Source organism: Sphingomonas sp. Leaf343 (assembly GCF_001423765.1).
Classification (GTDB): domain Bacteria; phylum Pseudomonadota; class Alphaproteobacteria; order Sphingomonadales; family Sphingomonadaceae; genus Sphingomonas.
In genome coordinates, this window is record NZ_LMPG01000011.1 from 328,492 (window position 1) to 371,817 (window position 43,326).

Annotated in this window: 44 protein-coding genes and 1 tRNA gene (1 of these 45 only partly in view); 15 read left to right on the forward strand and 30 right to left on the reverse strand. The window is 66.1% G+C overall.

Annotated elements, in window-relative coordinates; translation table 11 throughout:
- A protein-coding gene (locus tag ASG07_RS09270; RefSeq protein WP_055844815.1) for a hypothetical protein crosses the window boundary here: on the reverse strand, positions 1-552 show its 5' portion. The gene continues 78 nt to the left of window position 1, outside the view; 552 of the gene's 630 nt are visible here — the first part of the coding sequence; the start codon lies at positions 550-552; its stop codon lies beyond the left edge, outside the window.
- Complete coding sequence (locus ASG07_RS09275; protein WP_236694620.1) at positions 549-836, reverse strand: DUF3572 domain-containing protein; 288 nt, start codon at positions 834-836, stop codon at positions 549-551. Before ASG07_RS09275 ends, ASG07_RS09270 begins: the two co-directional genes overlap by 4 nt.
- A 22-nt stretch (positions 837-858) precedes the next feature.
- Between ASG07_RS09275 and ASG07_RS09280 the strand changes: the two genes are divergently transcribed.
- Positions 859-1,221, forward strand: coding sequence for a response regulator (locus tag ASG07_RS09280; protein ID WP_055844823.1), 363 nt, complete (start codon positions 859-861; stop codon positions 1,219-1,221).
- Here ASG07_RS09280 and ASG07_RS09285 read toward each other — a convergent pair.
- The 3 genes from ASG07_RS09285 to ASG07_RS09295 are packed head-to-tail and all read right to left on the reverse strand — an operon-like array spanning position 1,193 to position 4,205.
- Entirely contained in the window at positions 1,193-1,600 is a 408-nt protein-coding gene (locus ASG07_RS09285; RefSeq protein WP_156361803.1) for an acyl-CoA thioesterase, read from the reverse strand. The two genes, ASG07_RS09280 and ASG07_RS09285, sit on opposite strands and share 29 nt — an antisense overlap.
- The gene (locus tag ASG07_RS09290; RefSeq protein WP_236694621.1) at positions 1,597-2,163 is read right to left on the reverse strand and encodes a DedA family protein; all 567 of its coding nucleotides are present in this window, start codon (positions 2,161-2,163) and stop codon (positions 1,597-1,599) included. Before ASG07_RS09290 ends, ASG07_RS09285 begins: the two co-directional genes overlap by 4 nt.
- Positions 2,139-4,205, reverse strand: a complete 2,067-nt coding sequence (locus tag ASG07_RS09295) for a S9 family peptidase (protein WP_055844828.1) — start codon at positions 4,203-4,205, stop codon at positions 2,139-2,141. Before ASG07_RS09295 ends, ASG07_RS09290 begins: the two co-directional genes overlap by 25 nt.
- A 54-nt stretch (positions 4,206-4,259) precedes the next feature.
- Here ASG07_RS09295 and ASG07_RS09300 point away from each other — a divergent pair, with 54 nt between their 5' ends.
- Positions 4,260-4,547 (forward strand): UvrB/UvrC motif-containing protein, encoded by a 288-nt coding sequence (locus ASG07_RS09300; protein WP_055844831.1) that lies wholly within the window; start codon positions 4,260-4,262, stop codon positions 4,545-4,547.
- 71 nt (positions 4,548-4,618) lie between these two features.
- On the opposite strand, the gene ASG07_RS09305 is transcribed toward ASG07_RS09300, so the two are convergent.
- Positions 4,619-5,128, reverse strand: coding sequence for a hypothetical protein (locus tag ASG07_RS09305; RefSeq protein WP_055844834.1), 510 nt, complete (start codon positions 5,126-5,128; stop codon positions 4,619-4,621).
- Positions 5,129-5,347: 219 nt separating this feature from the next.
- On the opposite strand from ASG07_RS09305, the gene ASG07_RS09310 reads away from it, so the two are divergent.
- Together ASG07_RS09310 and ASG07_RS09315 are read left to right on the forward strand one after the other, a co-directional pair.
- Positions 5,348-5,992, forward strand: coding sequence for a retropepsin-like aspartic protease family protein (locus ASG07_RS09310; protein WP_055844837.1), 645 nt, complete (start codon positions 5,348-5,350; stop codon positions 5,990-5,992).
- Between the two features lie 146 nt (positions 5,993-6,138).
- Positions 6,139-7,944: an aminopeptidase P family protein gene (locus tag ASG07_RS09315; protein ID WP_055844841.1), complete on the forward strand. Its 1,806-nt coding sequence runs from the start codon at positions 6,139-6,141 to the stop codon at positions 7,942-7,944.
- 73 nt (positions 7,945-8,017) lie between these two features.
- Here ASG07_RS09315 and ASG07_RS17480 read toward each other — a convergent pair whose 3' ends face one another.
- Complete coding sequence (locus ASG07_RS17480) at positions 8,018-8,161, reverse strand: hypothetical protein (RefSeq protein ID WP_168377328.1); 144 nt, start codon at positions 8,159-8,161, stop codon at positions 8,018-8,020.
- A gap of 81 nt (positions 8,162-8,242) precedes the next feature.
- On the opposite strand from ASG07_RS17480, the gene ASG07_RS09320 reads away from it, so the two are divergent.
- Positions 8,243-8,317: transfer RNA gene (locus ASG07_RS09320), tRNA-Thr, on the forward strand.
- A 211-nt stretch (positions 8,318-8,528) separates the two neighbouring features.
- Here ASG07_RS09320 and ASG07_RS09325 read toward each other — a convergent pair.
- From ASG07_RS09325 to ASG07_RS09365, 9 genes are all read right to left on the reverse strand, one after another.
- Positions 8,529-10,205, reverse strand: coding sequence for a recombinase family protein (locus ASG07_RS09325; RefSeq protein WP_236694622.1), 1,677 nt, complete (start codon positions 10,203-10,205; stop codon positions 8,529-8,531).
- Positions 10,198-10,647, reverse strand: a complete 450-nt coding sequence (locus ASG07_RS09330) for a DUF2924 domain-containing protein (RefSeq protein WP_055844844.1) — start codon at positions 10,645-10,647, stop codon at positions 10,198-10,200. Before ASG07_RS09330 ends, ASG07_RS09325 begins: the two co-directional genes overlap by 8 nt.
- Before the next feature lie 2 nt (positions 10,648-10,649).
- Positions 10,650-11,165 (reverse strand): DUF3489 domain-containing protein, encoded by a 516-nt coding sequence (locus ASG07_RS09335; RefSeq protein ID WP_055844847.1) that lies wholly within the window; start codon positions 11,163-11,165, stop codon positions 10,650-10,652.
- 775 nt (positions 11,166-11,940) lie between these two features.
- A complete protein-coding gene (locus ASG07_RS09345) occupies positions 11,941-12,357 on the reverse strand; it encodes a nuclear transport factor 2 family protein (RefSeq protein ID WP_055844853.1) in 417 nt (138 codons plus the stop codon).
- Positions 12,358-12,389: 32 nt separating this feature from the next.
- Positions 12,390-13,034 carry an NADPH-dependent F420 reductase gene (locus tag ASG07_RS09350; RefSeq protein WP_055844857.1) on the reverse strand — a complete coding sequence of 215 codons (645 nt, stop codon included), beginning with the start codon at positions 13,032-13,034 and terminating at the stop codon, positions 12,390-12,392.
- Positions 13,035-13,155: 121 nt separating this feature from the next.
- Complete coding sequence (locus ASG07_RS18025; RefSeq protein WP_269082632.1) at positions 13,156-13,281, reverse strand: hypothetical protein; 126 nt, start codon at positions 13,279-13,281, stop codon at positions 13,156-13,158.
- Positions 13,278-13,511: a hypothetical protein gene (locus ASG07_RS09355; RefSeq protein ID WP_055844859.1), complete on the reverse strand. Its 234-nt coding sequence runs from the start codon at positions 13,509-13,511 to the stop codon at positions 13,278-13,280. Before ASG07_RS09355 ends, ASG07_RS18025 begins: the two co-directional genes overlap by 4 nt.
- 22 nt (positions 13,512-13,533) lie before the next feature.
- A complete protein-coding gene (locus ASG07_RS09360; RefSeq protein ID WP_156361805.1) occupies positions 13,534-13,914 on the reverse strand; it encodes a hypothetical protein in 381 nt (126 codons plus the stop codon).
- A 122-nt stretch (positions 13,915-14,036) separates the two neighbouring features.
- Positions 14,037-14,990, reverse strand: a complete 954-nt coding sequence (locus tag ASG07_RS09365) for a LysR family transcriptional regulator (protein WP_201780994.1) — start codon at positions 14,988-14,990, stop codon at positions 14,037-14,039.
- A gap of 202 nt (positions 14,991-15,192) precedes the next feature.
- Between ASG07_RS09365 and ASG07_RS09370 the strand changes: the two genes are divergently transcribed.
- Genes ASG07_RS09370 through ASG07_RS09390 form a run of 5 tightly spaced genes read left to right on the forward strand, consistent with a single transcriptional unit; the run spans position 15,193 to position 19,124 of the window.
- Positions 15,193-16,110: a pirin family protein gene (locus ASG07_RS09370; protein ID WP_055844868.1), complete on the forward strand. Its 918-nt coding sequence runs from the start codon at positions 15,193-15,195 to the stop codon at positions 16,108-16,110.
- A gap of 33 nt (positions 16,111-16,143) precedes the next feature.
- Positions 16,144-16,752 (forward strand): FMN-dependent NADH-azoreductase, encoded by a 609-nt coding sequence (locus tag ASG07_RS09375; RefSeq protein WP_055844871.1) that lies wholly within the window; start codon positions 16,144-16,146, stop codon positions 16,750-16,752.
- 23 nt (positions 16,753-16,775) lie between these two features.
- Positions 16,776-17,618, forward strand: coding sequence for a pirin family protein (locus ASG07_RS09380; protein ID WP_055844874.1), 843 nt, complete (start codon positions 16,776-16,778; stop codon positions 17,616-17,618).
- Positions 17,619-17,639: 21 nt separating this feature from the next.
- Complete coding sequence (locus ASG07_RS09385) at positions 17,640-18,074, forward strand: nuclear transport factor 2 family protein (protein ID WP_168377329.1); 435 nt, start codon at positions 17,640-17,642, stop codon at positions 18,072-18,074.
- Positions 18,075-18,101: 27 nt separating this feature from the next.
- Positions 18,102-19,124 (forward strand): Atu2307/SP_0267 family LLM class monooxygenase, encoded by a 1,023-nt coding sequence (locus ASG07_RS09390; protein ID WP_055844879.1) that lies wholly within the window; start codon positions 18,102-18,104, stop codon positions 19,122-19,124.
- Between the two features lie 3 nt (positions 19,125-19,127).
- Here the strand turns inward: ASG07_RS09390 and ASG07_RS09395 are convergent, their stop codons facing one another.
- A complete protein-coding gene (locus tag ASG07_RS09395) occupies positions 19,128-20,054 on the reverse strand; it encodes a LysR family transcriptional regulator (protein ID WP_055844883.1) in 927 nt (308 codons plus the stop codon).
- Positions 20,055-20,131: 77 nt separating this feature from the next.
- Between ASG07_RS09395 and ASG07_RS09400 the strand changes: the two genes are divergently transcribed.
- From ASG07_RS09400 to ASG07_RS09410, 3 genes are read left to right on the forward strand one after another with little or no spacing between them, the layout of a single operon-like run.
- The gene (locus tag ASG07_RS09400; protein WP_055844886.1) at positions 20,132-20,758 is read left to right on the forward strand and encodes a DsbA family protein; all 627 of its coding nucleotides are present in this window, start codon (positions 20,132-20,134) and stop codon (positions 20,756-20,758) included.
- A gap of 31 nt (positions 20,759-20,789) precedes the next feature.
- Positions 20,790-21,605 (forward strand): MBL fold metallo-hydrolase, encoded by an 816-nt coding sequence (locus ASG07_RS09405; RefSeq protein WP_156361806.1) that lies wholly within the window; start codon positions 20,790-20,792, stop codon positions 21,603-21,605.
- 3 nt (positions 21,606-21,608) lie between these two features.
- A complete protein-coding gene (locus tag ASG07_RS09410) occupies positions 21,609-22,007 on the forward strand; it encodes a nuclear transport factor 2 family protein (RefSeq protein ID WP_055844889.1) in 399 nt (132 codons plus the stop codon).
- A gap of 36 nt (positions 22,008-22,043) precedes the next feature.
- On the opposite strand, the gene ASG07_RS09415 is transcribed toward ASG07_RS09410, so the two are convergent.
- The 12 genes from ASG07_RS09415 to ASG07_RS09470 all read right to left on the reverse strand — a co-directional run bounded on the left by ASG07_RS09415 (position 22,044) and on the right by ASG07_RS09470 (position 37,000).
- Positions 22,044-22,655, reverse strand: a complete 612-nt coding sequence (locus tag ASG07_RS09415) for an NAD(P)-dependent oxidoreductase (RefSeq protein WP_055844892.1) — start codon at positions 22,653-22,655, stop codon at positions 22,044-22,046.
- Between the two features lie 23 nt (positions 22,656-22,678).
- The gene (locus ASG07_RS09420; RefSeq protein ID WP_055845097.1) at positions 22,679-23,428 is read right to left on the reverse strand and encodes an SDR family oxidoreductase; all 750 of its coding nucleotides are present in this window, start codon (positions 23,426-23,428) and stop codon (positions 22,679-22,681) included.
- A gap of 10 nt (positions 23,429-23,438) precedes the next feature.
- On the reverse strand, positions 23,439-23,999 hold the full coding sequence (locus tag ASG07_RS09425; protein WP_055844894.1) for a YceI family protein: 561 nt from the start codon (positions 23,997-23,999) through the stop codon (positions 23,439-23,441).
- Positions 24,000-24,011: 12 nt separating this feature from the next.
- The gene (locus ASG07_RS09430) at positions 24,012-24,587 is read right to left on the reverse strand and encodes a cytochrome b (RefSeq protein WP_055844897.1); all 576 of its coding nucleotides are present in this window, start codon (positions 24,585-24,587) and stop codon (positions 24,012-24,014) included.
- A gap of 69 nt (positions 24,588-24,656) precedes the next feature.
- On the reverse strand, positions 24,657-25,271 hold the full coding sequence (locus ASG07_RS09435; RefSeq protein ID WP_156361807.1) for a YceI family protein: 615 nt from the start codon (positions 25,269-25,271) through the stop codon (positions 24,657-24,659).
- Between the two features lie 128 nt (positions 25,272-25,399).
- Positions 25,400-26,521 (reverse strand): oxidoreductase, encoded by a 1,122-nt coding sequence (locus tag ASG07_RS09440; RefSeq protein WP_055844900.1) that lies wholly within the window; start codon positions 26,519-26,521, stop codon positions 25,400-25,402.
- Positions 26,515-27,276 (reverse strand): SDR family NAD(P)-dependent oxidoreductase, encoded by a 762-nt coding sequence (locus ASG07_RS09445; RefSeq protein ID WP_082474689.1) that lies wholly within the window; start codon positions 27,274-27,276, stop codon positions 26,515-26,517. The genes ASG07_RS09440 and ASG07_RS09445 overlap by 7 nt, the downstream gene beginning before the upstream one ends.
- A gap of 22 nt (positions 27,277-27,298) precedes the next feature.
- The gene (locus tag ASG07_RS09450) at positions 27,299-28,042 is read right to left on the reverse strand and encodes an SDR family NAD(P)-dependent oxidoreductase (protein ID WP_055844907.1); all 744 of its coding nucleotides are present in this window, start codon (positions 28,040-28,042) and stop codon (positions 27,299-27,301) included.
- Between the two features lie 276 nt (positions 28,043-28,318).
- Entirely contained in the window at positions 28,319-31,600 is a 3,282-nt protein-coding gene (locus ASG07_RS09455; RefSeq protein WP_201780986.1) for a family 43 glycosylhydrolase, read from the reverse strand.
- A 558-nt stretch (positions 31,601-32,158) separates the two neighbouring features.
- Positions 32,159-34,138 carry a PAS domain-containing hybrid sensor histidine kinase/response regulator gene (locus tag ASG07_RS09460; protein WP_055844913.1) on the reverse strand — a complete coding sequence of 660 codons (1,980 nt, stop codon included), beginning with the start codon at positions 34,136-34,138 and terminating at the stop codon, positions 32,159-32,161.
- A gap of 1 nt (position 34,139) precedes the next feature.
- Positions 34,140-35,654 (reverse strand): ATPase domain-containing protein, encoded by a 1,515-nt coding sequence (locus tag ASG07_RS09465; protein ID WP_055844916.1) that lies wholly within the window; start codon positions 35,652-35,654, stop codon positions 34,140-34,142.
- Between the two features lie 347 nt (positions 35,655-36,001).
- A complete protein-coding gene (locus ASG07_RS09470) occupies positions 36,002-37,000 on the reverse strand; it encodes a hypothetical protein (RefSeq protein WP_055844919.1) in 999 nt (332 codons plus the stop codon).
- A 563-nt stretch (positions 37,001-37,563) separates the two neighbouring features.
- Between ASG07_RS09470 and ASG07_RS09475 the strand changes: the two genes are divergently transcribed.
- Together ASG07_RS09475 and ASG07_RS09480 are read left to right on the forward strand one after the other, a co-directional pair.
- Positions 37,564-40,344, forward strand: coding sequence for a TonB-dependent receptor (locus ASG07_RS09475; protein WP_082474690.1), 2,781 nt, complete (start codon positions 37,564-37,566; stop codon positions 40,342-40,344).
- Positions 40,345-40,405: 61 nt separating this feature from the next.
- Entirely contained in the window at positions 40,406-41,959 is a 1,554-nt protein-coding gene (locus ASG07_RS09480) for a sulfatase family protein (RefSeq protein ID WP_082474691.1), read from the forward strand.
- A 386-nt stretch (positions 41,960-42,345) separates the two neighbouring features.
- Here ASG07_RS09480 and ASG07_RS09485 read toward each other — a convergent pair whose 3' ends face one another.
- Positions 42,346-43,119 carry an alpha/beta fold hydrolase gene (locus ASG07_RS09485; RefSeq protein WP_055844926.1) on the reverse strand — a complete coding sequence of 258 codons (774 nt, stop codon included), beginning with the start codon at positions 43,117-43,119 and terminating at the stop codon, positions 42,346-42,348.
- Positions 43,120-43,326 lie beyond the last annotated feature (207 nt).

Genomic DNA, 43,326 nt, shown 5'->3' on the forward strand with positions numbered 1-43,326 from the left:
GTGCGCGGACGGGGCAGGGGGCGTCGCGGCGGCGAGTTCCGGCTCGGAGATCATGTGCAGCCGGTGGACGCCGGGCGCGTGCTTCGCGACGGAATCATGGTGGACCGCCAGATCGTCGACGAACACCGTCACCGGATGGCCATGCTCCTCGACCAGCCGCGCGACCGGTGCGCCCTTGCCGCCCTGATTGCATTCGACGCGGTGCGCGATGCCGAATGCCGCAAGCTGGTCGATCCGCGGCTGCCGGCATGCGTCCTGCAGATTGGTGAGCACGACGATATCCGCCACCTCCGCCAGCCGGCCGAGCGCCTCCGCGGCATGCGGCACCAGAGTCTGGCGCGCCATCTCGCCCGGAAAGAACCCGCCCAGCAGGTCCCACATTTCGGTCTGCGGGATCGGCTCCGCCGCCCCGCCCCGCCGGGTCATGCTCGTCGCGAAATCGCCTGCGCCGATCCGGAAATCGATCGCGTGCGTCTCGTCCAGCCATGTGCGGAAATGCTTGACCATGTGCAGCAGCACTTCGTCGCAATCGGTGATGAGCAGCGGCCTCATGCCTCCAGCCGCTCCCGCGCCGCGACCAGCCGCGCCGGCGCGACGCCCAGCTCGTCGGCGCAGGCGATCAGGTCCGGCTCGTGCGCCTCCAGGAACATCAGCGTCGCCGCCAGCACGGCAGGTTCTCCCGCCCGCGCCTTCAGCTCCGTCGGCTCCAGCCCGGTCGTGTCCAGCAACCGCGCCGCGCGCGATGGTTCAGCCAATGTCCAGACGAGCGCCTGTAGAGCCGTTGTTTGATGATCGTCGGGGTTTGTGTCGCGCAGCGCCATTGCGTATCGTAGCATCTTTACAGGAGTAGACCCCGGCGTGGCGAAAAAGGTGCTCGTTGTCGAGGACAACGAACTGAACCTGAAGCTGTTCTGCGACCTGCTGCGCGCCCATGACTGGGCCGCGGAGCCGGTTCGCGACGGGCGGGAAGCGGTGGAGCGCGCGCGCGCCTTCCGCCCCGACCTGATCGTGATGGATATCCAGATGCCGCATGTCACCGGATACGAACTGATCCTTGCGCTCAAGGCCGATGCGGAACTGCGCCGCATCCCGATCATGGCCGTCACCGCCTATGCCGGGCGCGACGACGAGGATCGCATCCGGGGCGCCGGCGCGGACGCCTATGTGTCGAAACCGATCAGCCTCGCGCGGTTCATGGATTCGGTGAACCGGCTGGCGTGAGGAACGGCGCGGCGATCTCCGGCCGCACCCTCAGCACCTTGCCCGTCGCGCGGTCGACCAGGGCCCAGGTCGTCACCGCCTCCACCTTGACCCGCCCGTCGTCGCCGGTGAAGCGCACGTGCCGGTCGAACCGCGCGCCCTTCGGCGTGCCGACCCACGTCTCCGCCGTCACGCCCTGGCCCAGCGCCACGTTGCCGCGATAGTCGATCTCGTGCCGGGTCACGACCCAGACATAGGCGGCGACATGCTCCGCCGGCGCGGTCGCCTGCCAGTGCGCCGTCGCGATGTCCTGTATCCACCGTACCCACACCGCATTGTTGACGTGGCCGAGTTCGTCGATGTCGCCCTGTCCGGCGACGAAGCGCAGGTCGAAGCTCATGCCCGAAACACCCGCCAGCCGATCGCGCCCGCGACGACGACCACCGCCGCGCCGATCAGCAGGTGGCCGATGCCGACGCGCCCGACCAGCGTCTCCAGCCCTTGTCCGAAGACATAGCCGATGCCGGTGAACAGGCTGCCCCAGATCGCCGCCGCCAGCGCATTCACCGCGACGAACGTCGTCGCGCCGACCCGGCTCACCCCGATCGCGATCGGGCTGACGGTGCGGATGCCGTAGACGAAGCGGTAGCCGAAGATGAAGCCGCGCGGATACCGCTCCAGCCAGTCGAGCGCCCTGGCGAAGGCGGGTTTCTGGCGAATACGGCGGACGAAGCGATGCTCGCGATAATGCCGCCCGAACAGGAAAAATCCCTGATCCGCCACGAACGACCCGAGGATCGCCGCCACGACCACGCCGGCCAGCGGAATCAGCCCCCGGTGCGCCAGCACGCCCCCCGTCACGACCGCCGTCTCCCCCTCCAGCCCCGCGCCGAGGAAGATCGCCGCCAATCCGTAGCGCGCGACCAGCGCCTCGATCGTCACCCCTCGACGCCCAGTTGCCACAGCACGAACGCATGCTCCTCCGCCGCCTCGCGCAGACTTTCGAAGCGGCCCGACTTGCCGCCATGCCCCGCGCCCATGTTCGTCTTCAGCAACAGCACGTTGTCATCGGTCTTCGTCGCGCGCAGCTTCGCCGCCCACTTCGCCGGCTCCCAATAGGTCACGCGCGGATCGTTCAGCCCGCCGGAGATAAACAGCGGCGGGTAAGCCTGCGCCCGAACATTGTCATACGGGCTGTACGACCGGATCAGCGCGAACGCGTCGGCATCCTCGATCGGATTGCCCCATTCCGGCCACTCGCCCGGCGTCAGCGGCAGGTCGGCGTCCAGCATCGTGTTCAGCACGTCGACGAACGGTACGTCGGCGATCACCGCGCCCCAGAGTTCGGGGTCGGAGTTCACCACCGCGCCCATCAACTCGCCGCCCGCCGACCGCCCGGCGATCGCGATCCTGCCCGCCTGCGTCCACCCGTCCGCGACCAGCGCCTTCGCCACGTCGACGAAGTCGTTGAACGTGTTTTCGCGCTTCTGCAGCTTGCCGTCGAGATACCATTGCTGGCCCAGATCGTCGCCGCCCCGGATATGCGCGATGGCATAGGCGAACCCCCGATCGAGCAGGCTCAGCCGCCCCGTCGAGAACCCCGGCGGGATCGCATAGCCGTAGGCGCCATAGGCATAGAGGAACAACGGCCCGCCGCGCACGAAATTAGCGGGGTAGACGATCGACACCGGCACCTGCGTCCCGTCGCGCGCCGCGATCTTCAGCCGCTCGGTGCGATACTTCGCTCCGTCGTAGCCGCTGGGGATTTCCTGCACCTTCAGCACGGTCAACTCGCCCGTCGCGGTGTCGCAGTCGTACACCGTGCCCGGCGTGACCATCGACTCGTATCCGACGCGCAGCACCGTCTGGTCGTATTCGGGATTGTCGCCCAGCCCGGCGGCGTAGCTCGCCTCCGGAAAGTCGATCGCGGTGAACCCGGTCGGCGTGGCGTACCGGTGCAGCCGGATGCGATCGAGCCCGTCCTCGCGGCCCTCGACGATGAAGAAGTCGCGATAGCATTCGACCCCGGTCATGTAGAAATGCGGGTCCGGCCCGATCAATTCGTGCCAGTCGCCCGGCGCGTCGAGGCTTGCGGTGCAGAGGCGGAACTGCGGATCGGTGTCGTTGGTGTGGATGAACAGCGTGCCGTCATGCTCGTCGACATCATATTCGCGGCCCACCTTGCGCGCGGCGACCAGGATCGGCTCCGCGGTGGGATCGCTGGCGGGCACCAGCCGCACCTCACTCGTCACATGGTCGCTCGTCGCGATCACGATCCACTCGCGCGACGACGTTTCCGCCACGCCGACGCGGAACCCTTCGTCGGCCTCGTGGAACAGCAGTATGTCGTCCTCGACGGGCGTACCTAGCCGGTGCAGCCGCGCATTGTCGGTGCGCCATTGTTCGTTGGCGAGACCGTAGAGGAACCCGCTGTCGTCCGCCGTCCAGACGATGTCGGACAGCATGCCGGCGATCACCTCGGGCAGATGCTCGCCGGTGGTCAGGTCCTTGACCCGCACCTCGAACCGCTCGCCGCCATTGTCGTCGATCGCGTACGCCAGTTTGGTCGCATCGTTCGACACCGCGAACGCGCCCAGCCGGAAATACTCCTTGCCCTCCGCCAGCGCCGGCTCGTCCAGCAGCAATTCGTCGGGGCCGCCCGCGACGGGCCTGCGCCACCATTTCCGATATTGGCCGCCCGTCTCGAACGCGGTCCAATACAGCCAGTCGCCATCCTTTTGCGGCACGGAGGATTCATCCTCCTTGATGCGCGCCTTCATCTCTTCGTACAGCGTGTCGACCAGCGGCCGGTGCGGGGCCATCACGCTTTCAAAATAGGCGTTCTCCGCTTCCAGATAGGTCAGCACGTCGGGGTCGCCGACCTCCGGATATTCGGGGTCCTTCAGCCAGGCATAGGGGTCCTCGATCGTCACGCCGTGGACGGTGAAGCTGTGCGGGCGGGTCTCCGCGACGGGCGGCTGAACGGGGGTGCTGCTATCGGTCATGCGCGCCACATAACGCGTCGGTGGCAAAACCGCGACGCAAAGCGTTGTATGGTCATGACCGACACGCTCGCCGACCTGCAACGCCGGATGGACGCCGCCGCCGAGGCGCTCGATTTCGAACAGGCGCGCGCCTTGCGCGACCGCATCGCCCTGATCCGCGCCGGTGCTTCCCCCGACGACGCGGCGGTCGCCGACACCGCCGGCCTTATCCGCCAGCAACCCGGCCGCATGGGTCTGGGCACCAGCCGTCAGGCCGTCGAACCGCCTCCCGGCTGGACCCCGCCGCCGAAGCCGGACCCGATGACCCGAGCGACAGGCCGCCGGACCGACCGCACGCGTTGACCCCCGCCGCCTGCGTCTCCTCGATCAGCGCGGTGGCCCGGCGTCATCGCGGGGGATACCGTACGCCCGGATCAGGATCCTGCGACAGGTGTACCGGCATCGACGGGCGTCCTTCCCTGCCCGGTCTCTTGTATCAGGTGGTCGAGATGTCGCATCTGCATGATCGTCGCGCCCGTAAATACAAGTCCGGCAATCGCCGCCAGCAACAGCTTCTGTGTGAACGAGCCGACCCCGATCGGTGGGATCACGTGAAGGACCGCGACGATCACGAGCAGGAACATCGCCGTCGCGAGTGTTCGATACAGGACATAGGTGTCGTACACGTTCGGGCCCTGTCCGCCCCTTTCGTAGACCTTGTACAACGCCTTCACCTTGTCCCTGCCGAACCCGAAAGCCGAAATCGCACCGACCCGGTTGAGGATCAATCCGACCACGTAATATATCACTGCCAACTCGCCGAAATTCTTGTTGCCGACTGAATATATGTCGAGCCACGACAGGGCAGTAACGAAGGCAGCGCCGGGGATAAGGCTGCTTGCTACCTGATAAGACGAGAGTTTTTCCAGTATGCCATCCAACATGATGTTCCCCTTGACCTGTTTGCGTGGCGTCGGGCATCATCATCGGGTCTGCGGAAGGTACAGTAAAGGGAAGGGCCGACATCTCGATGGATTGTATCCGTTGCTTTTGCCGTCATCAGGTCTTGGCTGCCGTTGAACGGATCGAATGAACGGATCGAAAAAGGAAGGTCGATCAGCCGCTTCAGCCCCCGTACAGCCATTCTGGGGTATTCCGGCGGCATGATCCCCACCCCCGGATCCCACCCGACCCTCTACGCCGTCGCCGCCGCGATCATCGTCGTGACGATCGTCGCGCGGCGCATTCCCGTGCTGCGCACGATCGTCTCGCTCGCCAGCTGGGGCGCGATCCTCGTGCTGCTCGTCACGGTCCTGAACCAGCGGCAGGATTTCGATCCGTGGCTCGGCGGCGTCGCCCGCTATTTCAAGCTCGAGGACCAGTCCGTCGTCGGCCGGGAAACGCGCATCCGCATGAGCCCCGACGGCCATTTCTGGATTCGCGCCCGCTTCGGCGGGATCGAGCGGCGGATGCTGGTCGACAGCGGCGCGACCGTCACCGCCCTGTCGTCGCAGACGGCGGCGGCGGCGGACCTGCGCGCGCAGGACGGGATCGTTCCCGTGCTGCTGACGACCGCCAACGGCACGATCCGCGCCCGGTCCGCCTCGATTCCGGAATTCCGCTTCGGCAACATCGTCGCGCGCGACCTGCCCGCGGTGGTCTCGCCGGCGTTCGGCGACGTCAACGTCGTCGGCATGAACTTTCTGTCGCGGCTGAAATCATGGCGCGTGGAGGGGCGAGAGCTGATCCTCGTGCCGCATCATCCGCAGAACGAAACCGACCGGGGCAAGCCGGCACCGCTGTCCTAATCGGTTCGGAAATGCCACAAGCGGCGCATGTCGACCCATGCCGCCACGCCCCTGCGCATCCTTTCCGATCGTTCTTCCGCACCCGAAGTGGAGGCCCTGTTCCAGCGCCTCCACTTCCTCCACTTCGCCTACCCGATGGTCGGCCGATGACGATCGATACGAATCGACTCGCGGCGTTGCGCGCGCAGCTTGCGACGCTGACCCTCGACGGCTTCGTCGTGCCGCTGACCGATGAGCACATGAGCGAATATGTCGGCGACTATGCCCAGCGGCTGGCGTGGCTGACCGGTTTTCAGGGCTCGGCCGGGACGGCGGTCGCGCTCGCGGATGCGGCGGCGATCTTCACCGACGGCCGCTACACCTTGCAGGTGCGCGAGCAGGTGTCCGCCGACGACTGGGATTACATCGACGTTCCGGCGACCTCCGTCGCCGGGTGGCTGGCGGTGCATGCCGCGGCCGGGGCGCGGATCGGCTACGACCCGTGGCTCCATACCCGCAGCTGGGTCGAGCAGACCAGTGCCGCCCTTGCCGATCGCGACGTCGTGCTCGTTCCGGTTGCGACCAACCCGGTCGATGCGATCTGGACGGATCGCCCCGCACCGTCGTCGGCGAAGCTCGTCGTTCAGCCCGATATGGTGGCCGGGGCATCCTCCGCCACCAAGCGCGCGCAGGTCGCCGACTGGCTGACGGAGAAGAACGCCGATGCCGTCGTCCTGTCCGCGCTCGACTCGATCGCCTGGCTGCTGAACATCCGCGGGGCCGATGTCGATCACACCCCCGTCGCGCTCAGCTATGCAATCGTCCACGTGGACGGCGCAACCGACCTGTTCGTCGCGCCCGGGAAAGTGGACGATGCCGTCCGCCAGCATCTCGGCAATTCCGTGCGTCTACGCGACCGCGCCGCCTTCGCCGATGCCCTTGGCGACTTTGCCGGCCGTCGCGTCGCCGTCGATCCCGCCGGTTCCGTCGCCGCGATCGCCGACGCGCTGGAGGCCGGCGGCGCGACGATGCTGCCGCTGCGCGATCCGGTGCTGCTCACCAAGGCGATCAAGAACGATGCGGAGATCGTCGGCCACCGCGCCGCCTCGTACCGCGACGGCGCGGCGCTGACGCGTTTTTTGCACTGGGTCGCGACCGAATGTCCGAAGGGCGGCCAGACCGAACTCAGCGCCGCCGCCCGGCTGCTTGCGTTCCGTCGGGACACCGGGCTGCTGCTCGATACCAGTTTCGACACCATCTCCGCGACCGGCGGCCACGGGGCCAGCCCGCACTACCGCGTGACGCCGGAATCGAACGCGCCGATCGAACCCGGGCAGCTCTATCTGGTCGATTCCGGCGGCCAATATGCCGACGGCACCACCGATGTCACCCGCGTCCTGCCGATCGGCGAGGCCACCGCGGAGATGCGCGACCGCTTTACGCGTGTGCTGAAAGGTCACATCGCCATCGCCACCGCCGTCTTTCCTGACGGCACGACAGGCGGCCAGATCGACGCGTTCGCGCGGCGTCCGCTCTGGGAGGCCGGCCTCGATTTCGGCCATGGCACCGGCCACGGCGTCGGCGCGTATCTGTCGGTGCATGAAGGGCCGCAGCGGATCGCCCCGCCCGACCACCCCAGCGGTCAGGCGCTGGAGCCGCTGCGTGCGGGCATGCTGCTGTCGAACGAGCCGGGCTATTACAAGGCCGGCGAATACGGCATCCGCATCGAGAACCTGCTGCTCGTCGTGCCGCACGCGGTGCCCGGCGGCGATCCGGATCGCACGATGCTGGCGTTCGAGACGCTGACCTTTGCCCCGATCGAACGCGACCTGATCAATCCGGCCCTGTTGACCGCCGCCGAGCTTTCGTGGCTCGATGCCTATCACGCCACGGTGATGCAGACCATCGGGCCGCTGCTGGCGGATGAAGAGCCTAGGGCATGGCTTTCGGAGAAATGTGCGCCGCTCGGGTGATCGAGGCGATGGCGGTCGTCGCGGCGGGTTCGTTGGCGTCGTTCGTTGCGTGGCAAGCCGCGGGTGCGGCGATCTACGCCGCCGGATCGGTCTTCGGCGGCGGCTGATCGGACGGCACATCGGCTGCCGCCCCGCGCGCCTGAGCCTTGCGCCGCTTCAGATTCGCGCGCAATTGTGCCGCCAGCCGTTCCGCGCGATCCTGATCCGTGTCGGCCATGGGGCGGCGCTAACCCACCCCCCAAGCCTTGACAATCCCGCCCGCCTCGTCTCTAGGCGCTGCTCCCGCCCGTCGGCGAGTGCTGCCGTAGCTCAGTGGTAGAGCGCATCCTTGGTAAGGCTGAGGTCGTGAGTTCAATCCTCACCGGCAGCACCATTCAGTCCGCCGCGAAGGGTCTTTAGAGACCGTCTCGCGAGCGGAGGGCGAGAACGGCGCAGTTCTGCGGGTTTTGCAGTCGACGCGTCGCCGGCGCAGGACAGAGACGCGGTCTCCGGGCGAGGAACTTAGCCCGAACAGCCGTACCGTCTCTAACTGCCTTTAGTCTGTCCTGAGTTCAGTGTTGCCCGCGAAATGAGCGGCAATGCGGTTAGATTCGGTGCATTGTTGCGAACCCAAGCACCATGCGCTGGTCTGCCCAGGCAAGCGGCATCTCTGCGCTGCGCAGCAGCGCACGGCTGGTGAGGTCAACCGGCTGCCGGCCGTGGACGATGGCCGTGACGATATCAGGCGCCAGGAAGCGGAGCCGAGCAAGCCGGACAAGGTGGCTGCGCTCGGTAGTGCCCGGTCTCCCCTCGCCGGCGAGCAGTTGGTCATAGGCGGCATGTCCGCTGGCGATCAGCTGGATGAGCCGGTCGTCTCGAGCGGGCGGGTTCGCGTCGGGTGCGGAATAGACCAGTCGAAGCTCATGCCCGCGCCGCTTCAGGCTTGTCTCGACCGCCAACTCGATCCGCTGCTCGATCGAGGTGCGTAAGCCATCGACCCGAAGGAGCGTTGCAAGCTCGCGCGCACTCAGGTCCACCTCGATGCGATCTGCGCCGACAAGGACCGCAGCGTCGAGCTGCTGAAGCGCCGCTCGCATGCCAGCAGGCTGGCGGAGACGATCGACCCAGTCGGCGCAAGCTGGGGCGAGTCGTGCATGGGCTGATACATCACCGTATTCGGCGGCAAGGCAAACGGGATCACGCAACAAGCCGAGCACGGCATTGCTGACCAGTGCATCCACGTCGCCCGCGGGTAACCGCCAACCCTCCACGGCCTGACCCGCTATCGGGACAGACACATAATAGAGGTACCGCCGCTCTCCCTTTTTCGCGTGCGCTGATGTCATGCGCCGCCCGTGACCATCCTCGATCATGCCCCCGAGCATGGCGATGTGCCCGGTTCGTGGCCGGGGCTCGCTGCGGTCGAGCAGTGCCTGCGACGCATCCCAGATTGGGCGATCGACAATAGCCTCGTGCTCGCCCGGGTAGATGGCGCCGTGATGGCTGACCTGCCCGGTGTAGAGTACGTTACGTAGCATGTGAGTCAGCGCACCGGCGCGGTATGCTTCCCCTCCAGTCTCACGGCCGTCGGGCATGATCCGCCGCTTGGAGACGATTCCCCGGAAGGCAAGGTCGGCAACCAGCGCCTGGATGGTGCCGACTGTCTGATGGCGGTTGAAGATCAGGCGCACGGTCTCCGCCTCGGCCTCGTTGGCGACCAGCTTGCGGTCACAAACGTCATAGCCGAGCGGCACCGGACCGCCCATCCACATGCCTTTTTTCTTGGAAGCGGCGATCTTGTCGCGGATGCGCTCACCGGTGACCTCACGCTCAAACTGCGCAAAGGAGAGCAGCACGTTGAGGGTCAGCCGTCCCATGCTGGTGGTGGTGTTGAACGCCTGGGTGACGCTGACGAACGAGGCACCGCGCGCATCCAGCACCTCGACGATCTTGGCGAAGTCGGCAAGGCTGCGGGTCAGCCGGTCGACCTTGTAGACGACGATCACATCGACCCGGCCGGCTTCGACATCCGCGAGAAGGCGCTTCAGTCCCGGTCGGTCCATGCTGCCACCCGAGAAACCGCCGTCGTCATAGGCGATAGGCACTAGTGTCCAGCCCTCGTGCTTCTGGCTGGTGACATAGGCGGCACAGGCCTCACGCTGCGCGTCCAGGCTGTTGAATGCCTGTTCGAGCCCCTCCTCCGTCGACTTGCGGGTATATACAGCGCAGCGAGGCTCGCCGCCGCTTCCCGCAGCGGCCAGTAGAGTCGGCCGCCTAGCCACGCGCGACCGCCCGGAGTGGCGGGTGAACCGGCTTCTTCAACCCGAAGAACCGCGGCCCCGACCATTGCGCCCCGGTGATCTCGCGCGCGATGTGCGACAGCGAACGGTAGCGGCGTTCCTCGAACATCAGCCCGTCCTCGACGACTTGCACGCTATGGAGCTTGCCGTTCCACTTGCGAAGCAGGCGTGTGCCTGGCTTCAACTTGATCTCGGGCTCGACCGGCCCGGCCAGCGGGTCGCGGCTCAGCACGTCAATCATCCGCTGCACGGCGGCCGGCAGCCCGCCGTGCGCCTGCTCCTGCACGCGATACGCAAGCACGCGGCGCAGCAGCGACGGCGGCAGATCAGGCGGTGCGTCTCCCATCATCGCCTGCCACTCGGACCGAAGCTCGGCTGGCGACAGCTTGACCAGCCGGTTTACTGCATCATCGATCCTCGCCATCGTTAGGCCGCCACGCTGTAACAGGTCACGTCATCGCGTTTGTCCTTGACCACAGCGTGCCCCTTCTTCCGGATGCCGGTGAGCGCAGCCCGCGTCGTGTGCGGCAGCCAGCCGGTTGCCTCCATCAGTTCGGCCATTGTGGCACCCTGCTCGCGCTGCAGCAGCGCGAGCACCAGCGCTGCCTTGGTAGGACGCTCGAAGCCAGCATGGCTCTCCACCAGCGTCTCCTCGCCCGCCCCGCCGACTGGCCCGATACCGTCAGGCTCAATCCCGATGGCAACCAGTCCAGCATCGGAGATCACCGCTCCGAACCGAAGGTCTCCATCGCTGCGCCAGGTTTGACCTGGCTTGGCGTCCGGCGCTTCCTCAGCATTACCGAACTTCATCAGCGCACTGATGGCCTTGTCGATGCGGTCGGCGTCCCCGCGGACTCCTTCGGGTACGGGTAGTAGACTGCGGTCCTGCCGCTGCGATGCGCGGGAGAGCAGGATGGTCTGGAGGTCGCTCAGCTTGGTCATGGGTTGGCTCCTAGCTCGTGGCGAGCGACGGCATGCCGCTCCCACTACCCACAGCCCCGTCAGTCATGCTGACCGGGGCAGCAACCATCCTGGCTGCGACTCATCGAGCAGCACCATGCTCCACGTGTGCGGCAAGTCGAGCGAACTCGTCGTGCCAAAGCTGCGTCTGGACTTTGCTACGCAGAAGACCCTGTTAGTAGTACCGTGGACCCTGACGGCCGACGCTCATTCGCACCTCTGCATTCAAGACGGGATGATTATGGAAGATGCGATTGTAGTTGCGCTGCAGGTATCTCAGGAGAAGCATCTCGACTATGTAGCCTCCGCAGGTGAGGCGAATCACCGCTCTCGTGCGTGCTCCAAAGGCGCTGCGTACTTACCGGAATAGTGACGAGCTTGCGAAATAACGGCTGCTGTGAGGCGACGAGATCAACCTTCTGATGAAGGTGTACTGGCTGGTCCTGGTGGAAACCGGCCCGTCCGGTTTCGGGCGGCGGCCGCAAAAAGCAGACATTCGTTCAGGTGGCGGGACCGGGGCCCCAAATGCCCGTTGATGGTGGGGAGCCGCCCGTTCGCTTTCAAGCGAGCATGGGCGTAACCAAACAATCGTTCACAATAGCCGGGCAGGTGCCGGGGTTCCCGCTGATAAAGCATACGGCTTGTTCTTCCGCAAGCAGCGGACGATGCTGATCGAAGGCCGATTGAGGCTTTAGCCTCGTACGGGTGGCGGTGGCGAACATAGCAGACGAACGTCGCTACCGCCGGAGCCCCTTGATCAGACGTCGAAACGCGCCCCACTCATGGCATTCATGAAAGCCTGCGGATTCCAATATTCGCGATAGTTGACGATCAGCCCGTAGCGGACTGTGACGAAGGTCGCGTACCGCATCTCATAGGGGTTTCCGTTCGACAGGACGGTGCCCGAGGCGCTCCACTCGGCGATCGCGACGGACGGATCGTCGGTGGCATAGACCTTCAGGGTCGGCAGCGACTTCACGTCAATAGCATCGGGATAGCCGCGCAGATAGTCGTATAGCGCGGCCTTCCCCTCGATCCGCGCCGGAGACCCCTCGGGCGCGAAGGGGAATTCGGCGACGACATCGTCGGCGCACAGATCGGTCCAGCCCTTCATGTCCTTGGATAGGAAAGTCTCGAGGCTCTTGCGGACGAGGTCGGCGGCGGTGGTGGTCATGTCGATATTCTTTCGAAACGGGAGGTGGGCGATCAGATGCGCACGAAATTGTGCGTGGCGAGCGGGCCGAACGGTAGCGAGGCAAGCGGCCCGCCGACGTCGAGCGTTCCCAGATCGATCGGCAGGAAACCAATCGTCTCGAGGATCGCACGGACCTGCGCCTTGGCATCGGCATCGTCACCCGAATAGAACAGCACGCGCTGGCCACCGGCGGCTTCGGGATGCGGCAGGACGTTGACGTCGAGGTGGTTGAACGCCTTCACGACGCGCGCGCCAGGGACGAGGTCCGCGACGATCGCGCTGGAATGGCGGTCGCCAATGTCGACCGCCTTGATCCCATAGGCGGCGAGCGGGTTCGACGGATCGCTGACGTCGGGGGAGTTCGGATCGAGGAACAGCACGGGGTTGGTGCCGTCGATCACGATCCGGCCGTTCCAGTCCGGCAGGCCCGACAGCACGTCCTCCAGCGCGACCCATGGCATTGCCAGCACGACGATGTCGGCGGCGGCAGCCTCCGCCACCGTGCCGGCGGTGATCGTGTCGCCCAGTTCAGCAACGAGGGTGCCCAGCGATTCCGGGCCGCGTTTGTTGGCGATAATCGCGGACTGGCCCTTCTGCGCTAGCGCCCGCGCCACGTTCGAACCCAGTGCGCCCGAACCGATGATACCGATGGTCATGATGTTAATTCCTTTGTCTTGCAGGGATGATGGGAAAACGGATCGGCGATGCGCCGGCGTCGATCGTCGCACGCGTCGCGACGGGCGACGCGCCGGGATGAAATGGGATGGGAAGCCGTCTTCAGGCAGGCGGGCGATCGGGACAGACCAACCCGGCCTGGTCGATCGCGTCGAGCGTGGCGGCGATCTGCGATGCCTGGGAAGGCCCGATGCCGCACAGCATCAGGAACAGCGGGAGCCAGGTCATCGCCGGTCGCCCTTCGGTGCGATGACGACCAAGAACGTCATGATCGCCAGCAAGGTGATGATCGCGGCCGGCAGCGGCTCGCCGAGCACGTTATCGAGACGCGCATAGATCGAGGCCGCAGCACCTGCGCCCGTGCCGGCATAGACCGCCCTGACGGCGAGATGGATCGCGTCGCTGCGGCGCTTTGCCCACGGACGATGGCCGGATGCGGCACGGGTGATGACGTTCATGACGATCCTCCTGTTGCGGGGTTCAGGCCGTCGCCCGCGGAAGCGCGGCGACCAGCTCGCAGATTTCGGCGAGCGCCTCGCGGACGAAGCCGGCACCGATCAGGCGATCGACCTCCGCATCGGGCAGCGCATCGCCATGCACACGGGCCAGCACGGCGAAACGGCGCAGCGCCTCCAGCCGCGGATCGGCAAGCCGGTTGGCCGTCTTCACGGCGAACACCCAGCGCAGCATCCGTGCGATCCGCCCGGGTTCGTTCAGGCTCGAACGCGTGTCGGCAGCGGCAAGGTGAAGGACCTGCCGTTCCAGCGGCGCGATCCGCGACACCGTAGCGCGAACCGGGCCGATGGCCGGCGTGGCCAGCGCGGCGCGGGGGAGGTCGAACGCCAGATCCAGAAACGCCATGCCGAACATCCTTTCTCATCGCCGGCGGCGCGTTGCCGTCGTGAGACCGTATGTGGCAGCGACCGATCGATCGCGTCAGCCGAAATGTATCGAAGGAAACGTTCGATAAAATCGATCGAAAGCTATTCCGGTCGATCGCCGGATGCACTGGCGGCAGCAACGGCAACGGGGGCCGGTGCCCCGTCCCGGGTCTGGCTGCGCAGCCGGTCGATCAGCCATGACGCGGCGGGACCGGGCAGCGTATCGCTGCGATGGATCGCGTGGAGCGCGTAATCCCCGCTCGCGGCATCGGGCATGTCGAGCACGACGAGCCGCCCCGCCGCCACGTCGTCGCGCACCATCGGTTCCGGCATGAAACCCCAGCCGATCCCCGCATTCAGCAGCATGTGCTTCGACGATACGTCGGCCAGCTTCCACATCCGGCTGCTCATCACCCCGAATGTCCGTCCCTCGGTCAGCGGGGATCGATCGGTCAGGATCAGCTGGATATGCTCGCGCCCGGCACCGGGGGCGTTGTGCGCGGCCATCGCCAGCGGATGCGTCGTCGCGGCCACGGGGATCATCCGTACCCCGCCGATCGCAATCCGCTCGATCCCGTCCATCGTGTCGAGCGGACCGCTGACGCCCACCGTCGCCCGGCGGTTGAGGATCAGCTGCGTCACCGCGCCCAGCGTTTCGACCGAGAGATGGAGCGACACCGTGGGAAAAGCGGCGAAGAATCCGGTCAGCGCATCGACGACCCGGTCCTTCGGCAGGAACGTGTCGAGGACGACGTGGAGTTCGGATTCCAGCCCCTGCAGCAGCCCTTTCGTCTTGGCACGCAGCGTATCGATGCCGCTGGCGACGAGCCGCGCCTCGCCCAGCACCATGCGGCCCGCGTCGGTCAGCTGCGGCTTGCGCGTCGATTCGCGGTCGAACAGCCGGACTCCGAGCTGCGCCTCCAGATTGGCGATCGTGTAGCTGATGACGGAGGTCGCGCGGTTCAGCTTGCGCGCCGCGCCGGCGAAGCTGCCGACCTCCACCACGGTTACCAGAACGCGCAACTGGTCGAGGGTCGGGGTGCCGGGGTCGGAGATCATGGTGACTTCTCATCCGTGTGACTGACGGAGGCCCGTCGCCGCATCATACCGATTCCATCGAACATTTCGATCTAAACTTGGCCGGTTTTCGCGAACCTTCCCGCCGCATATCTGGGGATCGAGACGGCGCTTCCGGGCAATCCCCCCTCCCCGGTCCGGAAGCGCCGTCGGCACGACCATCGTTCCAGGAGACGCCACGATGACGCTTTCATCCCATACCGGTCCGGTCGAACAGATGATCCTGCCCGCGACGCGCGATCTGGGCGACTTCTCGGTGCGCCGTGCGCTACCGTCCGCCAAACGCCGCATGGTCGGGCCGTTCGTGTTCCTCGACAGCTTCGGCCCCGTCGTGCTCGGTCCCGGCCAGGGCGCCGACACCCGCCCGCATCCGCACATCGGCCTCAGCACGCTCACCTATCTGATCGAGGGCGAGAGTGACCATCGCGACAGCGAAGGCTATGTCCAGACGATCCGCCCGGGCGAGGTCAATTTGATGACCGCCGGACGCGGCATCGTCCATTCGGAGCGCAGCGGCCCCGCCAGCCGCGGCCGCGAGGAGACGATGTTCGGCTTCCAGGCGTGGCTGGGCCTGCCGCAGGCGCTGGAGGAGACCGACCCCGGTTTCCAGCATGTCGACGCCGCGGATGTCCCCGTCCTGACGGACAGCGGCATCCAGATGAAGCTGCTGGCCGGCAGCTTCGGCGGACAGACCGCGCCGACGCGCCTGTTCTCGGACACGCTCTATGCCGACATCGTGCTGGCACCGGGCGCGCGGTTCGCGATCGAGAGCAGCCACATCGAACGCGCCGTCTATGTCGTCGAGGGCGGCATCGAGGTGACGGGACAGGTCGGCGTCTTCTGCAAGGACAAGCTGGTCGTGTTCCGTCCGGGCACCGAGATCGTCGTCCGCGCCGATGGCCCGACCCGGCTGATGCTGATGGGCGGCGAACCGCTCGACGGGCCGCGCCACATCTTCTGGAACTTCGTCTCCAGCCGCCGGGATCGCATCGACCAGGCCGCCGCCGACTGGCGCGAGCGCCGCTTTCCGGGCGTGCCGGGCGACGATGTCGAATTCATCCCGCTTCCAGAAACCCCGCCGCTGTCCGCGGCGGCCTGACTCTCCTCTTCAGACCACAGAAAGGATTCTGCCATGAAACTCCTGCACATCGATTCTAGCATCCTCGGCGGCTATTCGGTCAGCCGCCAGCTGTCGGCGCAAGTCGTCGCGCAGCTGCACGCCGGTCGCGACGATATCGAGGTCGTCTATCGCGACGTCGCCGCCGATCCGATCCCGCATCTGTCGGGCGGCTATCTCGCCGCGCTGCAGAGCGCCGAGGCGGATCGCACCCCCGAGCTCCAGGCGGAGATCGTCCAGAGCGCCGCGGTGCTCGACGAATTCATCGCCGCCGACGTCGTCGTGATCGGCGCCGGCCTATACAATTTCGGCATCCCCAGCCAGCTGAAGGCGTGGATCGACCGCATCATGGTGGCGGGCAAGACGTTCAAATACGTCGATGGCGCGCCGGTCGGGCTCGTTCCCGGCAAGCGTATCATCCTGACGGTCGCGCGCGGCGGCTTCTACACCGGTGAATCGCCGATCGTGTCGTTCGAGCACACCGAGACCTATCTGAAGACCGCCTTCGCCTTCATCGGCCTGAATGCCGAGGCGATCGTGGCGGAAGGCATCGCGGTCGGCCCGGAACAGCGCGCCGCCGCGATCGAGGCGGCCGAAGCGCAGATCGCCGCGCTCACCGCCTGAAACCCCTGATTGGAGACGCCGCCATGGCCAGCCTCGCCACCCGGCCCGCCACCACGCGGGCCATCACCCACCGGACCCGTGGCACCCGCCACGGGCCGATCACCCGGCTGATGAGCCCGGGCGATCTGGGTCAGTTGGTCAAGCCGTTCGTCTTCCTCGACCTGTTCGAGGCGGACAGCTTCACCGGCGGCGTCTCCGCCCATCCCCATTCGGGGATCGCGACGCACACCACCTTCCTGCGCGGCGGCATGACCTATGCCGATTCGACCGGCGAGGCGGGCGCGCTGCACGACGGCGCGGTCGAGTGGATGCGCGCCGGCCGCGGCGTCTGGCACACCGGCCAGCCGCTCGGCGGGCAGCCGATCCTCGGCTTCCAGCTATGGCTGGCGCTGCCGCCGGAACTGGAGCTGTCGGAACCCGAGAGCCGCTATCTCGGCCCCGAAACCTTCGAGAGCGAGGGACCGGTGCGCGTCCTGCTCGGGCGGTATGGCGGCGTGTCGGGACCGATCGAGCTGCCGATGCCGCTGACCTATCTGCACGTCCGGCTGGCCGATGGAGAGCGCTGGACCTACACGCCCGCTGCCGGACACGACGTGGCCTGGGCGGCGGTCAGCGGCGGGCGGCTGGGCGTGGGCGACACGATCGCCGAGCGCGAGATGGTCGTGTTCGGCGACGGCGACGACGCGATCGACGTCGTCGCGCACGGCGCCACCGAGTTCGTGCTCGGCTCGGCCGCGCGTCATCCCCATCCGCTCGTACTGGGTAGCCACTCGGTACACACCAGCGCCGCGGCGCTGGCGGAAGGGCAGCGGACCATCGCCGCGCTCGCCCGCACGCCGGCCGTCGCCGCGCTGCTGCACGCCTGACGCCCATACAGGAGAGACATGATGACCGATCAGGACAACCGCAACGTCGAGGTGGCGAAGGAGTATTTCATCCGCAGCGACGCACAGGACCCGCGGCTGATGGAGCTGTTCCATCCCGACCTGCAATTCTATTATCCGAAGTTCGGCATCGGCCACGGGCCGCAGTCGGTGTTCGAGATGGTGTCGGGCTTTACCGGCCAGCTGGAGGCGATCGAGCACGACAAGGAGAACCTACTCTACGTCGCGCGCGATCCCCATGTCATCGTCGAAGGCACGTCGCGCGGGCGGCTGAACGGCGTGGACTGGGACGGCAGCAAGACCGCCGGCGGACGCTTCTGCAACGTCTTCGAATTTCGCGACGGGCTGATCGTAAGGTGCCACGTCTATCTCGATCCCGACTATACCGGGCAGGACGAAGCACGCTTCCGCTGGGGTCACGACGGCCGCGAGTGGTAGATCGAACGCGATAGCGGAGACGACGGCATGGAAATCGGCATCGACAGCTTCGCCGCGACATCCGCGGCACTCGGCGAGGAGCCACCGGTCGGCGATGCCGATCGCATGGCGTTCCTGCTCGACGAAATCGTCGCAGCGGACCGCGCGGGCCTCGACGTGTTCGGGGTCGGCGAACACCATCGCAGCGACTATCTCGACAGCGCGCCCGCCGTCATCCTCGCCGCCGCCGCCGCGCGGACGAACAATATCCGGCTGACCAGCGCGGTGACCGTACTGAGCGCCGCCGATCCGGTGCGCGTGTTCCAGGAATTCGCGACGCTGGACCTGATCGCGCGCGGCCGGGTCGAGATGGTGGTCGGACGTGGATCGTCGATCGAGGCATATCCCTTGTTCGGGTTCGACCTGAACGATTACGACGCGCTGTTCGCCGAGAAGCTCGACCTGCTGCTGGCGATCCGCGAGCGCGCCGCCATCGACTGGTCGGGCAAGTTCCGCGCGCCGCTGCGCGGCCAGGGCATCTATCCGCGCCCGCAACAGCCGGTACTGCCGGTCTGGCTGGGCGTCGGCGGCACGCCGCAGTCGTTCGTCCGCGCGGGCACGCTCGGCCTGCCGCTGATGGTTGCGATCATCGGCGGGGAGATCGCGCGCTTCCGCCCGCTCGTCGACCTGTATCGCCGCGCCGGGGCGGCGGCGGGGCATGCGCCTGAGACGCTGAAGGTCGGGGTCCATGCGCTGGGCTTCGTCGCCGACTCTGATAGCCAGGCGCGCGACGCCTTCTTCCCCGGCTGGCAGTACATGTTCACCAAGGTCGGCGCGGAACGCGGCTGGCCGCCCGCGACCCGCGCACAATACGACCAGATGACGGGACCGCGCGGCGCGTTCCTGATCGGCAGTCCCGACACCGTCGTCGCGCAGTTGCAGCAGGCCGACCGCGATCTGGGCGGGATCGACCGGGTGACGTTCCAGATGAGTTCGGCCGCGCGCGACCAGCCCGCGATGCTGCGGTCGATCGAGCTGCTCGGGCAGGCGGTGCGGCCGCACATGCGATAGGAGTCAGCGTCGCCGCTCGCGATCGGTGAGGATATCGAGAAAGGCGGTGACGCGCGCCGGACGAAAGCGCGTGCCCGGCATCACCGCGTGAATGCCGCCGCGATCGAGCGCCCATCCAGGTAGCAGCCGGACCAGCCGTCCGCTCGCCAGATCGTCCGCCACTGCGAAATCGGGCAGGATCGCGAGCCCGGCGCCGTCGCGCGCCGCCTGCGCCACGCCGGTCGTCGCACTGATCGCCAGCGTCGTCGCGAAGCGCACCGTCTGCGTCGCGCCCGTCTCCGACCGGAACGTCCAGCCGAGCGGATCGCCGAGGTTGCTGTTGGCGACGAACGGCCGCGCCGCGACGTCGGCGGGCGTCGCATCCGGCGCGACCGCATGGTCCGGGCCGGCGACCAGCACCTGCCCGAACGTCCCGATCGACCGCGCGCGCAGCGCGCTGTCGGTCAGCCAGCCGACCCGGATCGCGAGTTCGATATCGCTGCCGACCGGATCGAGCGTCGCATCGCTCAGCATCAGATCGACGGCGCAGCCGGGAAAGCGTTGACGGAACGCGGCGATCGCCGGCACCACCATTGCGACGCCGTAATCGAGCGGCGCGGTCAGCCGCAGCAGCCCGGTCGGCGCGCCGTCCCCCGCCGCCAGACCGTCGAACGCCGCCTGCGCCTCCGACAGGATCCGGGCGCAGTGTTCGTAGAAGATGCGCCCCTCCTCGGTCGGCCGCACGCTGCGGGTCGTGCGGATCAGCAGCGTGGTTTCGAACGCCTGTTCCAGCCGGGCGACCTGACTGCTGACCACCGCCTTCGTGATCCCCAGCCGCGTGGCCGCCGCGGTGAACGATCCGGTTTCGATCACCTCCGCAAAATAGGCGAGCCGTTTCAGATTGTTGATGCCGTGATGGGCGGCGGCGCGCGGACTGTATGCTGTTGGCATACGGTGATGGATAGATCGTCGATCTAGCCCCGGCAATCGGTTGCGCGCATATCTCCGTCATCATGGAGAACAGTCACATGACGACCCGCTTCCTCTACCTCTTCGATCCGCTATGCGGCTGGTGCTACGGCGCGTCGGGTGCCATCGCGACGCTGGCGGCACAGCCCGGCGTGGCGGTCGAGCCGCTGCCCACCGGCCTGTTCGCCGGTGCGGGCGCTCGGACGCTCGACCGGGGCATGGCGACGCACATCTTGACCAGCGACCGCGCGATCGCCGCCGCCACCGGCGCGACGTTCGGCGACGCCTATTGCGCGCGCATCACGGACGGCGGCGACGTGCGGCTGGACAGCGGCCCCGCGACGCTGGCGCTGACCGCGGTCGCGCGTACCGCGCCCGACCGCGAACTGGCGCTGCTCGGCCTGATCCAGCGCGCGCGCTACCATGACGGGCAGGATATCGCCGATACCGGCGTGCTGGCCGATCTGTTGCACGCGGCGGGACTGGAGCGGGCGGCGGTCGCGCTGGTCGCGGACGCGCCCGCGCTGCACGCCGCCACCCGCCAGCGGCTGGACCGCGCCGGGTCGATCCTGCGCGCGCATGGCCTGCGCGGCGTGCCCGCGCTGTTACGGATCGACCGCGACACGCTGACCCCGATCGATACGAACCAGCTATACCGCGACCCGTTGTCGCTGCTGGCCGCCTGATCCGCTTTCACCCCATCACAGGAGACAGACCATGACCGACACGCTGCACTGGCAATCCTTCCCCGCCGGCGAGCACGGCTTCTTCCGCGCCCCCGTGCTGCTATGGGGCGCGACCGAGGCGGTGCTGGTCGATGGCGGCTTCACCCTGCCGGACGGGCGCGCGCTGGCGGAGGCGATCGCCGCGACGGGGCGGACGCTGACCACGATCTATGTCAGCCAGAGCGACCCCGATTATTATTTCAGCCTGGCACCGATCACGGCGGCGTTCCCCGACGCGCGCGTGCTGGCCGCCCCCGAGACGATCGCTGCGATCGAGGCGAACGTGGCGAAGAAGCTGGCGACCTGGGGACCGCAGCTCGGCGACAACGGGCCGAAGACGCTGGACGACGTGGTCATGCCGACACCCTTCACCGACACCGCGCTGACCGTCGATGGCGAGTGCGTCGAGATCGTCGCGGCGGATGGCCCCGCCAACCGGCGTTACCTTTGGGTGCCGTCGCTGTCGGCGATCGTTGGCGGCGTGCTGGTCTTCTCGGGCGTCCATGTCTGGACCGCGGACACCAACAGCGCGGCGGGGCGCGCCGCGTGGATCGCGCAGCTCGACGCGATGCTGGCGCGCGATCCCGCGGTCGTTGTGCCGGGGCACATGACCCCCGACGCGCCGACCGGAGCGGCGGCGCTGACCTACACCCGCGACTACCTGCGCGCGTTCGAGGAGGAACTCGCGAAGGAGCCCGACAGCGCGGCGCTGATCGCGGCGATGACCGCGCGTTACCCCGATGCCGGGATGGGCGTGGCGTTGCAGGTCGGCGCGAAGGTCGCGACCGGCGAGATGGCGTGGGGCTGAACCATGGCGACGAACAAGGACATTATCCGCGCCACCTATGAAGGCTCGTCCGCCGAGAACGGCGCAAACCTGAAGGCCGCGCTCGCGCCGCATGCGACATGGACCGAGGCGGCGGGGTTCCCCTATGCCGGCACCTATGTCGGCTACGACGCGATCGTCGAGAACGTCTTCCACCGGCTCGGCACTGAGTGGGAGGGGTACAAGGCCGAGGTCCACACCTATCTCGAGGACGGCGACCGCGTCGCGGCGTTCGGCGTCTATTCGGGGACGTACCGCGCTACCGGCAAGGCGATGACCGCGACCTTCGCGCACCTCTACCGGCTGGAGGGCGGCAGGATCGTGACGATGGAGCAATATGTCGACAGCGCGACCGTGATGGCGGCGCTGACCCCCAACGATTGAGTGTGGACCGGCGGCAGCGATGCCGCCGGTCGCTGTTCAATAGCCGACCGTAAAGCGCTGGCGACTGTGGGCAGGGCGTTCGATCTCATCGACCATTGCGATGGCATAGTCCGCGAACGAGATGCTCGAGCCCTGGTCATCCGACAGAAGCGCGTCCTTGCCCAGCCGGAACACGCCGGTCCGCTCGCCCGCGACGAACATCGCCGACGGCGACAGGAACGTCCAGTTCAGCGTCGGCTCGGCGCGCAGCAGGTCGAGAAATTCTGCCCCCTTGGTCGCCTCGGGCCGGTAGGCGTCGGGAAAGTCCGGGCTGTCGAGCAACCGGACGCCGGGTGCCACCTCCAAGCTGCCTGCGCCGCCGACCACCAGATAGCGCGGCACGCCCGATTGCCGGACGGCGGCGATCAGCGCGTGCGGATCGCTGGCCGAGAAATGGACCAAGCTGACGACCGCGTCATGCCCCGCGAGCAAGGTCGCCAGTTGCGTCGCGTCCGCCACGTCGCCGTGCACGGCGGTGACGCCGGGCAGCGTCGCGATCCGGTCCGGATGACGCGCGATGGCGGTGACGCTGTGGCCGCGATCCGACAGTTCTTGCAGGATGCACGCACCGGCGTTTCCCGATGCGCCGATGAGGGCGATCTTTGCCATGATGATATCCTTTCGCGAGGAGATCAGTGTGCCTGGCCGTTCAGTCGGTTAAGCGTCGCCGCGAACCGGTCGTCGCGTTCGGCGAAGCGCAGCGGGTGGACGCGCTGGACAAGGATCTCGGCCGGGATCGGCTCCTGCGCGAACAGCGCCAGCACCTCGTCGGCGAAGTCGTCGAGCGGCTGATAGCCCTCGCGCGTCGACTGGCCGGGGGTCAGCTCGGTCTGGACCGCGGGCGGCGCCAGTTCGATGACCTCGACCCTGCCCGCCAGCGCGGTGCGCAGCGAGACGGTGTAGGAATGCAGCGCCGCCTTGGTCGCCGAATAGGTCGGGGTCTGGACCAGCGGCACGAAGGCGAGGCCCGAGGTGACGTTGACGATCGCCCCGTCGCCGCGCGCGACGAGGTGATCGACCAGCGCGTCGATCATGCGGATCGGACCGAGCAGGTTGGTCGCGATCGTGCCTTCCGCATCGCCCAGGTCGCGCGCGGTGTCGAGCGGCTCGACACGCATGATCCCGGCATTGTTGATGAGCACGTTCAGCCCGGGGAAGCGTGCGGTGACGTCCTGCGCGAACGCCCTGATCGCCGCCGGATCGTCGGCATCGAGCATCATCGTGTGGACGTTCTCCCGACCTGCCGCGGCGTCATCGAGCGCCGCGTGCCGCCGTCCGGCGATGATGACGGTGTTGCCCAGATCATGGAAGCGGCGGGCCAGCGCCGCGCCGATGCCGGATCCGCCGCCGGTGATGAGGATGGTGTTGCCGGTACGCTGCATGACGATGTCCTCACCCCGCCTTGCGGGCATTGATGGCGATGTTGATCTTCACGTTCGCAGCGACCGTATCCGGGGTGGCGAACTGACCCTGCCCCACGCCGAACCAGCGCCGGTCGATCGTCAGCGTACCGCGCATCTGTGCGGCATTGCCGTTGATCGCAAGCTGGAACGGCAGGACGATCGGCCTTGCGACACCGCGGATCGTCAGCGTCCCTGCCGCCTGATAGCGGTTGCCGCCCAGGCTTTTGAACGACTTCGACACGAACGTCGCGCGGGGGAAGGCGCGGACGTTGAACCAGTCGGGTGTCGGCAGCGATTCATCGCGCGAGGCGTCACCGGTCGCGGCCGATGCGGTGTCGATCACCGCCGCGACGCTCGATCCGGCGAGATTGGCGGGATCGAACGCGATCCGCGCGTCGAAGCGTTTCAAGCTGCCGTTAATAGCCTGCCCATTCATGCCGGCGACGAACGCGACCTGCGATCGCGCCTTGTCGATGGTCCACGACGGCGCGGGTGCGGCGATGGCGGGGACCGCGACCAGGACGGCGGCGGCGATGGGAAAATGGCGCATGGTCGAGTCTCCTTAGTTGACGGTCGGCGTACTGCGCAGGCCCGGAACCATCCGGCCCAGGACGCCGTCACGCGTGACGAATTGATGCTTGAGCGCGGCGGCGACATGCAGCGCGATCAGCGCCGCGCCGCCCAGCGCGAGATACAGGTGGACGCCACCGCTGACCGCCTCGACCGCCGCCTTGGCGGCAGGGTCCAGCGCGTGGAGAAAGCCGATATGCGGCCACGGAATCGTCTTCCACAGCAGCGTCGGCAGATTGTACTTGCTGACCGACACCATCGCCCAGCCGGTCAGCGGCATGCCGATCATCATGACGTAGAAGAACCAGTGGGTGGCGCTGGCGACCCGGTGCTCCCACGGCTTCATCGGCGCGACGCTGGGCGGCGGCGGGTTGAGCATGCGCCAGGCGAGGCGCGCCACGCTCAGCACCAGCACGGTGATGCCGATCGACTTGTGCAGCTGGAACTTCGCAAACTGGTCCATGCCGGTCAGATAGCCCATCCACCAGCCGAGCAGCAGATTGGCCAGGATCAGCAGCGCGATGATCCAGTGAAGGACCATGGCGACGGTCGAGTAGCGGGTGCGCATGGAGGATCCCCTTCGACGCGAGATGACGCGCCGCCCGGCCGCGCCGGACGGAGCATCAAGAGCGAACGATCAGCCCTTGTATTCGAACGCCGCGCTGATCGCGATGGTCGTCTCGTCGCTGACCATCGGCGCGTACTTGCTGACGCCGAACTCGGTCCGCTTGATGACGCCGCTGCCCTTGAAGCCGAGCGTATACGCCTTGTTCATCGGATTGGTCGCCGCCGCATCGAACGTCGCATCGAGCGTCACCGGCCGGGTCACGCCGTGCAGCGTCAGGTTGCCCGCCACGGTCGCCGTCGTCGCGCCGGTGCGCGTGACCCTGGTCGACACGAAACGCATCTCGGGGAACTTCGCGGCATCGAGCCAGTCGGCGCCCACCAGTTCGTTGTCGAGCGTCGCATTGGTGGTCGACACGGTCGCGACCGGCACCGCCACGTCGAGCTTCGTCGCCGCCAGGTTCTTTGGATCGATCGTCAGGCTGCCCTTCGCGCCCGGGAAGGTGCCGAAGAATTCGTTGATGCCGAAATGGTTCACGCCGAACCGCACCAGCGTGTGATAGGTTTCGACGGTGTAGGTGCCCGCCTTGATGCTGGCGGGAGCAGCGGCGGGCGCAGTCTGCGCCACCGTCGCAGTGGTGGCGGCAAGCGCGGTGATCGACAGGGCGGCGGCGATCATCATCTTCATGGCAGTTTCCCTTTCTCTTGGGCGGACGCTCCGTGACCGGCAGCGATGCTGTGGCGTATGTGGCCGGGAATGATCGTCCCGGGCAGCGGAATAGTTTCGACCAGATCGTTCGACCGTTTCGAACGATCCTATTCAAGCGTCGCGAGCGCGCTTTGGGCGTAGGGCACGATCGGCTGTTCCCTGTGCACCCGCCGTGGCCAGTCCGGATTGGCGATCAGTGCACGGCCGACCGCGATGAAATCGAAATCGCCGCGCTCCATCCGCCTGCGCAACAGCGGCAGATTGTCGGCGGCCTCGCTGCCCGATCCGTCGAAGCTGTCGATCAGGTCGCGCTGCAGCGTCACCGAACCGACCGCGATGCCCGGCTTGCCCGACAGTTTCTGGGCCCAGGCCGCCAGATGCAGGTCGGTCCCGAACTCGCCCTCCCAGAAGCGCCGCTGCGACGCGTGGAACGCATCGACCCCGGCATCGACCAGCGGCTCCAGAAACGCCGCCATTTCCGTCGGATTCGCGAACAGCCGCGCGCCGAAATCATGCATCTTCCACTGCGAGAAGCGCAGCGTGACGGGAAAGCGAGGCCCCGCGCGGCGCTTGATCTCCTGCACGATCTCGACCGCGAAACGGGTGCGCCCGGCCACGTCGCCGCCATAGCGATCCGTGCGGCGATTGGTGTCCGCCCAGAAGAACTGGTCGATTAGATAGCCATGCCCGGAATGAAGCTCGACGCCATCGAACCCGAGTTGCTTCGCGGACAGGGCCGCGGTCGCATAGGCGTCGATGACCGCGTCGATCTCCGCCTGCGACGCCGGCGTGTCGGTCGCGGTCGGCGCGATGCCGACGCCGCCGGTCATCCCCGACGGCCCGAACAGGTGCCCGCGCGACGCACCCGACTTGTCGAGCAGCTGCCCGACATGCCACAGCTGCGGCATGATCGCGGCGCCGGCGGCGTGGACCTCGTCGACCACATGCTTCCACCCCGCAAGCGCGGTGTCGCCGTGGAAGGTCGGCGCATCGGAATCGTCCGACGCGCTCCAGTGCGGCACCCATGTGCCTTCGGTGACGATCAGCCCGACGCCCCCTTCCGCGCGTCGCCGGTAATAGGCCGCGACGTCGGGGCCGGGCACCCCGCCGGGCGAGCGCGACCGCGTCATCGGCGCCATCACGATACGATTGCGGACGTTGAGCGCACCGATATGCCCAGACCGGAACAGGATATCGTGGTGCAGCGCCGTTGGGTCCAGACTTACCATATCGCCATGCCTCCATCGACCTTGATATCGACGCCCGTCACGAACGAACTTTCGTCGGACGCGAGGAACAGCGCGACGTTGGCGACCTCGCCCGGCTTGCCGAGCCGTCCGACCAGCGTCTTGCCGAGCATATAGTCGGCCCACTCCTTGTCCTTCAGCTGCTCGACCGTCTGGCTGGTCTCGATCACGCCAGGCGAGATCGAGTTGGCGCGCATCCCGTGGTCGCGGCCCTCCATCGCCAGCTGCTTGGTCATGCCGACGATGCCCATCTTCGCGGTCGCGTGCGCCAGCCCGCCCAGCGTCCGGAACACCCGATGCCCGGTCAGCGAGGCTGTGTTGACGATCGTCCCGCCGCTGGCCTTCAGATGCGGCCACGCGCTCTTGGTCAGGAAGAACACCAGATCGACCTCGTCGCGCGTATTCTGCCGCCACTCGTCCTCGGTGATGTCCTCGATCCAGTTGAAATGCGCCATCGCCGCATTGTTGAATAGCACGTCGATCCGGCCAAATTCGCGAGTCGCGAAGTCCACGACCTGCTGGCATCCCGCCATCGTGCCGAGATCGGCGGGGTGGATCGACACCATCCGCCCGCCCGCCGCCGTCACCGCATCGACCGTAGCCTGCGCGCCCGCGGCATTCACGTCGGTCCCGACCACCAGCGCGCCTTCCGCGGCGAAGCGCAACGCCGCCTCGCGCCCGATGCTGCCGCCGGAGCCGGTGATGATGCACACCTTGTCCTGCAAACGTTCCGCCATGTCCGTCACTCCTGTCGGAAGGTCAGCCGACCCGATATTGCCCGCCGTCGACGACGACCGCCTGCGCGGTCATGAACGCTGCGTCGTCGCTGGTCAGGAACAGCACCGGGCCGACGATCTCGTCGGGTTCGGCGAAGCGCTGGATCGCCTGCGCCTGCCACACCGCGCGTCGCGCCTCCTCGCCCTGCGCCTCGGTGGCGACGGTGTGGGTCAGACCGGGCAGGATTGCGTTGCAGGTGATGCCGTCGGCCGCGACGTCGTTTGCGAGGCCACGCATGAAGCCGATGATGCCCATCTTCGACGCCATGTGCTGGCTCATGCCCTGCACGTTTAGGCCGATCGAGTTGGACGAAATGCCGACGAACCGGCCCCAACCGTTGCGCCGCATCGCCGGCAGGAACTGCTTGGCCGACAGGAACTGGGCGTCGAGGTTGACCGACATCGTGCGGCGCCAGGTTTCAAAATTGAGTTCGTCGATGAGGTGGTTGGGATAATAGGCCGCGTTGTTGACCACGATGCCGACATCGCCGAACGCTGCGCTTGCGGCTCGTTCGATCGCCGCCCAGCCCTCAGGACTCGACACGTCGGCGGCGACGCCAATCGCACTCGCACCGATCGCGGCGACAGTGTCATCGGGCATGGAAAGGTCTGCAGCCACGACTTTCGCGCCGCGTCGTGAAAACCCTAGGGCGATCGCAGCGCCGATACCCCGACCGGCGCCCGTGACAATAGCGACGCGACCTTGATGTGTGGAAAAATCTGTCATGGAGTCCTCGCTGTCTGTTCGAGACCGACCGATAGGGGCATCCGGCCTACGTCATCGCCGTGCGACGAGATCACATGCGAGTGCTGTTCGTGAAACCCAGCTAATATAGGAATGAGCGTTCGATAAACTCGAACCTTTCGCACAATGATTGTCCGCTTTAGACATTGGACCCAACGCGATTCAGCATTCCGTCGATGTCTAATGAACAGATGGCGGGATTGGGGAACGGGAACGGCGCAGCGAATGACCGAAAGTGGGTCAAATCGCCAAGCCTTGCTAAGACGTTGTTACCACCATCGTTACGCGGCGGTTGGCGGGGGCGACCTCCTCGTCGCGGGTCATGTCGAGCAGCGGACGACCGTCGGCGGCCCAATGGACGCGACGCACCCGCGCATCACGCCCGTCGCCGCCGACGCCATTGCCCCAGGTATGGTAGACATAGAGTGTGTTGCCGTCCTCGTCGGTGGTGAAGGCGCCATGCCCCGGCCCCTGTTCGTAGCGGCGATAGTCGGTGACCCCGGCCGGCATCGCCACGCTCTTCTGCAACGGAGCCGCCCATTTCCGCCACGAGTCGATCCGCGTCAGATCGGCATCGAGCGGTGCGGAGATGCCGTTGACGACATAGGTTGGGCTGACCCCCGAGCTGGAATAGACGAGCGTCAGCCGCCCCTTGCGGCTGAGCGCGAACGCGCCCTCGGCAAGATTCTCCTCGACCGAGGTCTGCGGCGCGATGATCGGCATCGGCGCGCCGGCCAGCCGTGTCGGATGCGAGGGGTCGACCGGCGCGATCCACGTCAGCGGATCGCCGAGCGAGCCCGACGCCGGCAGATAGCGCTGCGACCAGATGTAATAAGCCCGTTCCCCGACCGTGAAGAACGACATGTCGAGGCTTATGTTCGTCGGCATCTCCGCGCGGCCGAGCGGGGTGCCGTCGGCCTTGCGGATCGCGGCGGGCCGCGACCAGTCGGCCGGGTTGGCGGGATCGCCGCCCTCGCGCAACTGGATGAGGTGCGACGCGACCCGCGACCACACGCCGCCTTCGTTCGACTGGTCGTCCTTCGGGTTGAAGCAGGGCGCGAACAGGATCGACAGCTTGCCGCCGATCTCGTGGATTTCGGGCGCCCAGTAACAGCCGGCGATCACGCGGCCTTCGGTGGTGCGGTCACGGCGGGCGCGGCGGTTGAGCAGGTCGACCTCGCGCGCGCGCGCGCCACTGGCATCGGCGAGGTCTGCAATCCGGTCGGCGACGCGCAGCGGCAGGTGCACGGAGCCGACATTGTCGTTGTCGGTGTCGTCGGTGGCGGTGAGCAGATAGCGCACCCGCCCGTCCTTCTCCCAGCGATAAATGTCGGGATCGGCGCGGTTATAGGCGAAGATCGCCGGATAGCGCCGCTGGCGGACCGTGCCATGGACCAGATAGCGGCCCGGTCGCGTGAGCTTCGCCAGATCGGCGGCATCCCAGTCGACCGCGCGCGTCGCGGTGGAGCCGTCCGAATAGCCGAGCGTCACCCGCGCGCTACCAAGATCGGTGCTGCGACCCGCGGCGATCTTTTGCGGCGCGACCGTCGCGCTGGTGTTGACGACGCGGCCGAAGCGATGGGTGAGGGCGGCTGCGGTTTCGGCGCTGATCGCCAGCGTATCGGAGGTGGTCACCGCCCCGATCCGCGCGTCGCCGACATTGCCGGCCGAGACGATCCGCCGCCGCCGCCCCCCGTCGTCCGGCTGCCACGTCGCAGCCTGCCACTCGGTCCGAGCCAGATTGGCGACCGTCGTCCAGCGCTGCTGCGCGTTGCCGTCAGTCCATGATACGAGATAGCGACGCGCAGCGCTGTCCCAGATCGCGTGCGGCTGCGCAACGCCATCGGCGCTGCGCAGGTCGAGCGTGCCCAACTCCTCGAAGTCGCCCGCGCGCGCGATATCGCTGCGGAAGATCACAGTCGCCGTCTCGGCGGGATCGGGCTTGCCCGCCATATCGACCCGCGTCGCGATCACGCCGAGCGCACCGTCTGCGAAGTGGAACAGCGACGGATCGGCGACCCCGCGCAATGCGACCCGGTCGACGCCGGTATAATCGCCCTTCGCGAACAGCACGCCATAATCGTCGTTGAGCGGCGTCATGCGACCATCGGCGCCGGAGAGCGTGAGATGCACGCTGCGCGCCACGGTCGGCTGGTTCGCGTCATGCGCGCCGGTGGGCGTGCGCGCATAGGCTTCCAACTGCCGAGCGCCGCTGCTGAGCACGCGGACCGTGAAGCTTTTGGTGAGCGTCGTCCCGTCCGCACGCGTCAGTCTGCCCTCGAGCCGAACGACCCGCGCCGCCGCATCGCGGTTGGTGAGGACGTCGTCGCGCAACGCCTGCCCGTCGGCGCGCCATGTCGCGGCGAAGCCGACCGGCACCGGCAGCTGCGTCCCCGACGCCAGCACCGGAGGCACCACCCAGCGTGCCGTGACGTCGGCGCCCTCCGGCGTCGTGCTGCGCCAGTGCGCCTCGATCCGCTCGCGTTCGGCCGCGGTGATCGACAGGACGGTGCCGTGGCGCGGCGACGGCGGCAGGTGGAAGTCGCGCGGATAGGTCCAGGCGATCTTGCCGTCGAGCGCGTTGGTGGCGAGCGGGATATAGCCGGCCCCGCCGTAATCATCGACCCACAGGAAGTATTTGAACCCGCTTGTGTCGCCCGGATTGGCGACGAAGGCGGTAGGCCCCTCCACTTCGGGCGTGCCGGCGCGACGGCCGATGCAGCGATCGAGGATCTTCCATTGCCCCGAGGCGCCGTCAGTGCGCAGCGATGGCGAGACCTGCGCCAGGATGTCGCTCGATGCGCAGGCGCGCGCGTCGCTGATCTTGGTGAAGCGGTAATAAAGGCCGCGATCCTTCATCACGGTCGCGTCGATCATCCCCTTGGCCCTGACCGCGCCCGGCACGTCGGCGGCCTTGAACCATGGCGTCGGGGTGGTGAAGGTGCGGAAGTCGCGGGTTGTGGCGGTCAGGATCTGCGGTCCCTCGCCATCCTCCACCATATGTGCCGCGTCCTTGTAGAGCGTCGAGGTCCAATAGACGACATAGGCGCCGATTGTCGGGTCATAGGTCGCCTCGGGCGCCCACGTCATGCCGGCAGCAGGCAGGTTGACGCGAACGTGGCGCTGCTTGCCCCAATGGATCAGGTCGGTGGATTCCCAGATCTCGAGATACTGGCTGCCGTGGCGCGTCGCGTCGCCCCAGCCGGTGCGCGCTGCCGACAGATCGGTGGCGAGCAGGAAGAAACGGTCACCCTCCGCGGAGCGCATGATGAACGGGTCGCGCAGCCCGCGCGTGCCCTCATTCGATTGTAGCATCGGCCGGCCATCGTTGAGCGTCTTCCACTGCAGGGCATTGTTGCCGTCAGAAATCGCGAACCGCAGCTTCTCGCCGTCGATCGTGTTCTCGGTAAAATAGACGAAGAGATAGGCCGCGCCGGCAGGCGCAGGCGCAACGGGTTCGGCCGCCGACGTCGCGCCGCTCAGCGCGACCGCCGCGGCGAGCAGCAGCAGGGGGCGCGCGAACCCTGAGGTGAACTTCAACCATCGTCTCCCGATCGCCGGGCGGTCGATCCGCCGGGCCGTCATCGTCTCTAGGGCGTTGATTCCGTCAAGTCGAAGCTCCGGCCGACCGATCTTCGAAGCTCGCTCGCTCACCGAACCTCGTCGTCCCGGATCAAGCCCGGGACGATGAATAAAGGCTAGCCGGTCGTTTAGCTAGAACCGGAACCGTCCGCCCACTGAGCGGGCTCGCCTCCCAGCGCTTGCGTGGCTCTATGCACAGGCGGGTGCGGGACACTCCTATTCAGTGCGCTACCCGATTGCGCGAGAGGGAAGGGGCGGGCTGAACACCGAACGAGCGTGGTTGGTGAAGCCATCATAGCTAATCTGACGGCGACCAAGCCGTGATTAACGAGTGTCCGCTTTCGGGAACCGGCCGAGGACGTCTGGACGTCCGCTTCTGGGTCATCACGTCCTTGGGGCGCGATCCGCACAGGACGGCGCACTTCCCACGAGATTATCGTCCTATCGGTCGTTCAAACTTCGGTCAGCCGCCCCGTCTTTCCCGTCGAATTGCAGCTCTGATCCTGCGCGAAAGACTTATTTCACAACGCGCAGATGTGCTGCGGAGTCGGGAGTAGGGCGCAGCAGGTCATCCACTCGAGCGGCGAGATCGACCTGCCGAAATGGCTTCGCCAGGCGCGGAACATCGAGAGGTACGTCATCGCCCGCTGCCGCATAACCAGTCACTAGCAAGGTCGGCAGCCGCACGCCGGAGTTTCGCAGTTCGCTGATAAGTTGACCGCCGGTCATGGCCGGCATCAGGTAATCGCTCACCAGGATGTCGACTTCCAGTCCGGCCCGGACCGCTGCCAGCACCTGCGACGCCGAGCTCATTTCAACTACGGTGTAGCCCAGGTCGCGCAGCATGTCGGCGGTGGCCGCGCGCACGAGATCCTCGTCATCAACCAGCAGCACGGTCGCGGCGCGCCGGGCGGCGATTGGCTCGGCTCGCTGCTCGCCCGCGTCGCTCGCCGGCTCGTCGGTCGCCGGCAGCCACAGCTCGACCGTGGTGCCCGAACCCGGCTCGCTCGACAGCCTGAGCGTGCCGCCGGACTGCGCGGCGAGCCCGTAGACCATCGACAGGCCAAGGCCAGTGCCCTTGCCGACCCCCTTGGTTGAGAAGAACGGCTCCGTCGCCCGGGCGAGCGTCGTACGGTCCATCCCGGTGCCAGTGTCGACGGCGAGTAGCCTTACATAATCGCCGGCATCGAGCCCGATCGCGTTGCGCTGGTCGACGACGACATCCGCGACCGTCAGCGTCAGTCGACCGCCGCCCGGCATCGCGTCGCGTGCGTTGATCGCGAGGTTGAGCAGCGCCAGTTCGAGCTGGTTGGGGTCGACGCGTGCCGACGGTAAATGCCGCGGCACCTCGAGCACGACGGCGATCGACGGCCCCAGCGAGCGCCGGATCAGGTCGACGATGCCGTCGATCAGGGCGCCGACGTCGACTGCGCGGGGCTGCAGCGCCTGGCGGCGGGCAAACGACAGCAGCCGCTGGGTCAGCGTTGCCGCGCGTTCGGCGGCCTGGAGCGCGCCCCCGATCATCCGCTGGGTGCGCTCGTCGTCCTTGTGGCGGCGGCGCATAAGGTCAAGGCTGCCGACGATCGGCGTCAGCAGGTTGTTGAAGTCGTGCGCCACCCCGCCGGTCAGCTGACCGATCGCGTCCATCTTCTGCGCCTGGGCGAGCTGCGCATCGGCGTCCTTGCGATCGGTCACGTCGGAGACAACGCCCGTCATCCGCACGGGAACGCCGCTCTCGTCGTAGCGGACTCGGCCCTTGGCAACGATCCAGCGGCGGCTGCCGTCGGCGGCGACGATGCCGCACTCGATGTCGAGCAGTCCGGTCGTCGGTGCCGCAGCGAAAGCCTCCGACACAATGTCGCGCTGCGCGGGCTCGACGTGCCTGAGAAACGCGTCGACATTCCAGTCGGGCAGCGCCTGCGCATAGCCGAAGATTTGATCATGGCGCAGCGTCCTCCCAGCCACTCCGGTCAGCAGGTCGATGTCCCAGCTGCCCATTCCGGCCGCGTCCAGTGCGATCTCAAGGCTCTCGCGCGCCGCCTCCAGTTCACGGGTGCGATCAACGACCGCGCGCTCCAGCTTGCCGGCCGCGTCGCGCACCTCATATTGCCGGGACCGAGCCTTCAACGCCGAGCGAACCGCGCCCAACATCGCCTCAGCGTGCAGCGGACGTTCGAGGAGCACCACGTTGCCGAGCTCGCCGAGGCGACGGGTCGCGGCGGCGCTTCGCGGCGCGCGGACGCCGTTGGCCAGCACAACGAAGGGGATGTCGGCCCACGCCGGCTGAGCGGCGACCCATGTTGCGAGGTCACCCATGTCGCCCGCCAGCAGTGCCTCTTCGGTCAGCATTACGGCGCCGGCGCCGGTGTTCAAATGATCGAGGAGCGCCGCCTGATTTGCACAGATGATGGTGCGAATGTCGTGCCGACCTAGCAACTCCGCAGCGATCGCCGCGTCCCGCCCGCGCGGTGCCAGGATCAGAACCCGTTCGGGCATATCAGCCGTGCTGGTCCAAAGTGCCCATCTGACTAGCCATCAGCGTCTTTCCTTCGCCTGAGAAGGTCGGCACGCCGGTGAGTACCCCCTGGAACTCGCGCAGCGGTCCGCCGACTTGCAGCCCGTTGCCGCCAATTTGGAACTCACGAATTGTGCGCTCGTGCCGTGCCGTACGGGTCTTGATGACCGAGATCGCCTGGCGGACCTCGCCATACGCTTCAAAATAGCGCAGCTGAACGACGGTGTCGGACAAGTAGCTGAGATCAACGTCGGAGCGGATGTCGCCCATTACGCCGTGCAGCCCCAGGATCAGCAGGCTGACCACGCCCTTCTGCCCGAGATAAGTCAGCATCTCGTGCATCTGCAACACCAGGAACTGCTCGTTGGGCATCGACTGGAGGTAGGCATTGAGGCTGTCGATGATGACGAAGCTCGCGCCCTGCTCCTCGACCGCAGCGCGGATCGAGCCGGCGAACTCGCCGGGTGACATTTCGGCCGGGTCGATCGAACGCAGGTCCAGCCGGCCGTCATCGATATAGGGCTGGAGGTCCATGCCGAGCGCCGCGCTGCGCGCGAGCAGCGTCGGCAGCCGTTCGTCGAACAGGAAATATGCCGCTTTCTCGCCGCGGCGGAGTGCCGCGACCATGCATTGCACCGAGGCGGTCGTCTTGCCGACGCCGGCAGGGCCGGTGAGCAGCGTCGCGGTGCCGGGTACGAGCCCGCCGCCGAGCAGGTCATCGAGCTCGGTCGATCCCGTCGAGATTGGCGCGCCGGCCTCACTGGTGTCATGGTCGGACGCCACCAGCCGGGGGTACACGCGCAGACCGCCGCGCTCGATCTCAAAATCGTGATAGCCGCCGCGATACTGCAGTCCGCGCATCTTCACGACGTGAAGGCGACGACGCTGCGCGCCAAACCCGGACAGGGTCTGCTCCAGCGAGACGACACCGTGGGCGATGCTGTGCAGCTGAAGGTCGCTGCCCGCACCGCTCTTGTCGTCGAGGAACAGCACCGTACAGCGACGGGTCGAGAAGAAGTGCTTGAGCGCCAGGATCTGGCGGCGATAGCGGATCGGGCTCTGCGCGAGCAGCCGAAGTTCCGACAGGCTGTCGAGCACGATCCGGCTCGGCCGGCTCTCGTCCACCTTCGCCATCACGTCGCGCACCGTCTCACCAAGCTCGACCTCGCTGGGATGGAGCAACGTCTGTTCCTGATCCTCGCCCAGTCCGTCGGCAGGCACCATCTCGAACAACTCGACGGGATCGAGCGTCCAGCCATGCGTCGCGGCCACGGCGCGCAGCTCAACCTCGGTCTCCGCTAGCGTGATGTAGAGCCCGGTCTCTCCGATCGCGGCACCCGCCAACAGGAAGCCAAGGCCAAGAGTAGTCTTGCCGGTGCCCGGCGTGCCCTCGACCAGATACATGCGGTGTGGGGTCAGGCCGCCATTCAGGATGTCGTCGAGCCCGGCGATGCCGGTCAGGGCCCGGTCGGGCAGTGCTTGCGTCGCCGACACCATCGTCTCCCGCGTCCAATAAGTCGGTAGCCACCAGGCGTCCCACGATATGGTCGGCTAACGCGTTGATGAGAATATGCAAAGCGGAGATGTCTCCGCCTGAGGAGGTAGGCACACGCCCTCCCAGGCGCGGACTACTCTGCGTGGTGGCAGACCGCGGGGATCGCTGCAATGTCGCGCCGCTGCGGAACGCGTCGCGGATTACGGCTTCGATGACGGCCACTTGATTCACTGCAGGCTTCCGACGAGCAGCACGAACTAATGTCCGAAATTAGGTAGCAGAGGAAGGCCGGCGAGCGTCTGCATCTGGGTCATGCTTGACTCAAAATTCGGAGCGACGGACGCCCAGCTTATGAGCGCTGCGTCACCCCCTCCGGCGCCAGCCGGTTGATCACGCTATAGTTTACCGCGGTCCACCATTCCGAGCCCTCGCCAGCCAGGCCGTCTTCAGACGCCTGGATTGCAGCGTGTTCCTCGCTGACTAGGTAATCCTCGACATCGTTCATGCACGCAAAAGCGAAAATCGAGACGGCGTCGATCTTGGAGCCTTCCGGGTCCTTCTGCGTCGATCCGATGTTGTGAAGTTGCGCATAGCGGCGCACCAGTTCTTTGGTCGTGGGCTGGCCGAGTACAAGATCCGCGTGCTCCCCAAGCAATCGCCGCTGGAACACCTCGCGGGACAGTTCCGGCCGGCGCATGTGGATTTTGACGAGGCTGATTGCGTCGCGGTGCCGCGTGCTCGGGATCAGGATGTACTCACGGGTGATCTCCCGAGGCACCATCCGAAATGCGGTCTGCTCGTCGGCGATGATGCGTTTGGCGAACTTCTCCTGGCCGAGCGTCGCCTCGATGTCGTCCTCCTTGGCATAGGCGATATAGGCAAGACCATCCCAGCGGGGGCGCTTGAGCTCGGGTACATGCTGCCAAGGATCGGAAGGAAGCCGGCCGCTGTCGTCTACCATCGCGCGATAAGGCGGAGGGAAAGCGGATGAGGGGCCTGACGCGACGCGATGCACCTGATCGTAGCGCAATACCTTCGCCGACGAACTACCCGGCTCGTCCCAGGCAAATTTGGGGCCGTGAACCTTGCGCCAATACTCGTCCCAATGTTCGAAAGCGATGTTGGGCTCGCCTTCAAGTGCAAGGGCGCTGGCGCGCCAGTTCGGAAAATGCACCTCGTGCCCATGCCGACTCTTTGCCGAGCCACTATCCTGAGGCCGCTCGCCGCGAGCCGTGTTGTCCACGCGGCTGACGAAGGTCGGTGTGACGATCAACGGCTTGCCGTCAGGCGCATGAGTGTCGCTCAACGGCGGGCGATGCAAATTGTCGGTGCGGTCAAAGCTGGTCATCGGACGCCTCATGGGATCAGGCGGTCGGCAGGCAGCCGCTCGAACAGCGAGAACAACGCATCATCTGTTGCGCGGTATCCGGCGAACCCTGTCGCCTCCTCCTGCTGGTGTCCCTTGCCACCCTGACGGGGCGACCAAAAATCGTGTCGGTTCGCCGGGGAGACGCAGGGCGTGAGGTGCGGGGTCGCCCGGCCAGGACCGCCGCAACCGGGTCTTGCAGATGCAGCGCACACCTCAGCGATTCAGGCCATAAACCCTACATCGCGCCGCTGATGCTAATGATAGTTTGTCAGTCGCAGTCGTTGCGTCCGAGTGGATTTCACCCCGCATCCAGCCATTAATCGAGCAGTCCAGGACTGAGGGGGGCAACGCGCAACCCTTCTTGGCGCCGTAGTCGCGACGAATGACGGTCCCTCCGCTGACGAACCCCATCGACCGCAAGGCGCCCGGTCGGTTCACCTTCCCACGCGCCCCGTGGCGAGCATTTCCCCTCATAAAGTAATGCTTTGTCGCAATCCCCATCGGGTTGATGGGACATCAGCGACGAACATCGGGGGCCAAGAATGAACGTTGATGCCGAATGGCTTTTCAGGGCCAGTATGACCTCATTGATCGTCGGCCTTGTAGCCTTCCCAGTGGGAGCGGCTGGTCAGAGCGCCACGTGGGATGCAGCGGGCCAGGGCGCTGTTTCAAACACAGATCAAAGCGACGATGATATCGTCGTGACCGGGATACGAAGTGGCATCGAACGGGCGGTGAAGCTGAAGCGGGACGCGGACAGCATCGTTGATGTCATCAGCGCGGAAGACATTGGACGCTTCCCTGACGTGAACGTTGCGGAATCCGTACAGCGCATCTCTGGCGTCCAGATCAACCGTACACGTGGCGAAGGACGCAGCGTTAATATCCGTGGTTTGCCCGATACGTTCACCTTGGTGACCTTGAACGGTCGCAGCGTACCGAACGCGATCAACGATCTGTTCACAACATTCTCGCGGTCGTTCGACTTCTCGGCGTTGCCATCGGAATTCGTCCGTACGCTGGAGGTCTACAAGTCCCCCACAGCCGATCTGGATGACGGTGGTCTGGCTGGGACCGTGAACATTCGCACACCGCGTCCGCTAGATATCGATCGCCGGGTGCTGGCGTTCTCGGCGCAGGCCGAACACGAAAGCAATTCGGGTAAAACTTCGCCCCGCATCTCTGGTCTTTTCGCAGACAGCTTCCTTGACGGTCGGCTCGGGATCACGCTCGGCGGTTCCTACACGCAGCGACGTCCGCAGACGCACCAGATCGAAACCGGCTGGAATACGGTGACCGAGGGGCAGGGCGTGCCGCTCGGCGGTGGCAGCGACGATCTGAACGGCGACGGGCTCGTGACCCCCAATCGGCTTGTGCGTATCCCGGGCCTCATCATCCACGACATGTTCACCGAGGATAACCGCCGCCTGAGCGGGTTGGCGTCAGTCCAATTTCGCGCAAGCGACGCGTTCGAGGTCTACGTCGACGGTTTCTATACGAAGGTCGACGTCGGTGCAGTTCGACAGGAAAACTACCAGAACTTCGCCAATGCATCGGGCGTGATCGTCTCCAGGACGGAGATGCTCGATGGGGTCGAGACGGCGACCGACTTCACCGTCGCCAATCTTGATCTTCGCAACGGTGGCCGATACCAAAATCGCGACGGCTATATTCGCTCTTTGGTCGGCGGTGCTAAATTCCAGGCCGACGCCTGGACGATCGTGGTCGAGGGATCGGCGCAACGTTCCCGCCAGCGGCGCGACACGCTCAACATCGCCGACAGCATCAACGGGACGGCGCGCATCATAGCGCGACCAGGCGATGATATACCCGGCATCACCTATCTCGACGGTTTCGACGCCCGCAAGCTCGACCCCGCCAACTTCCGGCTGTTGAGCCTGAATGGCGAGCTCAATCGCGTTACCAACGATCGTATGTGGGATGCCAAGCTTGATATTCGCCGTGACTTTGGTGAGCGGGGTCTCACCACCGTCCGCGCCGGCGCCAAGTATGTCGATCGCTCGCTGTACCAGGACAACAAGACACTTACGATCTCGGCTGCCGGCGTATCGCAACTCTATGGCGGTCTTCCGGCTGGGCCGATCGTGGGATCATTCAGCGCCGCCCCGTTCATGATTCCGATTGCGCCGGGGGCGGGATCGTTCCTGGGCAGCTATGACGGCAATGCCGCATATCCCAGCCGCTGGCTTGGGTCAGATGCACGGTCATTCGTCAAGCGCTTCAGCGATACTCAGCTGACCGCGGCGGGCACTTACACCAACGATGCCACGGGTATCCTCAACGTCGATGAACAGACGCTCGCGCTGTATGCCCGTGGCGATATCGCATTTGGGAAACTGACGGGAAACATCGGCTTCCGCGCGGTGCGTACGGGCCAGAACACCGTCGGCGTAAGCCCGGACCTGAATGGTATCACCGTGGAGGTGGAAACGGGGATGATTACGCGTGTGCCGGCGTCTGCTGCGCTGGCGGTGAAGCGCAGCTATTGGGATTATCTGCCCAGTGTGAACCTGAAATACGAAGCGACTGACACACTACAGTTTCGCTTGTCAGCATCTAGGACGATCACGCGGCCTAATCTCGGCGACATATCGCCTACAACGACGGCGAACGGCAACGCGCTGACGGTAACGCGCAACAATCCTTATCTCGATCCCTTTCGAGCGAACAACATCGATGCCACCATCGAATATTACTTCGGTCGTGACGCGCTGGTCGGGGCATCGCTCTTCTACAAGAATCTGGAAAGTTTGATACGGCGCGAGACCAGCATCCAGTCGCTGCCCGTTTCCTATATTCGCACCACCGGCACCACCACTATCCAGACGGATTTTACGGTCAGCGAGCTGGTCAATGGATCGGGTGTCGACCTCAAGGGCGTCGAGCTGTACTTTCAACAGGCGTTCACCTGGCTGCCTTCGCCGCTCGACGGCTTCGGTACGATCCTGAACTATACGTACATCGACAACAGCGATCCCACTCAGCTCACCGCCGCGTCCAAGCATAACTACAACGTCATCGGGTATTATGAAAAGGGGCCGGTCGGCGCACGACTGTCCTACTCCTGGCGCAGCAGCTACCTCGCGGCAGCGGCCGTCTCGCCGGCGATGGGGCGTATCAACCGAGCGTTTGGCACGCTGGACGGCAGCATCAGCCTGAAGGTAGCGCCAAGGATATCCATTGTCATCGAAGGGGTGAACCTGCTCGATCGCGATGAGATCGTGGAATATACGACCGGTTTGCCGGCCAATTACCTCGACGCCGGCCGCCGCGTGTTCGGCGGGGTCCGCGTCAGCTTCTAAACAGTCATGACAGGACGCCGCCTCTCAAGTGACGAAGGGGCGTTCGGGACAAGGAGAATTTATGTCCGATCCGATCGATCGCCGCGGCGTACTTCTGGCCGGAAGCGGCGGCGCTTTTGGCTTATATTCCTGGGCCGCGGCGCACGCCTTCACGCCGCAGCCCAAGCAGAACCTGCGTCTCGATCGACTGCCGGTGGCCAGACCGAAGAACATCCTGGTCGTGCTGACCGACGATCATCGATACGACGCGATGGGCTTCATGAAGGCGCAGGATTTCGGCGATACGCCAACACTGGACCGGCTCGCGCGGGAGGGTACCCATTTCCGCAACGCGTTCGTCACCACCGCGCTGTGTTCGCCGAGCCGCGCATCGATTTTCACGGGCCTGTATGCCCATCAGCACAAGGTCGTCGACAACAACCATCCAATCCCACCTGGCCTGATCTTCTATCCGCAATATCTTCAGGAAGCGGGCTACGACACGGCCTTCATCGGCAAATGGCACATGGGCGACGAAGGCGATGCGCCGCAGCCTGGGTTTGACCACTGGGTCAGCTTCAAGGGGCAGGGAACCTATCTTCCCAGCCAGGACGGCCTGAACGTCAATGGCCGTCAGGTTCCGCAAAAAGGGTACATCACGGACGAACTGTCCGACTATGCGCTCGACTGGATCGGCCGTCGGGATCAGAAGCGGCCCTGGATGATGCACCTTGCCCACAAGGCGGTGCATTCGGAATTTATCCCGGCGGACCGCCATAAAGGCCGCTACGACAAGGAGACGTTTCGCTATCCCGCCAACATGAAGCCAGGAGCGCCCGGTCGGCCGATGTGGGTGGAGAACCAGCGCAACAGCTGGCACGGTGTCGATTACGCCTATCACGGCAACCTCGACATCGCCGACTACTACAAGCGCTACATGGAAACGCTGCTCGCGGTGGACGAGGGGTTAGCGCGGATCATCGACCTGCTAGAAAAACGCGGTGAACTCGATGACACGCTCATTCTCTATCTAGGCGACAATGGCTTCATGTTCGGCGAACATGGCCTCATCGACAAGCGGGCGGCTTACGAGGAATCGATGCGCATCCCGATGATCGCCCGCTGTCCTTCGCTGTTCCCGGCCGGCAGCACCGTCGAGGCGGTGGTCGCCAACATCGACATCGCACCGACTATGCTGGCAGCCGCGGGGCTGAAAGCGCCGGCGGCCATGGCAGGGGCCGACATGCTGCCGTTGGTCCGCAACCCCAAGGCACCGTGGCGCGACGAGTTGCTGTACGAATATTACTGGGAGCGCAATTTCCCGCAGACGCCGACCGTCCACGCACTGCGCGAGGATCGCTACAAGTACATCCACTTTCACGGCATCTGGGATCTGGACGAACTCTACGACATTGCTGCTGACCCTCAAGAAAACAATAACTTGCTGGCGAGGCCTGGCCACGAAGAGCTTGCCGACCGATTGAGCGGCAAGCTCTTCAGGCTGCTGGAAGAAACAAACGGCATGCAAATACCGCTAGCCGCCGACGGCGGCTTCCAGGGCAAGCTGCGCAGTCCAACAGGGGCAAAACAAGCGGCATTCCCGCCGTCCTTTTTTCAAAGACCACGACGACCGTAGGTCCGGCGGCTTACAAGAACCGTGGCCGACGACGCTTCGTCTCTGCGCCTTATCAAGCAAAAGAGACGAGGCTGAAGGTCATACTTGCTGTGGAGCGTCTCAGGTAGATCACGTGCGAGAAGGTGGATGAACGAACGGCGGAAGTAGGAAGGCAGGTAGAGCGCCTTAAATGTCCGCAATTGGGTCGATGCTACCATCATCGCGCAATCGAGCCGTGAAGCGGGTGGAGCATCACCTCGTCGCGTCGAGAATGACGGCGACTGTCTCCTCCGGCGTGTCNCCCAGCGGGTCCAGAAATCGGTCAGCCGGTCGCGCCGGCCTTAAATGTCCGCAATTGGGTCGATGCTACCATCATCGCGCAATCGAGCCGTGAAGCGGGTGGAGCATCACCTCGTCGCGTCGAGAATGACGGCGACTGTCTCCTCCGGCGTGTCCCACATAGGAAAGTGGCCGCTGCCATCAAACCAGTGGAGCTCGGCGCCGGGAAAGGCTGCCTGCGCGCGCGCAGCCTGTCTGGGGAGGCAGAGCCGGTCGTGCCTGCCCCACCCGATGACGACCCGGCCGGTGCCGGCAGCGGCGGGACCGGACTGCTCAGGTCCCGTGGCAAGGCTCCGGACCAGCGCATCGAACGTCGGCGTTGTACTGAGACCTTCCAGCTCGGTCGCGACGGTCTCCCCGTCAAGCGCCCAAGGACGCGCGGAGAGCTGCGCGAGCAGCGCCGTGCGCGACGCTGCATTCCGGCTCAACGCCGGCAGGCCTGGCCGGATGGCCCGCAGTAAGCGACCGGAGGCGCCGATGGTGGTTTTGAAGAAGGTGCGCTCCCAGCCCCGCCAGAAGCCGCCCGGATCGAGCGCGACGACGTTCCCGACGAGTCCGCGCCGTGCGAGCTCAAGCACGATCCGCGCACCCATGGAACTGCCGACGACATCGACGCCGGACAAGCCAGCYTYCGCGATGTAACGCTCGACGCTGCCGACCAGACCATCGAACGTCCCGCTGTCGGATTCGGCAAGGGTAGCCCCATGGCCGGGAAGGTCGACCGCGATGACCTTTCGCGAGGCGCTGAGTGGGTCCAAGACGGTACTCCACGATTGCCAACTCCCGCCCAGGCCGTGGATCAAAAGCAGCGTGCGGCCAGTGCCGCGCTCAATCGTGTTCATGCCGTCTCCGCCTCGTCGTTGTGAGAAGCTCAACGAGCCCGGTMGCTTCGCGGGCCCGGCTTTTATCGGCCGACGGGCGCTGGAGATCGGCCCATAGGCCCGCGCCGGCAGGCGGTGGGGCCGGGAAAGTCTGCCTGTTCAGAAAAGGGTCATTGAACATGAACGAGCGACCGCTTGCGAGTAAGCGCTACGACTGCACTGAATGGC

Coding starts and splice junctions, on each gene's coding strand:
- ASG07_RS09275 (WP_236694620.1), bottom strand. CDS start 836: ATGCTACGATACGCAATGGCGCTGCGCGACACAAACCCCGACGATCAT.
- ASG07_RS09285 (WP_156361803.1), bottom strand. CDS start 1,600: ATGAGCTTCGACCTGCGCTTCGTCGCCGGACAGGGCGACATCGACGAA.
- ASG07_RS09295 (WP_055844828.1), bottom strand. CDS start 4,205: ATGACCGATAGCAGCACCCCCGTTCAGCCGCCCGTCGCGGAGACCCGC.
- ASG07_RS09300 (WP_055844831.1), top strand. CDS start 4,260: ATGACCGACACGCTCGCCGACCTGCAACGCCGGATGGACGCCGCCGCC.
- ASG07_RS09305 (WP_055844834.1), bottom strand. CDS start 5,128: ATGTTGGATGGCATACTGGAAAAACTCTCGTCTTATCAGGTAGCAAGC.
- ASG07_RS09310 (WP_055844837.1), top strand. CDS start 5,348: ATGATCCCCACCCCCGGATCCCACCCGACCCTCTACGCCGTCGCCGCC.
- ASG07_RS09315 (WP_055844841.1), top strand. CDS start 6,139: ATGACGATCGATACGAATCGACTCGCGGCGTTGCGCGCGCAGCTTGCG.
- ASG07_RS17480 (WP_168377328.1), bottom strand. CDS start 8,161: ATGGCCGACACGGATCAGGATCGCGCGGAACGGCTGGCGGCACAATTG.
- ASG07_RS09330 (WP_055844844.1), bottom strand. CDS start 10,647: ATGGCGAGGATCGATGATGCAGTAAACCGGCTGGTCAAGCTGTCGCCA.
- ASG07_RS09335 (WP_055844847.1), bottom strand. CDS start 11,165: ATGACCAAGCTGAGCGACCTCCAGACCATCCTGCTCTCCCGCGCATCG.
- ASG07_RS09345 (WP_055844853.1), bottom strand. CDS start 12,357: ATGACCACCACCGCCGCCGACCTCGTCCGCAAGAGCCTCGAGACTTTC.
- ASG07_RS09350 (WP_055844857.1), bottom strand. CDS start 13,034: ATGACCATCGGTATCATCGGTTCGGGCGCACTGGGTTCGAACGTGGCG.
- ASG07_RS18025 (WP_269082632.1), bottom strand. CDS start 13,281: ATGACCTGGCTCCCGCTGTTCCTGATGCTGTGCGGCATCGGGCCTTCC.
- ASG07_RS09355 (WP_055844859.1), bottom strand. CDS start 13,511: ATGAACGTCATCACCCGTGCCGCATCCGGCCATCGTCCGTGGGCAAAG.
- ASG07_RS09360 (WP_156361805.1), bottom strand. CDS start 13,914: ATGGCGTTTCTGGATCTGGCGTTCGACCTCCCCCGCGCCGCGCTGGCC.
- ASG07_RS09370 (WP_055844868.1), top strand. CDS start 15,193: ATGACGCTTTCATCCCATACCGGTCCGGTCGAACAGATGATCCTGCCC.
- ASG07_RS09375 (WP_055844871.1), top strand. CDS start 16,144: ATGAAACTCCTGCACATCGATTCTAGCATCCTCGGCGGCTATTCGGTC.
- ASG07_RS09380 (WP_055844874.1), top strand. CDS start 16,776: ATGGCCAGCCTCGCCACCCGGCCCGCCACCACGCGGGCCATCACCCAC.
- ASG07_RS09385 (WP_168377329.1), top strand. CDS start 17,640: ATGACCGATCAGGACAACCGCAACGTCGAGGTGGCGAAGGAGTATTTC.
- ASG07_RS09390 (WP_055844879.1), top strand. CDS start 18,102: ATGGAAATCGGCATCGACAGCTTCGCCGCGACATCCGCGGCACTCGGC.
- ASG07_RS09395 (WP_055844883.1), bottom strand. CDS start 20,054: ATGCCAACAGCATACAGTCCGCGCGCCGCCGCCCATCACGGCATCAAC.
- ASG07_RS09400 (WP_055844886.1), top strand. CDS start 20,132: ATGACGACCCGCTTCCTCTACCTCTTCGATCCGCTATGCGGCTGGTGC.
- ASG07_RS09405 (WP_156361806.1), top strand. CDS start 20,790: ATGACCGACACGCTGCACTGGCAATCCTTCCCCGCCGGCGAGCACGGC.
- ASG07_RS09410 (WP_055844889.1), top strand. CDS start 21,609: ATGGCGACGAACAAGGACATTATCCGCGCCACCTATGAAGGCTCGTCC.
- ASG07_RS09415 (WP_055844892.1), bottom strand. CDS start 22,655: ATGGCAAAGATCGCCCTCATCGGCGCATCGGGAAACGCCGGTGCGTGC.
- ASG07_RS09420 (WP_055845097.1), bottom strand. CDS start 23,428: ATGCAGCGTACCGGCAACACCATCCTCATCACCGGCGGCGGATCCGGC.
- ASG07_RS09425 (WP_055844894.1), bottom strand. CDS start 23,999: ATGCGCCATTTTCCCATCGCCGCCGCCGTCCTGGTCGCGGTCCCCGCC.
- ASG07_RS09430 (WP_055844897.1), bottom strand. CDS start 24,587: ATGCGCACCCGCTACTCGACCGTCGCCATGGTCCTTCACTGGATCATC.
- ASG07_RS09435 (WP_156361807.1), bottom strand. CDS start 25,271: ATGAAGATGATGATCGCCGCCGCCCTGTCGATCACCGCGCTTGCCGCC.
- ASG07_RS09440 (WP_055844900.1), bottom strand. CDS start 26,521: ATGGTAAGTCTGGACCCAACGGCGCTGCACCACGATATCCTGTTCCGG.
- ASG07_RS09445 (WP_082474689.1), bottom strand. CDS start 27,276: ATGGCGGAACGTTTGCAGGACAAGGTGTGCATCATCACCGGCTCCGGC.
- ASG07_RS09450 (WP_055844907.1), bottom strand. CDS start 28,042: ATGACAGATTTTTCCACACATCAAGGTCGCGTCGCTATTGTCACGGGC.
- ASG07_RS09460 (WP_055844913.1), bottom strand. CDS start 34,138: ATGCCCGAACGGGTTCTGATCCTGGCACCGCGCGGGCGGGACGCGGCG.
- ASG07_RS09465 (WP_055844916.1), bottom strand. CDS start 35,654: ATGGTGTCGGCGACGCAAGCACTGCCCGACCGGGCCCTGACCGGCATC.
- ASG07_RS09470 (WP_055844919.1), bottom strand. CDS start 37,000: ATGACCAGCTTTGACCGCACCGACAATTTGCATCGCCCGCCGTTGAGC.
- ASG07_RS09475 (WP_082474690.1), top strand. CDS start 37,564: ATGAACGTTGATGCCGAATGGCTTTTCAGGGCCAGTATGACCTCATTG.
- ASG07_RS09480 (WP_082474691.1), top strand. CDS start 40,406: ATGTCCGATCCGATCGATCGCCGCGGCGTACTTCTGGCCGGAAGCGGC.